50 protein-coding genes (1 of these 50 running past the window's edge) are annotated in these 57,671 nt (G+C 69.9%); 31 read left to right on the forward strand and 19 right to left on the reverse strand.

Features of this window, described 5'->3' with window-relative positions; translation table 11 throughout:
• On the reverse strand, positions 1–338 hold a 338-nt coding region (locus HKK72_RS40810; RefSeq protein WP_187234076.1), incomplete at its 3' end, for a 2-oxoglutarate dehydrogenase E1 subunit family protein.
• Between the two features lie 356 nt (positions 339–694).
• Here HKK72_RS40810 and HKK72_RS10345 point away from each other — a divergent pair.
• The gene (locus HKK72_RS10345; RefSeq protein WP_187234077.1) at positions 695–1,438 is read left to right on the forward strand and encodes a DedA family protein; all 744 of its coding nucleotides are present in this window, start codon (positions 695–697) and stop codon (positions 1,436–1,438) included.
• 390 nt (positions 1,439–1,828) lie between these two features.
• Here HKK72_RS10345 and HKK72_RS10350 read toward each other — a convergent pair whose 3' ends face one another.
• Entirely contained in the window at positions 1,829–2,827 is a 999-nt protein-coding gene (locus tag HKK72_RS10350; RefSeq protein ID WP_315987176.1) for a dihydrodipicolinate reductase, read from the reverse strand.
• Positions 2,828–3,126: 299 nt separating this feature from the next.
• On the opposite strand from HKK72_RS10350, the gene HKK72_RS10355 reads away from it, so the two are divergent.
• Positions 3,127–4,026, forward strand: coding sequence for an SDR family oxidoreductase (locus tag HKK72_RS10355; protein WP_187234079.1), 900 nt, complete (start codon positions 3,127–3,129; stop codon positions 4,024–4,026).
• 93 nt (positions 4,027–4,119) lie between these two features.
• The gene (locus tag HKK72_RS10360) at positions 4,120–4,953 is read left to right on the forward strand and encodes an enoyl-CoA hydratase/isomerase family protein (RefSeq protein WP_187234080.1); all 834 of its coding nucleotides are present in this window, start codon (positions 4,120–4,122) and stop codon (positions 4,951–4,953) included.
• 54 nt (positions 4,954–5,007) lie between these two features.
• Here HKK72_RS10360 and HKK72_RS10365 read toward each other — a convergent pair whose 3' ends face one another.
• Genes HKK72_RS10365 through HKK72_RS10395 form a run of 7 tightly spaced genes read right to left on the reverse strand, consistent with a single transcriptional unit; the run spans position 5,008 to position 12,156 of the window.
• The gene (locus HKK72_RS10365) at positions 5,008–6,375 is read right to left on the reverse strand and encodes a nucleotide pyrophosphatase/phosphodiesterase family protein (RefSeq protein WP_187234081.1); all 1,368 of its coding nucleotides are present in this window, start codon (positions 6,373–6,375) and stop codon (positions 5,008–5,010) included.
• Complete coding sequence (gene eboE, locus HKK72_RS10370) at positions 6,372–7,574, reverse strand: metabolite traffic protein EboE (protein WP_187234082.1); 1,203 nt, start codon at positions 7,572–7,574, stop codon at positions 6,372–6,374. The genes HKK72_RS10365 and eboE overlap by 4 nt, the downstream gene beginning before the upstream one ends.
• A gap of 9 nt (positions 7,575–7,583) precedes the next feature.
• On the reverse strand, positions 7,584–8,441 hold the full coding sequence (locus HKK72_RS10375; RefSeq protein WP_187234083.1) for a TatD family hydrolase: 858 nt from the start codon (positions 8,439–8,441) through the stop codon (positions 7,584–7,586).
• A 5-nt stretch (positions 8,442–8,446) separates the two neighbouring features.
• Positions 8,447–9,127, reverse strand: coding sequence for an EboA domain-containing protein (locus HKK72_RS10380; protein ID WP_315987177.1), 681 nt, complete (start codon positions 9,125–9,127; stop codon positions 8,447–8,449).
• A 7-nt stretch (positions 9,128–9,134) separates the two neighbouring features.
• Positions 9,135–10,013 (reverse strand): sugar phosphate isomerase/epimerase family protein, encoded by an 879-nt coding sequence (locus tag HKK72_RS10385; protein WP_187234085.1) that lies wholly within the window; start codon positions 10,011–10,013, stop codon positions 9,135–9,137.
• Positions 10,010–11,008 (reverse strand): SCO3242 family prenyltransferase, encoded by a 999-nt coding sequence (locus HKK72_RS10390; RefSeq protein WP_187234086.1) that lies wholly within the window; start codon positions 11,006–11,008, stop codon positions 10,010–10,012. Before HKK72_RS10390 ends, HKK72_RS10385 begins: the two co-directional genes overlap by 4 nt.
• Positions 11,005–12,156 carry an inositol-3-phosphate synthase gene (locus HKK72_RS10395; RefSeq protein WP_187234087.1) on the reverse strand — a complete coding sequence of 384 codons (1,152 nt, stop codon included), beginning with the start codon at positions 12,154–12,156 and terminating at the stop codon, positions 11,005–11,007. The genes HKK72_RS10390 and HKK72_RS10395 overlap by 4 nt, the downstream gene beginning before the upstream one ends.
• Positions 12,157–12,359: 203 nt before the next feature.
• On the opposite strand from HKK72_RS10395, the gene HKK72_RS10400 reads away from it, so the two are divergent.
• The 3 genes from HKK72_RS10400 to HKK72_RS10410 all read left to right on the forward strand — a co-directional run bounded on the left by HKK72_RS10400 (position 12,360) and on the right by HKK72_RS10410 (position 15,920).
• A complete protein-coding gene (locus tag HKK72_RS10400) occupies positions 12,360–13,538 on the forward strand; it encodes an ROK family transcriptional regulator (protein ID WP_187234088.1) in 1,179 nt (392 codons plus the stop codon).
• 150 nt (positions 13,539–13,688) lie between these two features.
• Entirely contained in the window at positions 13,689–14,879 is a 1,191-nt protein-coding gene (locus tag HKK72_RS10405; protein WP_222720558.1) for an ROK family transcriptional regulator, read from the forward strand.
• A 33-nt stretch (positions 14,880–14,912) separates the two neighbouring features.
• Positions 14,913–15,920, forward strand: coding sequence for a sugar phosphate isomerase/epimerase family protein (locus HKK72_RS10410; protein WP_187234089.1), 1,008 nt, complete (start codon positions 14,913–14,915; stop codon positions 15,918–15,920).
• A 150-nt stretch (positions 15,921–16,070) separates the two neighbouring features.
• Here HKK72_RS10410 and HKK72_RS10415 read toward each other — a convergent pair whose 3' ends face one another.
• Positions 16,071–17,126 carry a polyprenyl synthetase family protein gene (locus HKK72_RS10415; protein WP_187234090.1) on the reverse strand — a complete coding sequence of 352 codons (1,056 nt, stop codon included), beginning with the start codon at positions 17,124–17,126 and terminating at the stop codon, positions 16,071–16,073.
• 682 nt (positions 17,127–17,808) lie between these two features.
• Here HKK72_RS10415 and HKK72_RS10420 point away from each other — a divergent pair.
• From HKK72_RS10420 to HKK72_RS10450, 7 genes are all read left to right on the forward strand, one after another.
• Positions 17,809–19,188: a cytochrome P450 gene (locus HKK72_RS10420; RefSeq protein ID WP_187234091.1), complete on the forward strand. Its 1,380-nt coding sequence runs from the start codon at positions 17,809–17,811 to the stop codon at positions 19,186–19,188.
• Positions 19,188–20,090 (forward strand): terpene synthase family protein, encoded by a 903-nt coding sequence (locus HKK72_RS10425; protein WP_187234092.1) that lies wholly within the window; start codon positions 19,188–19,190, stop codon positions 20,088–20,090. Before HKK72_RS10420 ends, HKK72_RS10425 begins: the two co-directional genes overlap by 1 nt.
• On the forward strand, positions 20,087–21,742 hold the full coding sequence (locus HKK72_RS10430; RefSeq protein WP_315987178.1) for a prenyltransferase/squalene oxidase repeat-containing protein: 1,656 nt from the start codon (positions 20,087–20,089) through the stop codon (positions 21,740–21,742). The genes HKK72_RS10425 and HKK72_RS10430 overlap by 4 nt, the downstream gene beginning before the upstream one ends.
• A gap of 249 nt (positions 21,743–21,991) precedes the next feature.
• Positions 21,992–24,517, forward strand: coding sequence for a nitrate- and nitrite sensing domain-containing protein (locus HKK72_RS10435; protein WP_261986706.1), 2,526 nt, complete (start codon positions 21,992–21,994; stop codon positions 24,515–24,517).
• Between the two features lie 120 nt (positions 24,518–24,637).
• Positions 24,638–25,069: a roadblock/LC7 domain-containing protein gene (locus HKK72_RS10440; RefSeq protein WP_410050292.1), complete on the forward strand. Its 432-nt coding sequence runs from the start codon at positions 24,638–24,640 to the stop codon at positions 25,067–25,069.
• A gap of 8 nt (positions 25,070–25,077) precedes the next feature.
• Positions 25,078–25,464: a DUF742 domain-containing protein gene (locus HKK72_RS10445; protein ID WP_187234095.1), complete on the forward strand. Its 387-nt coding sequence runs from the start codon at positions 25,078–25,080 to the stop codon at positions 25,462–25,464.
• Positions 25,445–26,047, forward strand: coding sequence for a GTP-binding protein (locus HKK72_RS10450; protein WP_187234096.1), 603 nt, complete (start codon positions 25,445–25,447; stop codon positions 26,045–26,047). Before HKK72_RS10445 ends, HKK72_RS10450 begins: the two co-directional genes overlap by 20 nt.
• A 145-nt stretch (positions 26,048–26,192) precedes the next feature.
• On the opposite strand, the gene HKK72_RS10455 is transcribed toward HKK72_RS10450, so the two are convergent.
• Entirely contained in the window at positions 26,193–27,038 is an 846-nt protein-coding gene (locus HKK72_RS10455) for a sirohydrochlorin chelatase (RefSeq protein WP_187234097.1), read from the reverse strand.
• Positions 27,039–27,555: 517 nt separating this feature from the next.
• On the opposite strand from HKK72_RS10455, the gene HKK72_RS10460 reads away from it, so the two are divergent.
• The 15 genes from HKK72_RS10460 (at position 27,556) to HKK72_RS10530 (ending at position 45,502) form a co-directional block, all read left to right on the forward strand.
• Positions 27,556–29,934 (forward strand): sensor histidine kinase, encoded by a 2,379-nt coding sequence (locus tag HKK72_RS10460; protein WP_187234098.1) that lies wholly within the window; start codon positions 27,556–27,558, stop codon positions 29,932–29,934.
• On the forward strand, positions 29,931–30,350 hold the full coding sequence (locus HKK72_RS10465) for a roadblock/LC7 domain-containing protein (RefSeq protein ID WP_187234099.1): 420 nt from the start codon (positions 29,931–29,933) through the stop codon (positions 30,348–30,350). Before HKK72_RS10460 ends, HKK72_RS10465 begins: the two co-directional genes overlap by 4 nt.
• A gap of 7 nt (positions 30,351–30,357) precedes the next feature.
• Positions 30,358–30,732, forward strand: a complete 375-nt coding sequence (locus tag HKK72_RS10470; RefSeq protein ID WP_187234100.1) for a DUF742 domain-containing protein — start codon at positions 30,358–30,360, stop codon at positions 30,730–30,732.
• A complete protein-coding gene (locus tag HKK72_RS10475; protein WP_187234101.1) occupies positions 30,713–31,333 on the forward strand; it encodes a GTP-binding protein in 621 nt (206 codons plus the stop codon). Before HKK72_RS10470 ends, HKK72_RS10475 begins: the two co-directional genes overlap by 20 nt.
• A 235-nt stretch (positions 31,334–31,568) precedes the next feature.
• Entirely contained in the window at positions 31,569–33,794 is a 2,226-nt protein-coding gene (locus HKK72_RS10480) for a nitrate- and nitrite sensing domain-containing protein (protein ID WP_187234102.1), read from the forward strand.
• Entirely contained in the window at positions 33,794–34,210 is a 417-nt protein-coding gene (locus HKK72_RS10485) for a roadblock/LC7 domain-containing protein (protein WP_187234103.1), read from the forward strand. Before HKK72_RS10480 ends, HKK72_RS10485 begins: the two co-directional genes overlap by 1 nt.
• A complete protein-coding gene (locus tag HKK72_RS10490; protein ID WP_187234104.1) occupies positions 34,203–34,622 on the forward strand; it encodes a DUF742 domain-containing protein in 420 nt (139 codons plus the stop codon). The genes HKK72_RS10485 and HKK72_RS10490 overlap by 8 nt, the downstream gene beginning before the upstream one ends.
• A complete protein-coding gene (locus HKK72_RS10495) occupies positions 34,603–35,199 on the forward strand; it encodes a GTP-binding protein (protein ID WP_187234105.1) in 597 nt (198 codons plus the stop codon). The genes HKK72_RS10490 and HKK72_RS10495 overlap by 20 nt, the downstream gene beginning before the upstream one ends.
• A gap of 191 nt (positions 35,200–35,390) precedes the next feature.
• The gene (locus tag HKK72_RS10500; RefSeq protein WP_261986707.1) at positions 35,391–36,875 is read left to right on the forward strand and encodes a sugar ABC transporter ATP-binding protein; all 1,485 of its coding nucleotides are present in this window, start codon (positions 35,391–35,393) and stop codon (positions 36,873–36,875) included.
• Positions 36,872–37,900, forward strand: coding sequence for an ABC transporter permease (locus tag HKK72_RS10505; RefSeq protein WP_187234107.1), 1,029 nt, complete (start codon positions 36,872–36,874; stop codon positions 37,898–37,900). Before HKK72_RS10500 ends, HKK72_RS10505 begins: the two co-directional genes overlap by 4 nt.
• Before the next feature lie 127 nt (positions 37,901–38,027).
• Positions 38,028–39,077 (forward strand): substrate-binding domain-containing protein, encoded by a 1,050-nt coding sequence (locus tag HKK72_RS10510; RefSeq protein ID WP_187234108.1) that lies wholly within the window; start codon positions 38,028–38,030, stop codon positions 39,075–39,077.
• 24 nt (positions 39,078–39,101) lie between these two features.
• On the forward strand, positions 39,102–40,298 hold the full coding sequence (locus HKK72_RS10515; RefSeq protein WP_187234109.1) for a Gfo/Idh/MocA family protein: 1,197 nt from the start codon (positions 39,102–39,104) through the stop codon (positions 40,296–40,298).
• An 81-nt stretch (positions 40,299–40,379) separates the two neighbouring features.
• Complete coding sequence (locus HKK72_RS42085) at positions 40,380–41,744, forward strand: ThuA domain-containing protein (protein WP_187234110.1); 1,365 nt, start codon at positions 40,380–40,382, stop codon at positions 41,742–41,744.
• A 240-nt stretch (positions 41,745–41,984) separates the two neighbouring features.
• On the forward strand, positions 41,985–44,411 hold the full coding sequence (locus HKK72_RS10525; RefSeq protein WP_222720559.1) for a PQQ-dependent sugar dehydrogenase: 2,427 nt from the start codon (positions 41,985–41,987) through the stop codon (positions 44,409–44,411).
• Positions 44,412–44,593: 182 nt separating this feature from the next.
• Positions 44,594–45,502, forward strand: coding sequence for a sugar phosphate isomerase/epimerase family protein (locus HKK72_RS10530; protein ID WP_187234112.1), 909 nt, complete (start codon positions 44,594–44,596; stop codon positions 45,500–45,502).
• 300 nt (positions 45,503–45,802) lie between these two features.
• Here HKK72_RS10530 and HKK72_RS10535 read toward each other — a convergent pair whose 3' ends face one another.
• The 5 genes from HKK72_RS10535 to HKK72_RS10555 form a co-directional block, all read right to left on the reverse strand.
• Positions 45,803–46,807 carry a serine hydrolase gene (locus tag HKK72_RS10535; RefSeq protein WP_187234113.1) on the reverse strand — a complete coding sequence of 335 codons (1,005 nt, stop codon included), beginning with the start codon at positions 46,805–46,807 and terminating at the stop codon, positions 45,803–45,805.
• 179 nt (positions 46,808–46,986) lie between these two features.
• Positions 46,987–47,679, reverse strand: coding sequence for a cupin domain-containing protein (locus HKK72_RS10540; protein WP_187234114.1), 693 nt, complete (start codon positions 47,677–47,679; stop codon positions 46,987–46,989).
• 195 nt (positions 47,680–47,874) lie between these two features.
• On the reverse strand, positions 47,875–48,813 hold the full coding sequence (locus tag HKK72_RS10545; protein WP_187234115.1) for an aldo/keto reductase: 939 nt from the start codon (positions 48,811–48,813) through the stop codon (positions 47,875–47,877).
• 32 nt (positions 48,814–48,845) lie between these two features.
• On the reverse strand, positions 48,846–49,637 hold the full coding sequence (locus HKK72_RS10550) for a CPBP family intramembrane glutamic endopeptidase (RefSeq protein WP_187234116.1): 792 nt from the start codon (positions 49,635–49,637) through the stop codon (positions 48,846–48,848).
• Positions 49,638–49,662: 25 nt separating this feature from the next.
• Positions 49,663–50,514 carry a patatin-like phospholipase family protein gene (locus tag HKK72_RS10555; RefSeq protein ID WP_187234117.1) on the reverse strand — a complete coding sequence of 284 codons (852 nt, stop codon included), beginning with the start codon at positions 50,512–50,514 and terminating at the stop codon, positions 49,663–49,665.
• Between the two features lie 164 nt (positions 50,515–50,678).
• On the opposite strand from HKK72_RS10555, the gene HKK72_RS10560 reads away from it, so the two are divergent.
• The 3 genes from HKK72_RS10560 (at position 50,679) to HKK72_RS10570 (ending at position 55,765) form a co-directional block, all read left to right on the forward strand.
• Positions 50,679–52,196: an Nramp family divalent metal transporter gene (locus HKK72_RS10560; protein ID WP_187234118.1), complete on the forward strand. Its 1,518-nt coding sequence runs from the start codon at positions 50,679–50,681 to the stop codon at positions 52,194–52,196.
• Positions 52,197–52,264: 68 nt separating this feature from the next.
• Positions 52,265–52,825, forward strand: a complete 561-nt coding sequence (locus HKK72_RS10565; RefSeq protein WP_187234119.1) for a DUF1707 domain-containing protein — start codon at positions 52,265–52,267, stop codon at positions 52,823–52,825.
• 108 nt (positions 52,826–52,933) lie between these two features.
• Complete coding sequence (locus HKK72_RS10570; protein WP_187234120.1) at positions 52,934–55,765, forward strand: hypothetical protein; 2,832 nt, start codon at positions 52,934–52,936, stop codon at positions 55,763–55,765.
• 120 nt (positions 55,766–55,885) lie between these two features.
• Here HKK72_RS10570 and HKK72_RS10575 read toward each other — a convergent pair whose 3' ends face one another.
• The 3 genes from HKK72_RS10575 to HKK72_RS10585 all read right to left on the reverse strand — a co-directional run.
• Positions 55,886–56,074 carry a hypothetical protein gene (locus HKK72_RS10575; RefSeq protein ID WP_187234121.1) on the reverse strand — a complete coding sequence of 63 codons (189 nt, stop codon included), beginning with the start codon at positions 56,072–56,074 and terminating at the stop codon, positions 55,886–55,888.
• Between the two features lie 324 nt (positions 56,075–56,398).
• On the reverse strand, positions 56,399–57,484 hold the full coding sequence (locus tag HKK72_RS10580) for a Zn-dependent alcohol dehydrogenase (protein ID WP_187234122.1): 1,086 nt from the start codon (positions 57,482–57,484) through the stop codon (positions 56,399–56,401).
• Positions 57,485–57,554: 70 nt separating this feature from the next.
• Positions 57,555–57,671, reverse strand: partial view of a ferredoxin gene (locus HKK72_RS10585; protein ID WP_187234123.1) — the 3' portion only. 75 nt of this gene lie beyond the right edge of the window; 117 of the gene's 192 nt are visible here — the last part of the coding sequence; its start codon lies off the right edge, out of view — the gene reads right to left on this strand; it ends in the stop codon at positions 57,555–57,557.

Genomic DNA, 57,671 nt, shown 5'->3' on the forward strand with positions numbered 1-57,671 from the left:
TCGGCGGCCTTGGCGGGCGCCGGTGCCGGGGCGGGGGCGGGGGCGGGGGCGGGGGCCTTTTTCGCTCCTTCGGACGGCTTCGCTCCCTTGGCGGGGGCGGGAGGCGGTGCCGGCTCGGTCGGCGGTGCGGCCGCCGGCGCCGCGGGGGCGCCATCGAGAGTGGCCTTCATGGCCGGACGGGAGTCCGGCCGGTAGTCGGCGAAGAAGTTCCACCAGGCTCGGTCGACCGAATTCGGGTCTTCCAAGTACTTCTGGTAGAGCTCGTCCACCAGCCACTCGTTGGGGCCGAAATCGGCCTTGCTCAGGTCGGCAGGGGTGCGCGACGACTCGGTCGACACGGCGGAGATCGCCCTCTTCCGCAGCTCGCAGGTAGGTTCTGAATCGACTCAAGGCTACTCGCCTGTAGGAGGCGCGGAGGCATGCCGTCTGTCACACGTCCGCACAACACCGATTATCGGTGATCTTCGTCGATTTTCGCGCCTCGATCGGGCAAGATCCCGCCACGGCGACGGCCGATATCGGTAGCGCGAAGGTGAGAGTAGTCACGACCCGGCCGTCGGCGAGGACCTGGAACCGCCACATTCCGCGCGCAGCACGAGCCGATCGCGGCGCCGCGATCGGCGCGGAAGGGGCCGGTGGTCTCAGTCGTCGCTAGTCTGTTTCCAGCCGGACGGAGCCGGGAGGCTGATCGCGAATGCTGGAGACCTTCAACGACCTGGTGCAGGGCCTGCCCTCGCCGTTGATCTACAGCATAGTCGCCGCACTCGTGTTCGCCGAGGCGGCGCTCTTCTTCGGATTCGTCTTCCCCGGAGAGACCGCGATCATCGTCGGTGGCGTGCTGGCCAGCCAGGGCCGGCTCTCGATGCCGCTGCTGCTCATCATCGTGGTGATCTCGGCCATTGTGGGCGACTCGGTGGGATACGAGATCGGCCGCAAGTTCGGGCCGCGGCTGCTGGAGACCCGCGCCATGCGAAAGCACCGGTCGAAGGTGGGCAAGGCCCAGGAGCTGATCCGCAGGAGAGGTGCCTTCGCGGTCTTCATCGGCCGCTTCACCGCGCTGCTACGTGCGCTGATGCCCGCCCTCGCCGGCAGTGCCCGGGTGCCCTATCGGAAGTTCCTGCTCTTCAACGCCATCGGCGGCCTCACCTGGGGCGTCGGATTCACTCTCGGCGGATTCTTCCTCGGCACCGCCTTCGAGCACACGGCTCAGCTGCTGGGCCGCGGCCTGGCCGCCGCCGCGGCCGTGCTGGCGATCGCCGCGGCCGTGATCTGGTCGGTACGCAGGCACCGTCGTGAGCCGGTGGGCGAGCGGATCGCAGCGAAGATGGTCGATGAGGCGGCCGATGAGATCGGCGGCAGCCGCACCTCCGCGACCAAGGCGGTCCGCAGGGCCAGGACCGTGACGGCGGCCGAGGACGCACCACAGGACGCCGGCTGACCCTCGTCGAGCCAGGGGCAGTGCCGCAGGACGCCGGCCGACCCTCGTCGAGCCAGGGGCCGTACCGCAGGGCACCGGCTGGCCCTTGTCGAGCTGGGGTCGTACTGAGGTTGCGCGGGGCTTGTCGTCGATCGTGATCGGGAGTTGGGTGCTGGTTCGGGCGAGCGCCGACGGCGCGTCGGATGCGAACAACTGCATGATCACGGCGGAGGAAGTCCTGCCGTGATCATGCAGTTGTTCGGGGTGCGCCGGGGGTGTAGCCGCTGGGGCCGGCGTTCGTGCGGTGCCGTCGGCTGGCGCCCGCCGTCACAACCCGGCCCGGTGACGCCTGCCGTTACACCTCGGTCGGGTGACGCCGGCCGTTGCACCTCGGCTGGCTGGGGGCTGCCTTTACACCCCGGCCGCGCGGCCGGTGAGCACGGGCAGATCGAGAAACGTACGGATGCCGGGTGCCGCCTCGCACACGGCGGGGACGGCGTTCACCGCGAAGGCGGCCGCGGCGGTGATGCCGTTGGAGACCCAGTCCTCGTCGGCGGTCAGCGTGACCGAGGGCCGGCCGTGCACGCGCACGGCATAGCCGGGTGACTCCCAGGCGGTGACCCGGCGCGCATCGGACTTGTGCACGCACTCGATGGTCACCAGAGGGCGGCCGCCGACCATCCCGGAGAAGGTCCAGCGGCCGGCTGCGACCGTGCCTCTCGGAATGGGCACGGCCTGGATCTCGAAGTCCTCATCGGCGAGCAGGTACTCGTGACTGACGTCGACGTGGTCGAGCGTGACGCCGAGCCCCGCGCCGACCAGTTGAAGGCTCTCGGTGAACAGGTCGCGCATGGCCCCCCGGTAGGTCGGCAGCGCCTTGAGATACTCCTCCTCGCTCTTTCCGAGACCGCCCATCTCGTGGATGAGCAGGCGGGACGGATGGCCGGAGAAGTCCGCGCACTCTCGTACGTAGATGTGATCGACCCGCCGGCACACGCCGGACAGCACGAGCGGCAGCACCTCGGTCGTGAACCCGGGGTTGACGCCCGTGCCGAACACCGACGTCTCGCCGGTCTTGCAGGCGCGCTCGAGCTCGGAGGTGAACTCCGGCCCGCGGGCGTACGGATAGAGCATCCCGGCCAGGCTGATGACGTTCTTGCCCGAGCTCAGCAGCTCGCAGACCGTCTGTAGGTCCTTGCGCAGATCCCCGCCGATGGCCTGCGAGATGATCGGGGCGTAGATCACGCAGTCGGCGTCGAGCGCGAGGATCTCGTACGGATCGTCGGTGGCGATCACTCCTGCGGGCGGCCGGCCCACCAGGGTGCCCGCGTCGACTCCGACCTTCGCCGGGTCGAAGACGCGCACGCCCGCGAGCTCGAACTCGGGACGCTCGATCACACCTCGGATCACGCTGCGTCCAACCGCTCCTGTCGCCCACTGGACGACGCGGTACCGGGTCGTTGTCCCGGTGGCGGTCTCATACGCTGCGCGCATGGCGATCTTCCTCCGTGGGGGCGTCCAAGGTGGTGATGGACGTTACCGGCCTGCCCAGTAATTATCGTCAGATTCATGACATCTGCGGTTTTCGTCCCTTCGGACCCGGCACCGAGCGAGATTCGGTCAGGTGGTACCACACGGGTAACCCCACGTGGATAACGTGGGCGTGAACATGGGGCATTCACCCGGCGCAGGCGATGAGGAGACTCGGGATGACGGAACTCAGGTTCGATGAGCGGGTGGCGGTCGTCACCGGCGCGGGGCACGGCCTCGGCCGCCGGCACGCTCTGGAACTCGCCGCGCGCGGCGCGAAGGTCGTCGTCAACGATCTCGGGGGCGATGTGAACGGCGGGGGCGGCTCCAGCGGCCCGGCGCAGGACGTCGTCGATGAGATCACCAAGAACGGCGGGCAGGCCGTCGCCGACACCGGGAACGTCGCGACGGAGGAAGGCGCACAGGGAATCGTCCAGAGCGCCCTCGACGCCTTCGGCAAGGTCGACATCGTCGTCAACAACGCGGGGATCCTGCGCGACAAGTCCTTCAAGAACATGAGCGCCGCGGAGTTCGACGCGGTCATCGCCGTACACCTGCGCGGCTCATTCCTCGTCGCCAGGGCCGCGTGGTCGCACCTGCGCGATCAGGGTTACGGCCGCATCGTCAACACCTCCTCGCCCTCCGGCCTGTTCGGCAACTTCGGACAGGCCAACTACTCGTCCGCCAAGATGGGGCTGGTCGGCCTCACCAAGACGCTGGCGATCGAAGGCGCCAAGTACGGCGTCAAGGTCAACGCGATCGCGCCCGTCGCCTACACCCGGATGACCGAGGACCTGTTCCCGCCGGAGTTCGCCGACAAGCTCGGCGTCGAACTCGTCACGCCGCTGGTCGCCTGGCTGGCGCACGAGAGCGTCGAATCGACGGGCGAGACCTACTCCGTCGGAGGCGGCCGCATCGCGCGGGTGTTCGTCGCCGAGGGCGCCGGCTTCACGAAGAAGGACGGCCTCACCATCGAGGACGTACGGGACAACTGGCAGCAGATCAACGCCGAAAGCCCGTACATCGTGCCGAAGAACATCGGGGAGCAGACGGCCGCGACCTTCGAGGCGCTGAAATAACCCGCCGCCGCGTCGCAGGGCCGGGCGTCGGGGGGCCGGCTCCGAAGGGCGCCGGCCCGGCCGGCCGGCCACCGGATCGTCCCGAGGAGGGATATGCCGGATCTCATCTTTGACCGGCGCGACGGGGTGGCGGTGCTCACGCTGGCGCGCCCTGAGCGGCTCAACGCGGTGACGCCCGGGCTCGTCGAAGAGCTGCACACCGCTCTGGACGCGCTGGCCGGCGACACCGCAACCCGGATCGTGATCCTCACCGGGCAGGGCCGCGGCTTCTGCGCCGGGATGGACATCCAGGGCGATGACGCCGGGCCGGAGGGCTCGCCCCCGCAGGACGGCGCGGGCGGCGAGCCGGAGCCGGAGGGCAGGCCGCAGCGGATCTACCGCGGGATCGCCCGCGGCGGGGAGGTCGTGGCCCGGCTGCGGGAGATCCCGCAGCCGGTGATCGCGGCACTGCACGGCCCGGTCGCCGGCATGGGCGTCTCCTTCGCCCTCGCGTGCGACTTCCGCATCGCCGATCCGTCGACGCGATTCGTCTCGCCGTTCCTGAACCTCGGACTGTCCGGCGGAGACGTCGGGCTGTCGTGGCTGCTGCCCCGCGTGGTCGGACCGGCCAAGGCGGCCGAGATCCTCTACCGCGCGCAGACGCTCACCGCGGCGCAGGCGCATGAACTGGGGATGCTGACCGAGGTGACCGGTGAGAAGGGCGACCTGACGGCCGCGCTGAAACTCGCCGAGGAACTGCTCGTCAGATCCCCCTACGGCCTGCGGCACACCAAGGAACTGCTCAACCTCTCGCTGGACGGGCCGACGCTGCGGCAGCACCTGGCCGTCGAGAACCGGACCCAGACGATGGCCTTCTTCACCGAGGACTTCGCCGAGGGGGTCGCCGCCGCCATGGAGAAACGACCCCCACGGTTCCGGGACCGCTGACGGCTCCGTTCGGCGGGGTGCCGTCTTCGGCCGGTGCTCTCTGGCAGGTGCGGCTCACTCCCGGGCGAGCCGCACCAGCAGGTCCTTGACCTCCGTGGCGTGGTAGCGCTCCCGGGCCGCGGCGGGGTCGGAGCAGAGCAGCACCGGGCCGTCGGCCGGGTCGGCGGGGAGCCGGCCATGGCTGCCGCGCACCGCGGAGCCGTTCAGCGCCACCACGCTCATCAGATAGCGCATGCCGAGTTTCTTGCGGGCGAGCGCGAGCCCAGCCTTCACTTTCACCGCCTTGTCGGCCGGGTTCAGGAACAGCTCCGCGGGGTCGTACCCGGGCTTGCGGTGGATGTCCACCAGCCGCGCGAAGTCGGGGGCGCGGTCGTCGTCCAGCCAGTAGTAGTAGGCGAACCAGGCGTCGGGTTCGGCCAGCGCCACCAGATCTCCGGATCGCTCGTGGTCGAGACCCTGCTCGGCCTTGCCGGCGGAATCGAGGATCTGTGCCACGCCGTCGAGCCCGGCGAGAACCTCGCGCACCCTGGGCAGGTCCGCGCCGTCCCGTACGTACACGTGCGCGATCTGGTGGTCGGCCACCGCGAAGGCCCGCGAGGCCCATGGGTCGAGGTACTCCATCCCGTCCTGGGTGTGCACCTCCAGCAGCCCGGCGCGCCGCAGGGCCCGGTTGACCTCCACGGGGCGGGAGACCGAGGTGATGCCGTACTCCGACAGCGCCACGGTGGTCGCGCCCCGCTCGCGCGCGGCGGCCAGCAGCGGTCCGAGCAGGGCGTCCAGGTCGGCCGCCGCCTGAGCGGCCCGCGGGTCGTCCGGACCCCATCGCTGCAGGTCGTAGTCGAGGTGCGGAATATAGACCAGGGTCAGGTCGGGCCGCTCCTCGGCGATCAGGAACTGCGCCGCGGCGCAGATCCAGCGGGAGGACGGCAGCCCCGCGCCCGGGCCCCAGTAGGTGAACAGGGGAAAGGTGCCGAGCCGGTCGGTGAGCCGGTCGTGCAGCGACGGCGGCCAGGTGTAGCAGTCCGGTTCCTTGCGGCCGTCGGCGTAGTAGACGGGGCGTGGAGTGACGGTCCAGTCGGTCGCCGCTCCCATGGCGTACCACCAGCAGACGTTGGCCACCGTGTAGCCGGGGCGGTCGCGCCGCAGCACGTCCCACACCTTCTCGCCCTGGACCAGCGCGTTGTGCTGGCGCCACAGCAGGACCTCGCCGAGATCGCGGAAGTACCAGCCGTTGCCCACCACCCCGTGCTCGCGCGGCAGCGTTCCGGTGAGGAAGGTGGACTGCACGGTGCACGTGACGGCGGGCAGCACGGTGCCGAGTTCGGCCTGGAACCCGTCGGCGGCCAGTTTGGACAGGTGGGGCATGTAGGGGAGCAGCCGGGGGGTGAGTCCGACGACATCGAGCACGACGAGGGGTGTCACGGGGTCTCCTCCTCCGCGAGGCCGAGCTTCAGCAGCTCGCCGCGGGTCCAGTCCAGCTCAGCGGCGATCCCGCGGATCAGCCGATCTTCGGCGGCCGCGGCGGACGACCCGGCCGGCCGCCCGGCGGCGACCGCGTCGTCCGGCAGCACCGACCAGGTGTAGGTCTCGACCTCGACGTGGTCGGTGCGGGCGGTCGGCCCGGCCAGCAGCGCGCGCAGGGTGCCGGTCAGCTCCGCGCGGGTGCCGGCCAGCGGGTGGGGCGGGTCGGCGTGCAGGGGCAGGTGGAAGTGCACCCGCCATGGAGCGCCGGGCGGCAGCCGCCCGGCGCCGTCGAGGGCGTCGGGCAGATCGTCGACGCCCCGCACCCGGTCCGCCACCAGGGCCCGCGTCTGGTGCAGGTAACGCGGTTCGGCGAACGCGGCGAGGGCGTCGCGTGAGGCGCCCGGCGCCGAGGCGTGCAGGGCCACCGAGGCCTGGGTCTTGACGATCGGCAGGCCGGCCGCGCCGAGCCGGGCCACCGCGGCGCCGGCGTCCTCGAACGCGACGGCCAGATGGCACGCGTCGAGACAGACGCCCACCCGGTCGGTGTCGAGGCCGGACAGGTGCTCGACCGCGTCGGCGGTGGTCTCCACGACGCATCCGGGCTCGGGCTCGAGACCGACCCGGACGGTGCGCCCGGTCTCGGCCTCGAGCCGCGCCAGACCCGCGGCGAGCGCGTCGAGGTGGCGGCGGGCCGCGTCGGCTCGACCGCCGTCCCACCAGGGCCGCCACCCGAGCGGCAGGGTCGACACGCTGCCCCGTGCCACGTCGGCGGGCAGCAGCTCGGTCAGGACGCGGGCGAGGTCGAGGGTGTAGGAGAGCCGCTCCGGGGCGGCCCAGTCCGGCAGGTACACGGCGGTCTTCACCACCGCGTCGCCGAACCCCTCGTAGGGAAAGCCGTTGAGCGTCACCACCTCGAGGCCGCCGGCGGCCAGCGCGGCGCGAAGCGGCCGCACCGCCTCGGGGTCGGCGGCGAGTGCGGCCGCGACCGGCCGGGGCAGCCACAGCCCGACCGACAGCCGCGGGACGCCCAGCAGCTTCCTGACCGGCATGGCGTAGCGCTCCAGCCGGTCGAGGATGCCCGGCAGATCGTCGGCGGGATGCACGTTGGCGCAGTAGGCGAGATGGACGGTGCTCCCGTCCGGATGTCGCAGCCGCATGCCGCCCCCTCAGGACCGGCCGCCGCGCAGGACCGAGTTTCCGGCGAACAGCGCGCCGGAGTCGACCGGCTCCTCGTCCAGTACCAGCCGTCCGCTCTGGCCGTAGAACGCCACCGGGTTGTGCCACAGCACCTGGTCGACGTCGGCCTCGGTGAACCCGCCGGCCAGCATGGCCTCGCCGGTGCGCCGTGTCTTCAGCGGATCGCTGCGGCCCCAGTCGGCCGCGGAGTTGACCAGCATCCGCTCGGTGCCGTGCTCGCGCAGGATGGCGACCATGCGGTCCTCGTCCATCTTGGTGTCGGGATAGATGGAGAACCCCATCCAGCACCCGCTGCCCGCGACCAGCCCCACGGTCACCTCGTTGAGATGGTCGATCACCACGCGCTCGGGCGGGATGCCCGACTCGCGCACCACGTCGAGCGAACGGCGGGTGCCCGCGGCCTTGTCGCGGTGCGGCGTGTGGACGAGGGCCGGCAGGTCGTGGTCGACGGCGAGGGCGAGCTGGTGGGCGAAGACCTCGTCCTCCTCGGGCGTCATCGAGTCATAACCCACCTCGCCCACCGCCACCACGCCGTCCTTCTCCAGATAGCGCGGCAGCAGCTCCAGGACCGGCCGGCAGCGCGGGTCGCCCGCCTCCTTCGGGTTGAGCGCCATGGTGCAGAAATGCCGGATGCCGAACTGGCCGGCGCGGAACGGCTCCCAGCCGACCAGCCCGTCGAAGTAGTCGACGAACGAGCCCACCGAGGTACGCGGCTGGCCGAGCCAGAACGCCGGCTCGACCAGCGCCCGCACGCCGGCGGCGTGCATCCGCTCGTAGTCGTCGGTGGTCCGCGATGACATGTGGATGTGGGGGTCGAAGATGCGCACTGGACCTAAACCTCCCGGTCGGGGGATTCGAGGGACCGTGTGTCGGGTGCCGGCGGGTCGTCGAGGAACATGGCGACGTCGGCCGGGACATCGCGTCCGGCGGCGGCCCGCTCTTGGGCGTAGTCGGCCATCATCCGGGCCAGCTCGGCGTCGGCGCGCCGGTCGAGACCGTCCACCACGGCCAGTGGCACTCCCACGAACACGCACTTGAGCACCGCCTGCCGCCAGGCGTGGTCGGCCAGCCGCGCGCCGCCGTACGGGCCGAGTGCCGCGGCGACCAGCCGGGTGTCGTTGGTGCGCAGCGCGTCGTGCACCAACGGCAGTGCGCCGTCGCCGAGCTCGGCGTCGAACGCGGCGAGTGAGCGGAGCACGCCACGGCGTTCGCCGGCGTCGCCGTACCGGTAGAGGTCGGTCAGCCGGGCCGCGAGCGTGTCGCCCGTGCACGGCAGTTCGAGCAGCAGCAGCACCCGGGCCGCGTCGTCGACGCTCCAGCCGGCCGGACCGGGTCCGGCGGCGTCGAGCGGTCCCCGGCCGCACCGCCGACCCACGGCCGGCAGCACCGTCGCGGCGGCATCGGCCGTGGCCGCGATCCGCTCGCGCGCCTCGCTCAGCCACCGCGCCGCCTCGGCCGTCAGATGCGGCTCCACGGCGGAGGTGAGCTCCGCGCGCGGCCCGTCACGCGTCACCGTCTCATCATGTGTCATCGCGTTGCCGGGGGCGGTGCCCCTCACTCCCTTCGGCGTGCCTCTCCGCGGCCTTGAGGAACTCGATCGACCGGCGGGCGATCGTGGGCGCCGCGTGACTGTGGCGGGGCAGTTCCACCGCCACCAGCTCGTGGTAGCCCACCTCGCCGAGCGCGGCCAGTACCGGCGGAAAGTCGATCTCACCGGTGCCGAACTCCAGGTGCTCGTGCACCCCCCGCCGCATGTCGTCGATCTGAACGCCCGCCAGTCGCGGGCCGGCCCGCCGCACGCAGTCGGCGACCGGCTGCGGTTCCAGGCACCGGCAGTGCCCGATGTCCAGCATGATCCCGAAGCGGTCCGGGTCGCCGAGCAGCCGCGCGAGATGCTCGTAGCGGTCGAGGGTGTTGACGAACATGCCGGGCTCGGGCTCGAACGCGAGGATCACGTCCCTCGCGTCGGCCTCCCGCACCACCTCGGCGCAGCCGCGGACGAGCCGGTCCCAGAGAATCCGGTCCGGCGCCGAATCGGCCGCGGTGCCGCTCCAGAACGAGACGGCCTGAGCGCCGAGGTCGGCGGCGATGCGTACCGCCCGCACCAGCAGGTCGACCCGCGGCTCGGAGACCTCGGACACCAGCGTGGGCTGGTGCTTGTGCCACGGATCGAGCAGATAGCGGGCCCCCGTCTCGATCACCACGGACAGACCGAGGGTTCCCAGCCGCGACGCGACCTTGTCGACCGTCCTGGCGAGGCCGGTCGCGAACGGGTCGAGGTGCCGGACGTCGAGGGTCAGCGCGACGCCGTCGTACCCGAGGCCCGCGATGACGGCGAGCGCGTCGTCCAGCCGGTGGTCGGCGAACCCGTTGGTGCCATAGCCGAAACGCAGGGTCATGTGGCGGAGACCTTCCGAGTGAGCCGCCGGGCCAGGGGATGAGCCGCAGCGAGGGCCAGCGCGGTGACGGGCCGCCCTCTCGCGGCGGTGAGCGAGGCCTGCAGCGGGATCAGGCCGAGGATGCCGGCGCCGACGGCGTGGCGAACGCGCTCGGCGCTCGGCCGCCGGGCCGCCGCCAGCTGCGCGCCGCCGACCGAGACGACATATCGGCCGAGCAGCCCCGCCGCCGCCCCCGCGCCGCCGCCGCGGCGTCCGGCGACGATCTGTGCGACGACGACGGGCACGGCCAGCCCGCCGACCGCGGCCGCCCCCTTCACCTGACGCGAGGTGCCGCCGCCGACCTCGCTGCGGCTGAGCAGGGTGACCGCGTACGTGTGGGTGCCGACGGCGAGGGCGGCCGGCAGCGCGGAGCCCGGCCGGCCGGTGCTCGCGCCGAGCATGACGTCGAGCCCGCGGCACGTCGCCATGGCGGCCGGCCCGGTCGGTGTCGCCTTCAGCACCAGGTCATAGCCCCATATCGCGGCGGCCAGCGGCACCGCGAAGGCCAGGGCCCGCCGCCCGCCGCCCGCGGCGGCCAGCGTGAGCCCGGCCCCGGTCAGCCCCGAAGCGACGGCCAATGCGGTCGCCGGCCGCACCCGTCCGGACGGAATCGGGCGTTCCGGCCGTTCGACGGCGTCGACGTCCCGGTCGGCGAAGTCGTTGAGCGCCATGCCGGCCCAGTACAGGCAGACGGCCGAGCCGGCGAGCACGGCGGTCCGGGGACTGTGCGGTACGCCGGCCGCCGCCGCTCCGCAGAGGATGTCGCCGGGCACCGACAGCGCGGCCGGGGCACGCACCAACTCGAGCAGATCCTCGACCGGGTTGGACCGCCTCGGCCCGCTCGGCTCGCTCGGTCCGCTCGGTCCGCTCGGCTCGCTCGGTCCGCTCGGTCCGCTCGGTCCCCTCGGTCCGCTCGGGCGCTCCACTGCCTGGTCGCCGCCGCGCGCGTCGCTCATGTGCAGCCCTGGGCGACGAAGGAGCGGAGCATGTCGTACTGCGCCGCCAGGTCATGGACCGAGGTGCCGATCGGATCCTTGAAGAAGTACGCCAACTCCGGGAGCGGCCCCGCCCGCCCGGCGGCGTGCGCAGCCGCGACGAGCCTCGCCAGGTCGAGGACCAGCGGCGCCGCGAGCGCCGAGTCGTAGCCCTGCCAGGTGAACTGCAGGGTCATGCGGGCGCCGAGGAAACCCTGGAAGGTCACGTGATCCCAGGCGGTCTTCTGCTCGCCGAGGTCGGCCACGTAGTCGATGTGCAGAGGACCCTCGACGGGATAACCGAGCGTCTCGTCGACCAGCCGGCGCTTCGACTCGAGCTTGCTCGCGGCCGTCTGCGGGTCGGCGAGGTTGGCGCCGTCGCCGCCGCCGAGCAGGTTGGTCCCCGACCAGGAGCCCACGTGCAGATGCCGGCCGGCGAACATGGGGGCGAGCACCGCCTTGAGCAGGGTCTCGCCGGTCTTGCCGTCACTGCCGGCGTACGGCACCGCGCGTTCCCTCGCGAGCTCGGCGAGTGCGGGCAGCCGCGCGCCGATCGACGGTGTGAAGTCGACATGGCCGCAGCCCGCGTCGAAGGCCGCGTAGGCGTAGCAGGCGCTCGCGGGCAGCACCATCGTGCCGAGGCCGATGGCGCGGGTGAGGTCGGCGAGGGTCGCGTGCTCGGGCCGAGCGGGCGTGGGCGGCTCGGTGGAGGCGACGTTCACCACGACCACCCGGTCGAGCCCGTGCCGGTCACGGAAGGCGGCGATGTCGGCGGAGATCCGTCGCAGGGTCTCGGCGGGGCTGCGGGTCCGGCCGTCGGCGCCGCCGGTGGTGATGTCGGCGTCGACCGCGGCAAGCTCGCCGTGCAGGCGGGCTGGGAGCCCGGCCGGGATCACGCCGGCCTGGGCGAGTTGCTGTGCCCGCTTGGTCAGCGGGACTCCGGAGAGATCGTGGCCACCGAAGACGAGGTCGGCGAGGCCGGGCAGCAGGTCGAATGCGGGGAATCCGGGGGCCTCCGAGACCAGGCCGACGCGGTCGGCCAGTCCCGCGCGTATCGCTAAGGCCCCGGTGATGGCCGTGCTCGCCACCGACCCACGGGCACCGGCCAACCACACCCCAGTACGCCCCATCGCGGCAACTCCCCTCACTGGATGAGGTCCCGGCGCCCTTAGAATCCGCTCGAAATGAGACTTTGTCTAGATAAGGATAGAAGTTTGTTCAATTCTGCTAAAACTCTTTCCACACTTCGCGAAAGTGACTACGTTCCGAGAACAAACACTGACCGGCATCGAACTCGTATATCAAGACGTGATCTGACACGGAGGGCACGCGGATGGCAGTGCGTCCGGAGAACGCGCACCATGCGCGCCTGCTGCGGGTGTTGCGGGAGGGCCCATGCTCGCGCGCCGAACTCGGCGAGGCGGTCGACCTCTCCCGGTCGACACTGTCCAGCGAGGTCAACCGTCTGATCGATCTCGGGCTGGTCGAGGCCGACGGTCTCGCCCCCTCGCGCGGCGGCCGCCGCTCGGGCATCGTCAGGCTCGCCTCCCGCCTGCGCTTCGTCGGCATCGACATCGGGGCGACCTCCATCGACGTCGCGGTCACCGGCGGGGACCTGGAGATCCTCGGCTCCGTGGCGGAGCCGTTCGACGTGCGCGAAGGGCCCGCCGTGGTGCTCGCCAAGGCGATGGCGCTGCTCGACGAGCTGCGCGACCGCGGTCTCGCGCCGGAGATCCACGGGGTGGGCATCGGAGTGCCCGGCCCGGTGAGCTTCCGCGCCGGCGTCCCGGTGATGCCGCCGATCATGCCGGGTTGGGACCGGTACCCGGTCCGCGAGGAACTCGGTCACAAGCTCGGGTGCCCGGTGATGCTCGACAACGACGTCAACGTCATGGCGCTCGGCGAGCTGCATTCCGGGCCGGCCAGGTCGGTGGCCGACTTCCTGCTGCTCAAGCTGGGCACGGGCATCGGCTGCGGCATCGTCGTGGACGGCAGGATCTATCGCGGCGCGTCGGGCAGCGCGGGCGACATCGGGCACATCCGGGTCGACGACTCCGGGCCGCGGTGTTCCTGTGGCAACACGGGGTGCCTGGAGGCCTACTTCGGCGGCGGCGCGCTGGCCCGTGACGCTGAGGCGGCCGCGCGGGCGGGCCGGTCGCCCTATCTCGCCGAGCGGCTCGCCGAGAACGGGGTCGTCACCGCCGCTGACGTCACCGCGGGCACGGCGGCGGGTGACCCGACGAGCACCATGCTCATCCGCGAGGGTGGTCGCCGGGTCGGTCACGTACTGGCCGGCCTGGTCAGTTTCTTCAACCCGGGCCTGGTCATCATCGCCGGCGGCGTCGCGCAGATGGGTCATACGCTGCTCTCGGAGATCCGCAGCGTCGTCTACCGCCGCTCTCTGCCGCTGGCCACCGGCAACATGCCCATCGTGCTGTCCGAGCTGGGCGGCACGGCGGGCGTCATCGGGGCCGCTCGGCTCAGCAGTGACCAGGTCTTCTCCGGCGAGTAGCGGTGGGGCGAAGCGCGCCGGTCGCGGAGCGCGTGGGCGGGTCCGGGCCCGATCTTTGTCCTTGAGCAGAGCGAAGATCGACGGAACCCGGGGAAAGGTATTCTCATCTCCAGCGAAAGTGGATACCTTCACGCTAGAGGGGGCGGTGTGATGCGGATGACGTCTCGGCCGGAGAACAGGCACCAGGCGCGGCTGCTGGGCCTGCTCCGCGATGACGGCCCGCGGTCGCGCGCCGAACTCGGCGACGTGGTGCGGCTGTCGCGGTCCAAACTGGCCGTCGAGCTGGACCGGCTGATCGAACTGGGGATGATCGAGCCAGCCGGCCTGGCCGCCTCGCGGGGCGGCCGTCGTTCGGGCATCGTCCGGCTCTCCTCGCGCCTGCGGTTCGTGGGGCTCGACATCGGGGCCACCTCGATCGACGTGGCCGTCACCAACGGAGAGATGGAGATCCTCGGCCATCTCGCCGAGCCCTGCGACGTACGGCAGGGGCCGAACGTCGTCCTGGAGCGGGCACTGGATCTGTTCGCCAAGCTCCGCGACCAAGGCCTCGCGCCGAACATCCACGGGCTTGGCGTCGGCGTGCCCGGACCGGTCAGCTTCCTCGAAGGCAGGCCGGTCGTGCCGCCCATCATGCCGGGCTGGGACCGGTTCCCGGTGCGCGAGATCATCAGCCAGGAACTGGGCTGCCCGGTGCTCGTCGACAATGACGTCAACATCATGGCCCTGGGCGAGCTGCACGCCGGGCTGGCGAAGTCGGTCGACGACTTCCTTCTCGTCAAGATAGGCACCGGGATCGGCTGCGGCATCGTCGTCGGTTCGGCCATCTACCGCGGGGTGTCCGGTTCCGCCGGTGACATCGGGCACATCCGGGTCGACGACAGCGGACCCACGTGCGCCTGCGGCAATCCCGGCTGTCTGGAGGCCTTCTTCGGCGGCGCCGCCCTCGCCAGGGACGCGCTCGTCGCCGCGCGCGCCGGTGACTCGGCCTTTCTCGCCGAGCGGCTCGCCCAGGCGGGGGAGCTCACGGCGGCCGATGTGGCAGAGGCCGCCCAGGCCGGCGACCCGGTGGCCGTCGAGATGATCCGCGAGGGCGGACGGCGGGTCGGCCAGGTGCTCGCCGGGCTGGTCAGCTTCTTCAACCCCGGCCTCGTCATCATCGCGGGCGAGGTGGCCGGGGGACTCGGGCACACCCTGCTCGCCGAGATCCGCAGCGTCGTCTACCGCCGTTCGGCTCCGCTCGCGACGGGCAATCTGCCGATCGTGCTGTCCGAACTGGGGGACACCGCCGGGGTGATCGGGGCGACCCGGCTCATCAGCGATCAGGTCTTCTCCGCCGCCTGAAATGGGCGGCGAATCAACCGCGTGGAGGTAAGAATGCCCCGACCGATCACCCTGTTCACCGGACAGTGGGCCGATCTCCCCTTCGAGGAGGTCTGCCGGCTCGCCTCGGAATGGGGGTACGACGGCCTGGAGATCGCCTGCTGGGGTGATCACTTCGAGGTCGACAAGGCGCTGGCCGACGACTCCTACGTGCCGCGCAAGCTCGAGACGCTGGAGAAGCACAACCTCAAGGTCTGGACGATCTCGAACCATCTGGTCGGGCAGGCGGTCTGCGACAACCCGATCGACGAGCGGCACCAGGGGATCCTGCCGGCCCGGATCTGGGGCGACGGTTCCCCGGAGGGCGTTCGGCAGCGGGCCGCGGAGGAGATCAAGGACACCGCGCGCGCGGCGGCCCGCCTCGGGGTGAACACCGTCGTCGGGTTCACCGGCTCGTCGATCTGGCACACCGTCGCGATGTTCCCGCCGGTGCCCGAGTCGATGATCGAGCGCGGTTATCAGGACTTCGCCGACCGGTGGAACCCGATCCTGGACGTGTTCGACGCGGAGGGCGTGCGGTTCGCACACGAGGTGCACCCCAGCGAGATCGCCTACGATTACTGGACGACCGTACGGACGCTCGAGGCGATCGGGCACCGCCCCGCCTTCGGGCTCAACTGGGACCCGTCGCACTTCGTGTGGCAGGACCTGGACCCGGTGAACTTCCTGTTCGACTTCAGTGACCGGATCTACCACGTCGACTGCAAGGACGCCAAGGTGCGCACCGGCAACGGCCGGCGCGGCAGGATGTCGTCGCACCTGCCCTGGGCCGACCTGCGGCGCGGCTGGGACTTCATCTCCACCGGGCACGGCGACGTGCCCTGGGAGGACTCCTTCCGCGCGCTCAACGCGATCGGCTACGACGGCCCGATCTCGATCGAGTGGGAGGACGCGGGCATGGATCGCCTGCTCGGCGCCCCCGAGGCCCTGTCCTTCGTACGGAAGCTGGTCGCCATCGAGCCGCCGGCGGTCGCCTTCGACGCGGCCTTCTCCTCGGACTGACGTGACCAGCGCGCTCGCGGGCCTGATCCTGGCCCGCGAGCCGTCCGCGCGGTGTCGTCCGCGTCGGGTCTTCCGGAGCGTGTCGTCTCGAGCGTGCGGGCCTTGTATGCCGAGTAACGCGACCGCGTACCGCCAGGGCACGATGTCGCCTCAGTGAGTGCGGTCGACCAGGAACCTGGCGAGCGCGGCCAGCTCGCCGGCCGCCGTACGGTCGAGCTCCGGGATGTCGAGAAGGCGCAGGGCCTCGTGGACGTGCAGTTCGGCCTGCTCGCGGGTGTAGGCCAGGCCGCCGAGCTCCCGGATCAGTCCGGCCGCCCGCCGCAGCGTCACGTCGTCGGTACGCGAGCCGAGCAACGCGGCGAGGCCTGAGGTGCCGTCGCGGTCGTGGGCGAGTGCGGCGACGACGGGGAGGGTCTTCTTGCCGGACCGCAGATCGCTGAAGACCGGCTTGCCGGTTACTTCGGGGTCGCCCCAGATGCCGAGCAGATCGTCGACGGCCTGGAACGCCAGCCCGAGATGCCGGCCGAGCTTCGACATCGCGGCGGTGGCCGAGGCGGAGCCGCCACCGAGTAGAGCCCCGAGGGCCCCCGCGCAGGCGAGGAGCGCGCCGGTCTTGCCACCGGCCATCGCCATGTACTCCTTGACGGTGACCGCGTCCGGGCCGGTCCACGGGCGCACTTCGAAGGCCACGTCCTCGGCCTGGCCCTGGACCAGTTCGGCCAGGGTGGCGGAAAGCCGCCGGAGGGCCGCCGAGGCCTGCGGGGTGCCGGCCTGCGCCAGGGTGTCCATCGCCAGCGCGAGCAGCGTGTCGCCGGTGAGGACGGAGGGCCCGACTCCGTAGGCCTTCCACACCGTGTCACGATGCCTGCGGCGTTCGTCGCCGTCCATGATGTCGTCGTGCACGAGTGAGAACGTGTGGAGGAGTTCGACCGCCACCGCGCCGTCGATGGCGGCCTCGGGACGCGCGCCCACGGCTCGCGCGGAAAGCAGCACGATCGCCGGGCGCAGGCCCTTCCCGCTCGGGGTGACCCGGGAGGTGCCGTCGACCTCGCGCAGGCCGAGCGCGTAGCCCGCCATTCCGCCGATGTGCGGATGCAATTGTTGGACGGCCTTCCGCAACGCCGGTGCCACCAATCCGCGAGTACGTGTCAGAATCTCCGTCACGTCACGCCCGGTGGTCAGCGGCTGAGGAATCTCAGACGGCATCGCGGGATCTTCCTACTGGCGTGGTCGGCGCTGAACAGCTGCCAGAGATCCTTTTCCCGTCCGGGTAATCGTCTGAAACCTATATCTGTACGGTTTCGCGCCATATTCGCACCGCGATTGGATTGCCACGCTCGGTAATCGCCTGGCCATGGGTGATGTCGCCGGCTCGCTGTGCGATGGTCGCAGCTCACAGTAGGTGATCGACATCACGTCAGGATAGATGAAAATCGGACCATCTCTGATCTTGTAGCGCGAAGTCGGGGATGTGATACTTCGCGTAAGCAAGCAACGACAGAGATACCTCTATGGTGGAAACCAACCTCAGTGGTGGAGGGTGCTCGAACTGGGCCTGTGAAACTGGTTTGAACGTCTGTGGGAGCGGTTCGCTCCAGGTCTTCCATTATCAAAACCGTCTTCGATCAATCCGCTGAGATCGTCGCGTGCGCTTGCGCCTGCGTTAGTCATCGGCATGCGCAACCTAAGTAGGGCGAAATGCAAAGTGAATGACGCTGCGTTCCCGTTGGCGCTCACTCCCACCGTTTCCGGGCGGGCAGTTCGACGCGGGACTCTTCAGCGCCGTGGCCCTCGCCAGTGCCTTCGGATCCCCCTCGATAAGGCGTTTCTCCGCCGTCCGTGGAACTCAATGGTGACGCGGGCCTGTCGACGAAGGAGTCGGTCAGTGATGTCCACCACCAATGACGCGAGCTCAGCCCGTAAGGCGAGAGCCTTTCCCGCTCGCCGCACACTACCGATGCTCGTGCGGGACCCGTTGAACGCGCTGGAGGAGATCGGCAGGCGGTCCGGCGGTGAAGTCGTGCGGCTCAGCATGGGGATCTTCCGTCCGTATCTGGTGACCCATCCCCACCACGTGCAGCACATCCTGCGCGACAACGTCGACAACTACCGGCGCGAAGGGATGATGTGGAAGCCGCTCAGCCGGCTCATCGGCGAGCCCTCTGACGCCGACCCCTCATGGCCCCTCAAGCGCACGGCGTACCAGGCTCTGTTGACGGCGAAGAGCGTGGAGCGGTTCACCGCCGAGATGATCGCGGCGATCGAGGAGGCGGTCGACCAACTCGACCAGCGCGGCAGGGCCGGCCGCCCGCTCGACGCTGGCGCCGAGATCACCCGCATCGTGTGGCGCGCCATCACCCGCGTCTTCTTCGGCGGGAGAATATCCATCTCGGAAGCGGAAGAACTCGGGCGCGCGCTTGCGACTGCCACCACCGCGTCCTTCCGCCCCCGCATGCTGCTCCCCTTCGTCCCTCTCTCGGTGCCGATCCCGGGGGACCGGGCCTTCCAGCGCGCCGTCGAAGACGTCGACGAGATCGTGCTGCCGGTCGTCCGTGCGGCCCATTCCCGGCCCACCGACGACGGTGACATCGTGTCGATGCTGGCCCGGGCGCGCGACGAGAACGGCGACAGGCTGAGCGTCGGGCAGATTCGCGACGGGGTCAACTCGCTCTTGGTGGCGGCGACGGAGAGTACGGTCCAGGCGCTCACGTTGCTATGGCCGGTGCTCGACTCTCATCCAGAGGTGGCGGCCAGGCTTCAGGCGGAGATCGACCGCGTTGTGGGGACCGATCGACCTGCCGAGTCGCACCTGGCGGACTTGAAGTACACCAAGATGATGCTCGAAGAACTCGTACGCGTTTATCCGCCGGGATGGATCATTCCGCGAACCGTCGCGGCGGATGACGTCATCGGCGGCGTCCGGGTCAAGAGCGGTGACACCCTCATCTTCAGTCCCTACCTAACTCACCGGCTCGAGGACGTCTGGGAACGACCGCAAGTCTTCGACCCGGAACGTTTCTCGCCAGACCGGTCACGCGACCGCTTCGCCTACGTGGCGTTCGGTGGCGGTCCGAACCAGTGCATGGGACGGCTGTTCTTCACCGTCGAGGCGCAACTCATCATCGCTTTTCTGCTCAGCAGGTTCCGGCCCGTGCTGCACGGCTCATCCCGGACGGAGTTGCATGCCGGCCTGTCGCTGAGACCTCGTGGCCGGGTCGAGATCACCCTGTGGCCGCTGGAGCGGTCCACGACCTTTCCGGAGCGGTAGTGGCAGAACGCGATGTGGCCATCGGTGAGCTGGTGCAGGCTGCCGAGAGCGGCAGGATCTGTGCCGTGGCCGGCGAAGCCCAAAGAGAGATGCGGAAGTGGGCGGCCGAGTACGGCGGTGCGTTCTCCGCAGAACCATTCGATCCCACGCTCTTCAATACGATCTGTTTGTGCACGGCCTTCAGCGCGCCCTGGCTCACCAGTGCAGAGCTTCGCATGGCGAATCGGTTGGGCCTGTGGAGTTTCGGAATCGACTGGGTGATCGACTATGTCGCGACGTCACGGGCCGAGATAGAGAACATCGTTCGGTGCTGTCTGGCCGTGGCGGACGGAGCGGAACCGGCGCCTGATGACGATCTCATGCGGTTTCTCGCGGATATCCGAGATGAGCTGGCGTCCTGCACCGCTTTCCCCGCGCTGCGGCATGTCTGGCGGGAGGAGTTCCAGCGATTCCTGCACGGCATGGCGCGCGAGTGGGATTGGAAGAAGGCTCGTGCGAACGGAGTGACGGATCGGCCGACGTTCGAGGAATATCTCGAGAATGCAGATAACCTTGGCTTTTCTTTTGTGTTCACGTCGCATTGGATCTATACCCTGCGATCCGGGGTGCCCACGGACGTCGACGCCGTTGTCATGACGAGCCGGCAGACCCAGCGAATAATGCGCCTGATCAACGATCTGGGTACCTACGAAAGAGACCTGACCTGGGGTGACCTCAACGGGCTCATGCTCGGCGTCGGACGCGAGGAGGTGCGCCGGCACATCGCCGTGCTCGCCGACGAACACGCGCGAGCGATCGGCACGCTACGCGAGCACCAGCCTCGACTGGCCCGGTACCTGGATCGGCAGATGAACTTCTGTGCGGGCTTCTGGGAGGTCACCGAGTTCTGGGGCGCGCTGTGAGCGTCGACCGGGTGGCGTGTGTGCCCGCCGACGAACGAGGGACGGCCGGATACGCGGGCACGGCGCGGGACGCGGACGATCTGATCGCCGGACTGACGGCGGAGCCGTGGGGCCAGGTTTCCCCGTCCGTCTACGAGACCGGGCGGCTGGTCACACTGACCCCTTGGCTTGCCGGGCATGTACGGCGGGTGGAGTACCTGGTGGCCACTCAGCGACCGGACGGCGCCTGGGGCGGCCCGGACGGCTACGCGCTCGTTCCGACTCTGAGCGCGACCGAGGCGATCCTCACGACTCTGCGGTGCGGGACTTCAGACGTCGTCATGGGAGCCCACCACGCCGAACTGACCGGAGCGGCCGTCCGAGGTATCCGCGTCCTGCGGCAGCGGCTCGGCGAAGCCCGCGTGTCCACACTTCCTGACATGCCGGCCATCGAGCTCATCGTGCCCTCCTTGGTGGCTTCGGTCAACCGGCACCTGGACTCGCTCGGTGATACACCGGTTTCCGGCCTCGAAGGCTTGCATGGGACCGGTCGCCTGCGTCTTCCGGCGGGGATGCGAGAGGCGCCGCTCGCGGCGATCCGGGCGAGGCTCGGTTCTGGAGCGACCGTCCCCCAGAAGCTGATGCACGCGATCGAGGTCGTCGGCGGGGACGCGCGACGCGTTCGTACGATACGTCCAGAAGTGACCGGAACGGTCGGTGCCTCGCCGGCGGCCACCGCGGCGTGGCTGGGTGAGGCACCGCCCGCATCGGACGATCCCGCGCGGCGATACCTCGAGGCGGTGGTGGGCCGGTACGGAGGCCCAGTGCCGTGTGGCATTCCGATCACCGTGTTCGAACGGGCATGGGTCATCGGGTGGCTGGTGCGTGGCGGAGGCCGTCCGTCCGTCCCGGCCGAACTGGTGGAAAGTCTCGCCGCCGCGATCGAACCCGTGGGCGCGTCGGCGGCGGCGGGGCTCCCGCCGGACGCCGACACGACGGCGGGTGCTCTCTATGCGCTCTCGCTGCTGGGCGTCCCGAGGAAGCCGGACGTGCTGTGGGCGTACGAGACGGATACGCATTTCTGTACGTGGCACGGGGAGGATGGCCTGTCGGTCAGCACCAACGCTCATGTGCTCGAGGCCTTCGGCCAGTCTCTCTCAACCGGCGCCGGCCGCCTCGGTTCCGCCTCCCGCTACGCGGCGACGGTGGCGAAGGTGGCGTCCTGGCTACGTGAGATGCAGGAGAGCGACGGAAGCTGGCTGGATCGATGGCATGCCTCGCCCTACTACGCGACGGCCTGCTGCGCTCTGGCCCTCGACCACTTCGATCGGGCGAGATCCGAACTGGCGGTACGTCAGGCCGTACGCTGGGTGCTCGCCACACAGCGCACCGACGGATCATGGGGGCGGTGGGTGGGCACCGCAGAGGAGACGGCCTACGCCATGCACGTCCTGCTGCTCGCCCGCGTCGCGCGGGACGAGGCGTGGAAGACCGCCGTGGCACGTGGCCGCGCGGTTCTGCTACGTCCTGCAGGGAAATCGGAGGATCCGCCGCTCTGGCACGACAAGGACCTTTATCTGCCCACCGCCATCGTCCGAGCGGCCGTCATAGCCGCGCTGCACCTCGCCGCAGAGGTGCCGGAGATGCGGGTGCAGGACTCTGAGTCCCCCTAATTTGGTGCCTTAAACAGCATCAAATAGGACATACATAGTGTCTAACGTAAAAAAGTCACTTGAGCGGATTTTGGGACGTTGCTAACGTACAGTGCGGTGTGAAGCTGCGATCGGTTGTCATGCTGCGTCATAGCGCCGGTGCTTAGCGGCTGCTGCACACCTTGAAGCGGGATATCGCGTCCCTCTGGATTCGTTAGAGCAGGTGTAATGCGCTTCCGCAACTCCCGTCTTCGGACCAAGATCGCGGCTATGCTGGCGTCACTTTTCGCGCTGTGGGCGTTCGCGGCGTGGGTCACCCTACACGAGGGTTTGAACCTGCTCTGGGTCGGCACGATCGACAGCAAAGTGACCCGCCCCGGCGTCACATTGGTCACCGAACTGCAGAAGGAACGCCGGCTCTCGCTCATCTACTTGGGGAGTCGCGGCCGTCAACGTGGGGGCGACCTGGCCGCGCAGCGATCCAATACCGATAAGGTGCTCGCCGAGTTCCGGAAATCCGCGAGCGGCGGAGACGTTTCAACGGCGGCCGACTCGGTGCTCGAACAGCGAATTCAGGATGCGTTGGGCCGGCTGGGCGGGCTGGCCCCCGGCCGTCAGGCGATTGACGCCGCGCGGGTCGACCGTGCTCAGGGCTCCCGAACCTTTGACGACATCATCGACGCGGTCTTTCGGATCTACAACTCCACTACCGGCCTGAGCGACGAGGGGATCGCCAAGGACACCCGTACCCTCATCAGGCTGACCCGGGCGAAGGAGCTCCTGTCCCGGGAGGACGCGCTCCTTGCGGGTGTGCTGGCACGCGGACGCTTCCTCAGTGGCGAGCATCCGGAGTTCGTCCAGCTCATCGGGGCACAGCGGCTCATGCACGCCGAAGCCGTGGCCGAGTTGCCGGTAACGGGTCGCGCCAGGTACGAGCAGGTGGCCAGGAGTGAGGCCTTCACCCGCTTCCGCGCATTTGAAGACCGGGTGATGGAGAGTGGACGTGCCGGCGCGCGTCCGCCCTTCAGCGCCGCGCAGTGGCAGGCCGCAGTCGAGCCCGTCCAGACCCAGCTCGAGAAGGTGGTGTTGGCGGGCGGTGACGACATTGTGAAGCGGGCCACCCCCGGTGCCGTCTGGGTCATCATACGTTTGTTCCTGGCGGGTGGTCTGGGGCTCGTGGCCGTGATCGCGTCAATCGTGGTCTCTATCGCAACGGCTCGTGCTCTCGTCCGCCAGCTGGAGAAACTTCGCGACGCCGCCCGGGAACTCTCCGAGAGCAGGCTGCCGGGCGTGGTGGAGCGGCTGGGCCGCGGCGAGGACGTCGACGTCGCCGCCGAGGCGCCCGCGCTGGAGTTCGGCGCCGATGAGGTGGGCCAGGTCGGCCAGGCGTTCAACGCGGTGCAGCAGACCGCCATCAAGGTCGCGGTGGAGCAGGCGGAACTGCGGCGCGGCATTCGCGACATCCTCCTCAGCCTGGCCCGGCGTTCGCAGACCCTCGTGCGCAGGCAGCTCAGCCTTCTCGACGTGATGGAGCGACGCGAGCTCGACCCCACCGAACTCGAGGATCTGTTCCGGGTCGACCACCTGGCCACCCGGATGCGGCGCAACGCCGAGAACCTCATCGTGCTCTCCGGGGCGACGCCCGCACGTGGCTGGCGGCGGTCGGTGCCGATGGTCGACGTGCTGCGTGCCGCCGTCGCCGAGGTCGAGGACTACGCGCGCGTCAACGTGCTGCCCGTCGGCGGGGTGACGCTCGCTGGACGGGCCGTCGGTGACGTCACCCACCTGCTGGCCGAACTCATCGAGAACGCGGTCTCGTTCTCGCCCTCCTACACGGTGGTGCAGGTGGGCGGTCACATGGCGGCGAGCGGCTACGCGGTCGAGATCGAGGACCGCGGCCTGGGCATGAGCGAAGAGGCGCTGCAGGCCGCCAACGAGCAGATCGTCAGCTCGCCGGAGTTCAACCTGTCGAGCACGGCCCGGCTGGGTTTGTACGTCGTGAGCCGGCTCGCCGACCGCTACGGGATCCGGGTGTCGCTCAAGCGCTCGGCCTATGGCGGCACCACGGCCATCGTCTTGATCCCGCGAGAGTTCGTCATCGCGGAAGGAGAGATCGACCCGCTGTTCGAGGAGACCTCCGGACCGGCCACCGAGGGCGAGTCCGGCGCGGTGCGCGAAGACCGTGCCGAGGCAATGCGGATGGTCGGCGTCGGCACGTCGGCCGGTGCGGGCGACGCGGGAGCGCACCGCGCCGCATCCATCGGGGGCCGAGGTACGGCGACCACGCTGGACCCCGGGCCGGTGGTCGTCGACCCGAGCGACCAGGGGGCGTTCTCGCGATGGGCCGACGACTCGTCGACGATCGTCTCCGCGGACATGGGCGACCGGGCCGACGCCGCAGGCCTTCCGCACGACCATGGCCGCCCAGAAGCGCTCAGGGAACCGGACGGCCGCGAGCGCCCGGGAGCGGCCGAAGGGCTGGCGGAGCCGGAGCAGGCCGAGAAGCCGGACAAGCCCGAGGCCGCCGAAGCAAAGCTGGCCGAGACGGCCTATACCCCCTCCGGCCTGCCATTCCGTGTGCCCCAGGCGAGCCTCGCCCCGCCGTTGCGCAGCGACGAGCCGCGTACGGCCGCGGAGCAACGCGACGACGAGGACGTGCCCCGGTCACCGGAGGAGGTGCGCAAGGTCATGGGCGCCTATCAGGCGGGCACCCGCCGTGGACGGTCTGACGCGGCTCGATCGGCATCCGGCGGGCCGCATCCCGAGACTCCACCGGACGCGCTCGATGGTGAATGAAGGCGAAGACGAGGCCGGACCGCAGGGCGGCCCGGCGACGAGCCCTGATCAACGCGTGACGAGCCGGGCCGCAGCAGGGTGACGACGCAGCGGCCGCTTGCAGAAAGAGGACAACGAGTGGTGCACAGAACCGGTTCTTCGACCGACCTGGCCTGGTTGCTCGACGACCTGATCGGCCGAGTGGAGGAGGCCGAGCATGCGGTCGTCCTCTCCGCGGACGGCCTGCTCATGGCCTCCTCGCAGGGGCTCGACCTAGACGACGCCGAGCATCTGTCCGCCGTGGCGTCGGGGGTGCAGAGCCTCGCCAAGGGCGCCAGCGAGCGTTTCAGGTCCGGGCCCGTGCGCCAGACCGTCATCGAGATGCGGTCGGCGTTCCTCTTCGTCACCGTCGCCGGCGAGGGCGCCTGCCTGGCGGTCATGGGCTCGGAGAAGTCCGACGTCGGCTTGATCGCCTACGAGATGGCCATGCTCGTGGCCAGGGTCGGGGAGTTCCTCAGCTCGCCGAGCCGATCGGCGGCGGCCGCTCAAAGAGGCTTCCCCTCCAAGAAGTAGGCGAGATCATGCGCTCTCCCGAAGAATCCGCCGACGAACGGTGGCTCGACGAGCACGCCGGCCCGCTTGTGCGGCCCTACGTGATGACACGCGGCCGGATCCTGCCGATCCGGGGAAGGTTCGACCTCATCTCACTGATCGTCACCGTCCAGCCGGTGCCGATGAGCGAACTGGGGTTCGGTCCCGAGCACCTGGCCATCGTCGACCTGTGCCGTGACCTGCTCTCGGTGGCCGAGATCGCCGGACGACTCGATCTTCCGGTCGGCACCGTACGCGTCCTGCTGGGCGATCTACTGGACCGTGGCTTCATCGCGGTAGAGGAACCGCAACCCGAGGTGAACATGAGCGACGATGCGATGTACGAGGCGGTGCTCGATGGACTACGGGCTCTCTGAGCGCAAGGCGGCGCGGTCGCAGCCGCCGATCGCGATCAAGATCCTTATCGCGGGTGGTTTCGGCGCGGGCAAGACCACCCTGGTGGGCGCGGTCTCCGAGACCCAGCCGCTGCGGACCGAGGAGATCCTCACCGACCAGGGCGTGAGCGTCGATGACGTGTCAGGTGTCGAGGGCAAGAACACCACCACCGTCGCGATGGACTTCGGCCGCATCACCATCAAGGACCGGTTCGTCCTGTACCTGTTCGGCACGCCCGGGCAGGAGCGCTTCTGGTTCATGTGGAATGAGCTGGCGCTCGGCGCGCTCGGCGCCATCGTCCTCGCTGACGCGCGGCGCCTCGCGGACTGTTTCCCCTCGATCGACTACTTCGAGCGGCGCGGTACGCCGTTCATCGTCGCGGTGAACTGCTTCGAGGGCGCCCGGCAGTACGAGCTCGCGGAGGTCCGTCTCGCGCTCAACCTGGCACCGGAGATTCCGGTCGTGCTGTGCGACGCCCGCAGGCGCGAGTCCGGCAAGAAGATCCTCATCGCCCTGGTCGAGCACGCCAGGACGAAGAACACCGCGCTCCCCGAGAAAGTGTAGCCGACGACGGCGGGCCGACCCGAGCCCGCCTCCGTACCGGCGACGGGGAGCCGACCCCGCGCGGCCGATGGCTCGCATACCGGGCCAACCACATGCGGGGCGAACCGCCTGGCCGGCGCAGCCGGCGGTCCCGATACCGCGCCGGTCAGTCGGTCAGGACCTTCTCCAGCGCCTCGGCGTACCGCAGCGCGGTCAACTGGACCAGCGACGGGTGGGCGCCGAGCGGCTGGGCGGACTCGGCACCGGTCTCGGAGGCGAGTCCGAGCAGCTGGTCGGGGTCCGCCTCCGGGCCGATGAAGCAGGGGGCGATGGCGAGTCGGGTCGTGCCCGCGGCCTTGAGTCGCCTCGCCACCTCGCCCGCCGCCGGGACGTCGTCAAGAGAGACCGGCACCACGGGGACGGCCAGCCGGGACGCGAGCAGCACGCAGTTGATCTCGGTCTCCTGCACCGCTTCCTCACCGCCCGTGCTGGCGAGAAGGATGCCGTCGGCGGCGGTCACCATCGTCAGCAGCCGGACGCGGTCGGCACGGGCCAGTCCGGCCTCCGCGAGCCTGACGTGCAGGGCCTCGGCCACGAGCGGGTGCGGTCCGAGCGGCTCGGCCAGCACGATCGGCCGGTCGTCGGAGTCGACCGCGTCGACCGCGGCGCGCAACGCCGCGTCGACCTGGGCGTGCGGACCAGTCGTCTGCGGCACGACGACGGCGGCCGGCATGTCATCGGACAGATCGGGGTTCAGACCGGCCAGTACCGACTCGAGGTCGTCGAGGTGGGCGACGTGGATGGGGAGACCGGGGTGCGCGACTCTGGCGAAGTCCGCCAGTTCGGCGATCGCCAGCGTGCCGGGGACGCCCGACCGGCCTGGAGCGGCGAGTACGAGGGCGGGGGAGTCCGGCGGTATGGCGAACGCGCCCTCGCCGCGATGACGCCCGGAGCGACGAGACCGCCGCCGCCGTGCGGGAAGGGGGGTGGGGTGATCGCTGAAAGAAGTCACAGACGGAAGGCTAACTGTCCAAAACGGGCTTTTGGGCTGATTGGTGTCGATGTCGCCAACGGTGATCTACATAACGAACGAGATCATACTCCCTTCTGACTGCCATCACGACAGGCTCACGGACCGGCGTCGACGCAGCTCACCTGGCCTATTCACATGACGGCCCGGCGGGGTGCGGCGAAGCCCTCGAACCTCCATGCTCGCCGAGCCGGTATGGGATTTCCTGAAATCACAGGTTTTGGCATTATCGGTCCCCACAGTGCGCGCTATGGTGCCGGTGCGTGTTCATCCGGAGACGATGGGAGATCCGATGACAGCAGAGGCGACGCCGATCGGCGAAGGCGTATCGCGTCGTCGAGGCGACCTCTCGCCGGCGGGCGACCGGACCGATGGTCACGGCGTTCCGCGCAGCGCCGAGCCGCTCGTTTCCCTTGGCCTTCGATGTGCCGTGGCACACGCACTTCGTCCGGCTTCGCCAGGTTAGATTCCGCCACCACGAGGTGTCATGCGCTCCCGTATGCGGTCAATCCGATTCAAGGTATTCGCGCTCCTCCTGATCCCGACCATCTCCCTCATCGGTCTGTGGGCGTTCGCTGTGAGCCTCACGCTGACCGATGTGATCGAGAAGCAGCGGTACGACGCCGCGAGCCGGAAGTACGTCGAGGTCACGCAGGCCCTGGCGCTCAGCGTCGGTGGCGAGCGCCAGGCATCGGTGATATTCCTGAGCGCCGGTTCCTCCGCGCCCCGCCAGGACCTGGACGCGGGGCGCGCCAAGACCGACGCCGTGGTGCAGCGTTTCCGGCGGTTCGCGAAGGAGGAGCAGAGCGCTCGTGTCTACGCGCCATCCGTCCGGCGGGTGCTCAACGACTTCCTCGGCGCGCTGGACGGGCTGACGTCCACCCGTGCGGCGGTCGACGCTCGCGGCATGACCCGAGTCCAGGCGCTCAACGCCTACGACCTGGTGATCGACGGGTTGTGGGACTTCAGTGAGAGCTCGTCGGTCATCAGCGACACGGTTCTGTACCGGCGGGCCGATGCCATCCTCGCGGGCGCTCGGGCGATGGAGATGATCAGCCGGGAGAACTCGCTGATCGCCGGTGCCATGGTCACCGGCGGCCGGATGGACGCGGACGAGCACCGGTTCTTCGTGCAGACCGTCGCCAACCAGCGCCAGCTGTGGGCGAGGGAACGTCTCCTCCTGGACGACAAGACCCGCGCGGCGCTGGAGCGGCACCTTTCCAGCACGGCGTACGCCGACTTCAGGGCCATGGAAGACCGCATCGTCGAGCAGGCGAGAACCTCGGTCCCGGTGGACGCCGCCACCTGGCAGGGAACGGTCGCCCCCCTGCTCACGACTCTTAACGGTGCGCACGTCGAGTTCGCCAGGGGACTTGCCGCCGACGCCGACGATCTCGGCTGGGCCCTTCTGCTGCGGCTCGGCCTCGGCGGCGGCCTCGGTCTCCTCGCGGTTCTGATCTCGGTCGCGCTGTCGGTCCGCTTCGGTCGCCGGCTCACCAGGGAGATGCTCGGTCTGCGGGCGTCGGCCACCGAGCTGGCCGACGTCCGGCTGCCCGCGATGGTCGAACGGCTGGGGGGCAGCGACGACGTGGACGTCGACGCCGAGGTGCCCGAGCCCAAGGTCGGCAAGATCAGGGAGGTCTCCGACCTCGCCCGGTCGTTCGCCACGGTGCAGCGGACCGCCATCGAGGCGGCCGTCGGCCAGGCCGAGCTCCGCAAGGGCGTCAACCAGATCTTTCTCAACATCGCCCGGCGCAACCAGTCGCTGTTGCACCGGCAGCTGGCCATGCTCGACACGCTCGAGAGCCGCGCCGAGCCGGATGTGCTGGAGGACCTGTTCAAGCTCGACCACCTGACCACTCGCATGCGCCGGCACGCCGAAGGCCTCATCATCCTGTCGGGCGCCGCTCCCGGCCGTGGCTGGCGGGATCCGGTGCGCATCGTCGACGTGCTGCGGGGCGCGGTCGCGGAGGTCGAGGACTACGCCAGGGTGGCGGTTCTCACGACGTCGCAGGACGCCGTGGTCGGTACGGCGGTGGCGGACGTGATCCACCTCCTGGCGGAGCTGATGGAGAACGCCACGAGCTTCTCGCCTCCCAACACGGAGGTGCACGTGATGGCGGATCTGGTGGGCAACGGGCTCGCCGTGGAGATCGAGGACCGCGGGCTCGGAATCAACCCCACTATGCTGGACGAGATCAATCAGAAGCTGGCGAATCCGCCTGAGTTCGACCTGGCCGACACCGACCAGCTCGGGCTCTTCGTCGTCGGCCGCCTCGCCGAACGGCACGGGATCTCCGTCTCACTGCGCGGCTCACCGTACGGCGGGACGACCGCGATCGTCCTGCTGCCGCACAACATCGTGGTGTCGCAGCACGACCAGCCACTGCCACGCGATCGCGACGAGCTGCCGGCCGGCCCGGAGACGCCGGCCGACGTCCGCGTGCTGCGCAACACCGCGCGAATGCGCAAAGAGGGCGGAGAGCCGGAATCCCCCGCAGGCCCGGGCGGCCCGCGCGCCCGGGCTCGGGCGCGAGCCGTCGAGACGCCGCCGTCTTCTCGGCCGGATCCGGCGGGCGTCCCGGAGTATGCTGCCCAGCAGCCTCCCGCGGCTCCACGGGCGACCGAGAAGCCACCGCCCGACTCCGGTACGCCGGCCGACACGCATGCCGGACTGCCGCGGAGGGTCCGCCAGGAGAATCTCGCGCCCCAGTTGCGAGGTAAGCGCTCGCCGCAGTCGGTCGGCGGTGGCGGAGAGGCAGCACGTTCGCCCGAACAGACCGGTGCCGTGATCGCCTCCATGCAGGAGGGCTGGCGCCGCGGACGAGCTGAAGCGAAGAAAACGATGAGACCAGCCGATGGTGAGGGGCCGCAATGACACAGACCAACGTTACGAGCGAACTTAACTGGCTCCTCAATGAGCTGGTCGGCAGAGTCCACCACGTGCGGCAGGCGGTGGTGCTCTCCCGTGACGGCCTGGTCGTGGGCGCGTCGCAGGGCATGAGCCGCGAGGACGCCGAGCACCTGTCCGCTCTGGCCGCGGGCGTGCAGAGCCTGGCGCGCGGCGCCGGACGGCACTTCGTGGGCGGGGACGTCCGGCAGACCATCATCGAGATGGAGTCGGTGTTCCTCTTCGTCACGGCCGCGGGCCAGGGCACGTGTCTCGCATTGCTCAGCTCGTCGGACGCGGACGCGGGCCTCATCGCGTACGAGATGGCGACACTGGTGAAGCGCGTCGGCCTGCACTTGTCCGCCAGCCCACGATCAGCCGGCGAGCAATCCGCCGGAGCATGAGTCTCCGATGAGCTCGCCAAAGGACAGATGGCTCGACCGAGAGGCCGGGCCGGTCGTGCGTCCCTACGCCGTGACGCGCGGCAGGACACGTCCCCATGGCGACGGCTTCGATCTGTTGGCCGTCGTCACGGCGACCGGCCGAGCGCCGCTCGACATCCGTCGGCTCAGCCCTGAACACCTGCAGATCCTCCGGATCTGCAGGCTGCCGACCCCCGTCGTCGACGTGGCCTCCGATGTCGCCGTTCCCCTTGGTGTTGCTCGGGTGCTGCTCGGTGACCTGCGTGAAGAGGGGCTGATCACGCTGGTCGCCGCACCGCAGGCGGACACGGGCCCCGAAGAGGGCGTACTCAGGGAAGTGCTCAATGGACTCCGCGCACTCTGACACGACCGGCGGCGCCGACCAGCTGGTCACCACCAAGATCCTGGTCGCGGGCGGGTTCGGCGTGGGAAAGACCACGCTGATCGGTGCGATCAGCGAGATCAAGCCGTTGCAGACCGAAGAGACGCTGACCGACCGCGGTATCGGCGTCGACGACGTCGCGGGCGTCGAGAGCAAGACGACGACCACCGTGGCCATGGACTTCGGCCGGATCACCATCCACGACAAACTGGTGCTCTACCTGTTCGGGACTCCTGGTCAGGAGCGCTTCTGGTTCATGTGGGACGAGCTCGCATTCGGCGCGCTCGGCGCGATCGTGATGGCGGACACGCGCCGCCTGACGAACTGTTTCCCATCGGTCGATTATTTCGAGCATCGGGGCACTCCTTTCATCGTCGGCGTAAATTGTTTCGACGGTGCTGAGCGGCATAACCCGGATGACATCAGAATCGCCCTCGACCTCGATCCCGGGATCCCGGTGGTCCTTTTCGACGCGCGCGATCGGGAGTCGGTCAAGCAGGTTCTCATCACCGTCGTCGAACATGTGCTCGGAAGGGCGTCGGCCGAACGAGGCCGAGGTGATGTGCCTGCGCCCACGACGTGAGACGGAGGAGGCAGGATGGGGGAAATTGTCACTTTACGTCCATAGGGCGTCACGGGCGTAGTAAGGTTGAGCCCATAACCGAATACACCCGGGAGGCATCCCTGTCATGCCGACTTCCCCGCCGGTGTCCCGCCATCGGTCGATCGGAACGAAGCTTGTTTCTCTCCTCTTCCTGCCGCTTGTCGCTTTGCTTGCGCTGTGGCTGTTCTCTGCCGCCATAACCCTCGGTGCGGCGTTGCAGTTGACGCATGCCAAGACGCTCGACGAAAAACTTCTGCGCCCCACTCAGTCGCTCATCGAATCGATGCAGCGAGAAAGGCGTCTTTCCATCGCCTTCCTCGCCGGAGACGCCACCGTGACCCATGCGGCGTTCGGCGGCCCTCGCGCCCAGACCGACCGGGCGAGATCGGCCTTCCGGCGCTCGGTGGCCGACAGCGACCTCAGGGACGTCATCGAGGCCGACACGACGACGCGAGCCGATGGCCTCGTCTCCGGACTCGGTGCGATCGACGCCCTGCGCCGATCGATCGACAGCCGTACGGTCGATCGACAGCGGGTGCTCGACGAGTTCAGCGCCCTCGTCGACGGGGCGCTCGGGATGTACGCACGCGTCGACCCCAAGGACGGGCGGATCGCCAGGGACGGGCGCACGCTGACCACGTGGGGCATGGTGCAGGAGCTGCTGTCGCGTGAGGACGCGCTGCTCACCGGGGCGCTCACGGTCGGCCGCTACACGGCGGGCGAGCGCGAGCAGTTCGCCCGGCTGGTCGCGCAACAGCGCTACACCTTCGCCGCCAGCGAGCCCTATCTCCAGGCCGGCGACCTGTCCCGCTACAAGGCGTTCAACTCCTCTCCAGAGGTGATCCGGTTCCGTGCGCTAGAGGACCGGATGATCCACGAGGGGACGCGTCCTTCCCTGGACGCGCGGGCGTGGCATGCCGAGGCCGGACAGGTCACCACGAAACTGTGGGGGCTCGGGATGGCCGCGGTCGAGGATCTGACGAACCGGGCCGAGGGCTACGCCGTCGTGGTGCTACTCAGGCTCGGGCTGACCGGTGGCCTGGGGTTCATCGCGATCGTGGTCTCGCTCGTCGTCTCGTTCCGGGTGGGTCGCAGGCTGGTGCGCGAGTTCCGCGGTCTGGCCCGGGCGGTCAACCACTTCAGCGACAAGAGGCTGCCCGAGGTCGCCGAACGCGCGCGGCGGGGTGAGGACGTCGATCCGGACTTCGAGGCGCCCGACTTCTCCTTCGCCATCTCCGAGGCCGAGGAGCTCAACGACGCCTTCGTGAAATCGCGGAGGGCCGTGGTCGGAGCGACGGTGAACGAGGCCGCGGTGCACAGGGCGGTGAGCGAGGTCTTCGTGAACCTCGCTCGGCGCAACCAGGTGCTGTTGCAGCGCCAGCTGAAGCTGCTCGACGCGATGGAGCGGCGATCGGACGACCCGGCCGAGCTGGCCGACCTGTTCAAGCTGGACCACCTCTCGACCCGGATGCGAAGGCACGCCGAGGGCCTGGTCATCCTCTCGGGCAAGCCGGCGGGGCGCGCGTGGCGCAAGCCCGTGCCGATGGTGGACGTGCTGCGCGGCGCGGCCGCCGAGGTCGAGGACTACCCGCGGGTCAAGGTGCTGGCCATCGAGTCGGCCGCGCTGGCCGGCACGGCCGTCACCGACACCATCCACCTGCTCGCGGAGCTGATCGAGAACGCCACCCTGTACTCACCGCCGGCCACGCCGGTCCAGGTGAGCGGTCACCGGGTGGCGAAGGGCTTCGTCGTCGAGATCGAAGACCGTGGGCTCGGCCTCGATTCCGAGACCCGAGACCAGCTGAACGAACGGCTCGCGGATCCACCGGAGTTCGATCTGTCCGAGAGCGCCCGGCTCGGACTGCTGGTGGTCGGCCGGCTGGCCGAGCGGCACGACATCCAGGTCACGCTGAGGGCCTCGCCGTACGGCGGGACCATGGCCATCGTCCTCATCCCGGCCGCTGTGATCGAGGACCTGCCGGGACCGGAGGCCGCCGCGCCTTCGGATCCAGCCACGGATCCGGTCACGGATCCGGTCACGGAGCGGGCCATGGCGCGGGCCATGGATTCGGCCTCGGGGCCGGCTTCGGGCCGGGATCCGCGTCCGGCTTCGGATGCCCGGAGGGGTGCCGGCGGGAACGCCGTCGCGGATGCCGTCGCGGACGCGAGCCGGTCGCAGGGCGGTGAGGGCGAACTGCCGCGCCGCAGGCGTCAGGCCAGCCTGGCCCCGCGGCTGCGGGAGGAACCGAGCGCACCTGCTCCCGCGGCCGAGTCAGAGCCCGGGGCAGGGTCAGGAACGGATAACGACCGGCCTCCTGAAGCGCTACGCAGCAGGATGGCCGCCATGCAGCGCGGATGGCAGCGCGGACGGATCGACGCCCACAGGGCCGAGACCCCCGCGGGACCATCGCCACGATCGGGCACTGAGGAGAACGGCTGATGGCTGAAGCGGCTTCGACGGGCGAGCTCAACTGGTTGCTCGACGGTCTGGTCAAACGGGTGGCGGAGGTGCGCCACGCGGCGGTGCTGTCCAGCGACGGTCTGCGGATCGCCTCGTCCGGCGGTATGAGCCGGGCGGAGTCCGAGCATCTGGCCGCGGTCGCGGCCAGCTTCCAGAGCCTGGCGAGGGGCGCCGGACGGGAGTTCGGCGGCGGGCCGGTCCGGCAGACCATCGTCGAGATGGAGAACGCCTTCCTGTTCGTGACGGCCGCCGGCGAAGGGGCGTGCATGGCCGTGCTGGCGGATGCTGAGGCCGACGTCGGGGTCATCGCCTATGAGATGGCCATGCTCGTCACCAGGGTGGGGGATCACCTGGCGACGACTCCACGGCCCGCCCTGGCCGATCGTCATGACTGACCGGCCCCCGTTCCAGGGGGCCGACTTCGGCGAGGGGTGGCTCGACGACGACGCCGGTCCGGTCGTGCCGGCCTTCGCGCTCACCGGCGGCCGGACGTGCACGGTTCATGGCGACCTCGACCTCGTCAGTCTCGTCGTGACCGTCGAGGCGCGGCCGGGCGCCGGCGGCGTCGCCTCTCACCAGGCGCCGGTACTCGGGCCGGAACATGAGATGATCTTGACACTGGCCCGAAGCCCGCTCTCCATCGCCGAGCTGGCCTCCGACCTCGACCTCGCTCTCGGTGTGGTAAGGATCTTGCTCGGGGACCTGCTCGACAACGGCCTGGTCCAGATCCGGCAGCCGATGCGGGTCGCCCAATTCCCGACCGAGCGTGTACTCAAGGATGTGATCAATGGACTCCGGGCGCTCTGACGCGGCGGATCCCTCCCTGGCCGTCAAGATCGTGGTTGCCGGGGGATTCGGTGTCGGGAAGACCACGTTGGTGGGATCGGTCAGCGAGATCCGCCCGCTGCGCACCGACGAGCAGCTCACCGAGAAGAGCGTGGGCGTCGACGACCTGTCGTTGGTGCAGAGCAAGACCACGACGACGGTGGCCATGGACTTCGGTCGCATCACCCTGCGCACCGGACTCGTGCTGTACCTCTTCGGCACCCCGGGGCAGGACCGGTTCTGGTTCATGTGGGACGAGCTCTCGCAGGGGGCGCTCGGCGCGGTGGTGCTGGTCGACACCCGGCGCCTGGCCGACTGCTTCGCGTCCGTGGACTACTTCGAGCGGCGCGGAGTGCCGTTCATCGTCGGGATCAACCGGTTCGACACCAACACGGGGCATTCGATTGAAGCGGTTCGAGACGCCTTGGACCTCGACCCCGCCATCCCGGTGATCACCTGTGACGTGCGGCAGAAGGAGTCGGGCAAGCAGGTGCTCATCACTCTCGTCGAGCACGTCCTCACGTCGATGGCCGGCCGGCGCGACACCGTCCCCGGCTGAGGGCCACCGGCCTCCCGTTCGGGCGCTCTTACACCGGACCACGGCCGGGTTTGTCCACGAAGAGATGAAAGTTTGAAGGATCTTAGAGAAAGGTCTTCTCAAGACGGTCAAAGGTGGGTACTTTCACGCCAAGCACCCTGAAGGGAACGGCGTGAATGAATATCTCCGGGACCGGGAGTCCGCTCCTCGTCATGAGCGGCATCGTCAAGACGTTTCCGGGCGTACGCGCCTTGGACGGCGTCGACCTGGAGGTGACCGCCGGTGAGGTGCACTGCCTGCTCGGCCAGAACGGGGCCGGCAAGTCCACACTGATCAAGGTCCTGTCCGGCGCGCATCAGCCGGACGACGGCGAGATCAGGCTCGACGGCGAGGCGGTACGGCTGGCCACCCCGACCGCGGCGATGCGGCAGGGCATATCCACCATCTACCAGGAGCTCGACCTGGTCGACGGCCTGACCGTCGCCGACAACATCTTCCTCGGGCACGAGCACGCCACGTACGGGTTCAGCCGCAGGTCCGAGATGAACCGGGCCGCGCGGGAGATCCTCCGCCGGCTCGGTCACCCGGAGATCTCACCGACCGTAGAGGTCGGACGACTTCCGGCGGCTCGCAAGCAGGTCGTCAGCATGGCGCGGGCGCTGTCCCACGAGGCCCGGCTGATCGTGATGGACGAGCCGTCCGCCGCGCTGGCCCACGACGAGGTGGCCAACCTCTTCCGGATCATCCGTGAGCTCGCCGCTTCCGGCGTCGGCGTCGTCTACATCTCCCACCGGCTCGCGGAGATCAGGGAGATCGGCGATCGGGTCACGGTGCTCAAGGACGGCCGCACGGTGGCGGTCGGCCTGCCGGCCAAGGAGACGCCCACCGCGAAGGTCGTGGCGCTGATGACCGGCCGGTCCGTCGAGTACGTGTTCCCGGACCGGCCCGAAGCGCGCAACGACCGGCCGGAGGTCCTGCGGGTCGAGGGCCTGTCCCTGCGCGGGGCGTTCGAGGACGTCACTTTCGGCGTGCGCGCCGGGGAGATCGTCGGGCTGGCGGGGCTGGTCGGCTCCGGCCGCTCGGAGATCCTGGAGGCCATCTACGGTGCGCGCAAGCCGAGTGCCGGCCGGGTCCTGCTCGACGGCCGCCCCGTGCGCCCGGGCAGTACGAGCGTGGCCGTACGGCGCGGCATGGGCCTGGCGCCCGAGGAGCGCAAGAGCCAGGCGCTGCTGCTGGACGACAGCGTGGCGGGCAACATCAGCCTGGCCGGCATGAGCAGGTACGCCTCCTTCGGCTGGCTGGACCGGCGCCGGGAGCTGACCGAGGCGCACGAGCAGGTGAAGGCCCTCGACATCAGGCCGGCCGATCCGCGTCGCAAGGTCAAGACGCTTTCCGGCGGCAACCAGCAGAAGGCGGTGCTCGCCCGCTGGCTGGTCAACGGACGCAGGCTGCTGCTCCTCGACGAGCCCACCCGCGGTGTGGACGTCGGGGCCCGCGTCGAGCTGTACGCGGTGATCCGGCGGCTCGCCGACGAGGGCATCGCCGTGCTGCTCGTGTCGAGCGAGGTGCCCGAGGTGCTCGGGCTCGCCGACCGTGTCCTCGTGATCCGCGAGGGCCACCTCATCCACGAGGCTGCCGCTCCCGAACTGGACGAGAGCGACGTACTCCACATGATCATGGAAGGGAGCCCGCGTTGACCTCTCCGGTTTCGAAGACCGAAGACTCCCCGTCCACGCCCGGGGTGGCGTTGACGAAGGGGCGGGAGAACCTGCCGGTCCTCGCACGCGTGAGGGATGCCAGGCACCTCGGCCTGCTGGTGGCGCTGGCGCTGCTCGTGGTGATCGGCCTGGTCACCAAGCCGGAGAACTTCGCCACCTCCAGCAACCTCGTCGGCATCCTCGCGCTCGCCTCCACCATCGGCGTCATCACCGTGGGCATGACCTTCGTGATCACCGGTGGTGGCATCGACCTCTCGGTCGGCGCGGCGATGGCCCTGGCCTCGGTGTGGGCGACCACGCTGGCCACCCAGGAGTACGGCCCAGCGGTCATGATCATGTGCGCCATCCTCGTCGGCGCCGGGGTCGGCGCGGTGAACGGGCTCCTGATCTCCTACGGCCGGATCGTGCCGTTCATCGCGACGCTCGCGATGCTCGTGGCGGCACGGGGCCTCGCCCAGCGCATGTCCGACCGCAAGACCCAGCTCATCCAGCCGGAGAACAACGCGATCGAGTCCCTCTCCACCACCAGGGTGCTCGGCCTGCCGCTCGTGGTGTTCATCTTCGCGGCGGTGGCCGTGGGCGGCTGGCTCCTGCTCAACCGCACGACGTTCGGCCGGCGTACGTTCGCGGTCGGCGGCAACCCCGAGGCGGCGCGGCTGGCCGGCATCGACGTCCGGCGGCACACGCTCTTCCTGTACACGCTCTCCGGACTGTGCTGCGGCATCGCCGCGATCATCATCATGGCGCGGACGACGACCGGCTCCAGCACCCACGGCGATCTCTACGAACTCGACGCGATCGCCGCGGTGATCATCGGAGGGACGCTGCTGACCGGTGGCCGCGGCACGATCTTCGGGTCGATCCTCGGCGTCCTCATCTTCACGGTCATCACCAACCTGTTCATCCTGAACGGTCTGGACACCAGCGACCAGCTCATCGCCAAGGGAGTGATCATCGTCATCGCCGTGCTCTTGCAGCGGCGCTACCTCGAATCGACCACCTAGCACCTTCAATCCCCGCGATTCCCGCCCCCGCCGGGATCCCCATAAGACAGCCCGCAGGACCAGGAAGCGGCGCAACGGCGCCGGTTCCCAGGGCCGGTGCGTCCTCGAAACCTTCAAGGAGTACGACATGGCACAGAGCCTCAACCGCCGAGGCCTGCTCATCGGCGGAGCGGTGGCCGGCGCAGGCGCGCTCGCCGCAGCGTGCACGGGCAACGACCCCAAGGAGGACAACTCCGCACAGCAGACGGTGGCCGCCGCCGGCGACAACGACAAGGCGGGCAAGCAGGTCACGATCGGCTTCTCCGCCCCCGCGGCCGACCACGGCTGGATCGCAGCCATCGCCAAGAACGCGGCGGCCCAGGCCAAGCAGTACTCCGACGTGACCTTCCGTGCCGTCGAGCCGACCAACGACATCAACCAGCAGATCTCGGCCGTGGAGACGCTGATCTCGGCCAAGGTCAACGTGCTGGTCCTGCTGCCGAACGACGGCGAGCAGCTCAACCAGGTGGCCCGCAAGGCCATGGACGCGGGGATCCCCGTGGTGAACCTGGACCGGATCTTCCCCGACAAGCTCTCGTACCGCTCCTGGGTCGGGGGCGACAACTACGGCATGGGTGTCGCCGCGGGCGACTACATCGGGTCCAAGCTCAAGACCAAGGGCGTGTCCAACCCGGTCATCGTGGAGATCCAGGGGATCGCGACGCTGCCGCTCACCCAGGACCGCAGCAAGGGCTTCGCCGACGCTCTCAAGACCCACGGCTTCACCGTGACCGCCAAGCAGGACGCCAAGTTCACCGTCGAGACCGGTAACTCGGTGGCCAGCAACCTGCTCCAGGCGCACAAGAAGATCGATGCGCTCTGGAACCACGACGACGACCAGGGCGTCGGCGTACTCGCCGCGATCAAGCAGGCGAACCGCAAGGAGTTCTTCATGGTCGGAGGCGCCGGATCGGCCAACGCCATGCGGGAGATCAAGGCCGGTGGGGTGCTCGAGGCGACCGTGACCTACAGCCCGACCATGGCCTCGTCGGCCATCAAGCTCGCCAGGCTCATCGCCCAGGGCAAGGGCATGACCGACCTGGTCGAGCGGCAGGTGCCGCAGTCGATCACCTTGGCGTCTGAGACGGTGACCAAGGAGAACGTCGACCAGTACATGCCACTGGGCTTCGAGTCCTGACCGCGAACGAACAGGGGGAATTCCATGTCTGACCGCCCAAAGCCCGAGCTAGGAGTCGGCGTAGTCGGCTACGCCTTCATGGGGCGGGTCCACTCGCAGGCCTGGCGGAACGTCGGAGCTTTCTTCGATCTTCCGTACACGCCGGTGATGGCCGCGCTCGCCGGGCGCAGCAGGCCTGAGGTGGACGACGCCGCGGCCCGGATGGGCTGGGCGTCGGTGGAGACGGACTGGAAGGCCCTGCTGCGCCGCGACGACGTACAGGTCGTCGACGTGTGCACACCAGGGGACTCCCACGCCGAGATCGCGGTGGCCGCGTTGGAGGCGGGCAAGCACGTGCTGTGCGAGAAGCCCCTGGCGAACACGGTCGCGGAGGCGGAGGCGATGGCCGCCGCCGCGGCCCAGGCGAGTGAGCGCGGGGTCCGTTCGATGGTGGCCTTCAACTACCGGCGGGTGCCGGCGGTCGCCCTCGCCCAACGGCTGGTCGCCGAAGGGCGGCTCGGTGAGATCCGGCACGTCCGGGCCCAGTATCTGCAGGACTGGATCACGGACCCGGAGTTCCCGCTGGTCTGGAGGCTCCAGCGGGACAAGGCGGGCTCGGGGGCCCTCGGAGACATCGGCGCGCACATCATCGACGTCGCGCAGTTCGTCACCGGGGACCGCCTTGTCGGGGTCTCGGCCCTCACCGAGACGTTCGTGAAGGAGCGTCCGCTGGCGGAGGAGTCCGCCGGGCTGGCCGCAGGCGGGTCGGCCACCGCCCGCGGCGAGGTGAGCGTGGACGACGCGGCGCTGTTCATCGGCCGTCTCGGCGGCGGCGGGCTGGCGTCCTTCGAGGCGACCCGGTTCGCCACCGGACGCAAGAACGCCCTGCGCCTGGAGGTCAACGGCTCGGCGGGCAGCCTGGCCTTCGACTTCGAGGCGATGAACGAGCTCTGGTTCCACGACAACACCCTCGACGCCGACACCGCGGGCTTCCGCCGGATCCTTGTGACCGAGCCGACGCATCCGTACGCGGGCGCGTGGTGGCCGCCCGGCCACGCTCTCGGGTACGAGCACGCCTTCACCCACGAGGTCGCCGACTTCGTGACCGCCATCGCCGGCGGCACCGATCCGACACCGTCGTTCGCCGACGGGCTTCAGGTCCAGCGGGTCCTGACGGCGGTCGAGGAGAGTGCCGCGGGCGGGAGCGGCTGGACGACCATTCAGCCCACGGAGACCGATTGACCGCATGCGCTGAACCCGTCTGACCGCATGCCTGCTCACCCCCCACCCCATCCTGACCGCAGCCGACAGGAGGAGCAGACGATGTCCCCGCGCCGTCAGAAAATGCTGATCTCGTTAGCCACCGGAGCCGCAGCCGCGGCCACGTTCACCGCTGTGGGCGTGCCGTCCGCGCAGGCGCAGGACCCCCCCAGGGTGCTGGTCTTCTCCAAGACGGCCGGGTTCCGGCACTCCTCGATCCCGGTCGGCGTCCAGGCGATCGAGGAGCTGGGCGGGGGAGCGGGCATGGTGGTCGACGCCACCGAGGACGCCGGCGCCTTCACCCCGGAGAACCTGAGCCGGTACCGGGCGGTGGTGTTCCTCAGCACCACCGGTGATGTGCTCGACGCCGGCCAGCAGGAGGCGTTCGAGTCGTACATCTCCTCGGGCGGAGGCTACGCGGGCGTGCACGCGGCGTCCGACACCGAATACGACTGGCCGTGGTACGGCGGGCTGGTCGGCGCGTACTTCAAGAACCACCCCGCCATCCAGCCCGCGGTGGTCAGGGTGGCCGACCGGGCGCACGGATCGACCGCCCATCTCGGGTCCGAGTGGCCCCGCACCGACGAGTGGTACAACTACCGCGCCAACCCGCGGGAGCGGGTGCACGTGCTCGCGACTCTGGACGAGAGCACCTACTCCGGCGGCGACATGGGCGACCATCCGATCGCGTGGTGTCAGGAGTACGCCGGGGGCCGCGCCTGGTACACCGGGGGCGGGCACACCGAGGACTCCTACGCGGAGCCGGACTTCCGCGCACATCTGCTCGGCGGGATCCGCTACGCGGCCGGCCTCGCCCGCGCCGACTGCCGGCCTGAGAACGGCTACACGCCGCTGTTCGACGGGTCCGGCACCGAGGGCTGGCGGCAGGCCGGGCCGGGCGGCTTCACCCTGGCCGACGGCACCCTCACCTCCCATGACGGGCTGGGAATGCTGTGGTACTCCGCCAGGGAGTTCCAGGCCTACTCGCTGAAACTGGACTGGCGGCTCGCCGGGGACGACAACTCCGGGGTGTTCATCGGATTCCCGCCGAGCGACGACCCATGGTCGGCGGTGAACAACGGCTACGAGGTCCAGATCGACGCCACGGACACGCCGGACCGGACCACGGGCTCGGTCTACGGATTCCAGGCGGCCGACATCGCCGCCCGAGACGCGGCGCTCAATCCGCCGGGCGACTGGAACACCTTCGAGCTGAGAGTCTGCGGTGAACGGCTCAGGGTCTACCTCAACGGCGTGAAGATCAACGACTTCACCAACCAGGACCCGGTGCGCAGCCTGCGGCAGGGCCATATCGGGATTCAGAACCACGGAACCGGCGACGAGGTGTCCTTCCGGAGCATCCGGATCAAGGAACTGTCGTACCCGGCTCGGAGACCGGTGCGTCCGGATCGGGAGCGGACGCCCTGAGGCAGGCGGCGAAGCCGCGCCCGGCGCGGGAACGGGGCCCGAATCCCCGCCAGGTCGGACCCCGTTCCGCCCGGTGACAGGCACCGGGATCACCGTCGAGAGGAGGGCGCGAAACCGATCTTCAAGACTCTTTCAGTCCCGCTGCACCCCTGACGGTGAGGAGGACACCCCCTCGTGTTCAGCTCCACCCGATCGAACGCACAGCGTAGACCCAGAGTTCCGCACCCGCTCCTGGCGGCTGTGATCGCCGTCATAACGGCGGTCGCAGGACTCGCCGCCGTGCCCGCCGCCGCGCAGGCCGCTCCTGACGACCACTTCTACCCCTACTCCCTGGCGCAGGGTCCCGCCGAGGTCGGCGAGCCCATCTCGTTCGAACCCCTGTCCGACGGCTCGGTGCTGCACACCTCCCGGGACGGGACGTTGCGCCTCACCGACCAGAACGGCCGCACCAAGATCGCCGGCGACATCCACGTCTACACCCACGACGAGGACGGTCTGCAGGGCGTGGCCGTCGACAGCGGCTTCGCCGAGAACCGGTGGGTCTACCTCTATTACGCGCCGAGGCTCGACACGCCGCTGACGGACGCCCCGTTCGAGGGCACCGCGGCGGACTTCGAGCCCTACGAGGGCTACAACCAGCTGTCCCGGTTCAAGCTGAGCACCGCCGGCGAGCTCGACCTCGCCAGCGAGCAGAAGATCATGCAGGTGCCGGCGACCCGTGGCATCTGCTGCCATGTCGGCGGCGACATCGAGTTCGACGCCGCCGGTAATCTTCTGCTGTCCACCGGCGACGACTCCAATCCCTTCCAGTCCGACGGCTACACCCCGACCGACGAGCGGGCGAACCGCAACCCGGCGTTCGACGCCCAGCGGACCTCGGCGAACTCCAATGACCTGCGCGGCAAGCTGCTGCGCATCAAGGTCGAGGGCGACGGCTCGTACACGATCCCGGCCGGCAACATGTTCACCGCGGGCACCGCCGACACCAAGCCGGAGATCTACGCGATGGGTTTCCGCAACCCGTTCAAGATCTCGGTGGACCATGAGAGCGGTGCGGTCTACGTGGGCGACTACGGCCCCGACAAGGGCGATGACGCCGACCCCGCCCGCGGCCCGCACGGCCAGGTCGAGTTCGCCAGGGTGACCGCACCCGGCTTCTTCGGCTGGCCGTACTGCACCGGGAACAACACCCCGGCCGACACCTACGGCGACCACGACTTCGCCACCGGGACGACCGGGCCGAAGTACGACTGCCAGAACGGACCCGCGAACACCTCACCGCGCAACACGGGCATCACCCAACTGCCCGAGCCGGTGCCCGCGTGGATCCGTTACAGCGGCTGCGACAACCCCGACATGAACCCTGCCTCGGGCTGCTCCTCCTCGGAGTCGCCGATGGGCGGCCCGGTCTACCACTACGACGAGAGCTCCGCCTCGCAGGTGAAGTTCCCCGCCGAGTACGACGGGCAGGTCTTCCTCGGCGAGTTCGAACGCAGGTGGATCAAGCACGCGGCGGTCGACTCCGACGGTTCCGCCGGAGCGGTGGCGAACTTCCCGTGGCCGCTGAACTACAAGATCATGGATCTGGAATTCGGCGCTGACGGGGCGCTCTACGTGCTCACTTACGCCGAGCAGTACTTCTCCAGCGACGACCACGCCGGAGTGTTCAGGATCGAGCACATCGGCACCACCGGGCGGCGGCCCGAGGTGAGTGTGAGCGCCAACCGGACCTCCGGCAAGAGGCCGCTCACGGTGCGCTTCTCCTCGACGGCCTCCGACCCCGAGGGCACCGCCATCACGTACAACTGGGACTTCGGCGACGGGACGACCTCGACCAAGCCGAATCCCGGGCACACCTACACCAAGCGCGGTCAGTTCACGCCGACGCTGACGGTGACCGACGCGAGCGGTAAGTCGTCCACCGACAGCGTGCTGATCACGGTCGGCAACACGGCTCCGAAGGTGACCCTGGTGACGCCCGCGCACGGGTCGCTCTGGAACTTCGGCGACGCGGTGCCGTACAAGATCAGGGTCAAGGATCCCGAGGACGGCAGGGTCGATTGCTCCAAGGTCAAGCTGACCTACCTGCTCGGGCACGCCACCCACTCGCACGCGCTCGCCGAGCGGTTCGGCTGCGAGGGAACGCTGCAGACGCCCGGCGACGGCGACCACGGTCCGTCGGAGAACACCTACGGCGTCTGGGCCGCCGAGTACACCGACGAGGGCGGGAACAAGAACGTCGTGCCGTTGAAGGGCATCGACGTCAACCACACCCAGCCCAAGACCCGGCAGGCGGAGCACTTCACGCTGATGTCCGGGGTGACCAGGGAGGACAAGGAGGCCGCGCACGGCGGCCAGACCGTGGGCAACATCAACAACGGTGACTGGATCATGTTCGAGCCCTACCGGCTCGACAGCGCGGCCTCGTTCAAGGCCCGGGTCAGCTCCGCGGGCGCCGGCGGCACCCTGGAACTGCGCATCGGGTCGCCGACCGGCACGCTGGTCGGCTCGGCCGCGGTGGCCAATACCGGCGGCTGGGACACCTTCGCCGAGGTCACCGGCACCATCTCCAGGGCTCCCGCCCAGGAGGGACAGCTCTACCTCGTGTTCAAGGGCGGCGCGGGATCGCTCTACGACGTCGACGAATTCACCTTCACCACCAAGTGACGGACGCGACCGCGTCTCCGCCCGGGAACTCCCGGGCGGGGGCGCGGCCATCGCGCGCTCTCCTCACGTGTCCATCACAGGCCCGGTACGGGCGAGCGCGTTCAGCTCCATCCGGCAGGACTCCGCACACCTGGAGACGACGCTCCGCGGGCACCCCCACGGAGGCGAAGGAAGGGAACCCGATGAACGATCTCAACCGGCGCACACTGATGCGCGGAGCCGCGCTGACGGCGATGGGCCTCGGTGCCGGAGCGGCGCTGACCGGCACGGCGTCGGCCACCGGTACCGGCCGTGGGCACGGCCACGGCCACGACCACGGTCGTGGCCACGGACACGGACACGGGTACGGGCGGGTGCCGCGCAGCGCCATCAGCATCCAGCTCTACTCGCTGCGCGACCTGCTCGCGGTCGACCTCGAGGGAACGCTCGAGAAACTCGCCGAGATCGGGTACGAGAAGGTCGAGCTCGCCGGGCTGCACGGGCGGACGGCCAAGCAGTTCCGCGCCATCCTGAACCGGCACGGGCTCCGTGCCACCTCGGGCCATGTCGGCGTGAGCGACAACTGGCAGGCCAGCCTCGACGACGCGCGGACCCTCGGCCATCGCTACATCGTGCACCCGTACGCCAACTTCGCGACCGCCGACGAGTGGCGTGCCTTCGCCGACCAGCTCGAGCCGGCGGGCGAGGCGGCGCGGAAGGCCGGGCTCCAGTTCGGTTACCACAACCACGCGCACGAGTTCGCGAGGCTACCGACCGGTGAGGTGCCCTTCGACTTCATCACCGCCACCGACCGCAGACTGGTGCACCTGGAGGTGGACCTCTACTGGGCCATGACCGGCGGCGTCGACCCGGTCAGCCTGTTCCACGCGCACCGGGGCCGGATCAAGCAGTTCCACGTCAAGGACCGGGCCGCCGACGGCTCCTTCACCGACCTGGGCACCGGCACCATCGACTTCCCGCGCATCTTCTCCCACGGTCACGAGGCCGGCGTCGTGGAGTACATCGTCGAACGTGACACCCAGCCGGACCCGCTGAAGACGGCCCGCGTCGGGTACGACTACCTCCGTCGCGTCCGCTTCCGCCGCCGCTGACCCACGACGGCCGGCCGCCGTCCGCGGCGGCCGGTGCCGAACCGAGACGGTGTGCAGGCGCGGCGACGAGGCGCTCCAGGTCCCCCATGGCGGTGGCTCGACCTGGTCGCCTACGTCGCCGCGCCCGTCTCATCGCGGGCGCAGCACGCCCGCCGCATGAGTGAGCCGAGCTCCGGCTGCGCGGGGATCGGCCGCACGGATCTCATGGCCAAGCGCTCTCGGGCAGGTGGCGGTCCGTGCCGTCCATCCCGGTCAGGAGGGCGCTGAGGTTCGTCGGCGCCTCTCGCGCCGCTCGCCGGGTCAGGCCGAGTCGGCGGCCCGGAAGGTCTCGATGGGGTGGCGCACCCGAGCCGAGCCGTTGGTCGTGTCGCCGACGGCGTCGAGCATCGCCCGGCCGAGCACCGCATGCGCCTGGACGGCCGGGTTCGTGGCGCCGTAGTTGTCCTCGTCGCCCACCTGATCGGCGAAATAGGAGAACACCAGTATGGGCGCGCCGGCGGTGTCGAAGATCACGCCCACCTCGTGGCGGAGGTCCCCGTTCGCGCCGTACTTGATGCCGATCCTGGCGCGCTCGGCCGACGACATGTTGCGGCGAACGCCGTCGACGTAGCCCACCTCCGACCAGCGCATGACCCTGAGCATCGCCTGGGTGGAGGACGCCGACAGCAGGGTCTGGTCGGCCAGGCCCTTCACGAGGGCATGCATCTCCCGCGGCGTGGTGGTGCCCAGGAAGAAGCGGTTCGGGTTGCCCTCGACCGGCTCGACGCGCGTGTGGGTGAAGCCCTTGGCCGCCAAGATCTCGTTGATCTCCGGGCCGGGCGCGACCCGCCCGCACATCCGCACCGCGGTGTTGTCGGACACCTGCAGCATCGCGACCAGGAAGCCGGCGATGGTCAGGTCGTCACCGAAGGCGGCCTGCAGATGGTAGGTGCCACTGCCGTCCAGGATGATGCTCTCCGGCAGGTCGAGCTTCTGGTCGAGGCTCAGCAGCCCCCTGTCGACCTTGTCGAGTACCGCGAGTGCGACCGCGAGTTTCTGCACGCTGGCGCCCTCGATGACGAAATCGATGTCATCGGCGATGACATTGCGCCATGCCCCGTTCTGCATCGCGGTGACGTAGGAATGCCACCTTCCCCCGGCCTTCTTCTTCTGCGCGGCGTACACCGCCTTGACGTTGGCCAGACCGCGCGGAGCGCGTTCGGCGGCATTCGCGGCGCTCACCAGAGGGCCCAGCGGCGCGAGTGTCGCGGCACCGACCGCGGCGGCGCCGCCGAGCCCGAGTACGGAACGTCTATTGAGCCCCATCAGCTGTTCCCATCTCTCTGTCTCGGGTGAATTCGAGCGACCCTAACAGAGATATGGGTGACAGCCGCCTGGGTTTCGGTCATTGACACAAAGCCATTTGTTCAGAATGGCGATATGGCAAATCGCTCAGTATGTGATGACGCGGTTGCGCGGTGGTTGCGTGCCGGTTGCGCGGGGCGTCATGACGGGAGCGCGCGGAAGTCGGCGAAGTCGAAGCCCGGCGAGACCACGCAGCTGACGAGAACCTCCGTGTCACCCGCCGGTCTGGCGGCCTGCCACGTGCCGGCCGGCACGAGGGCCTGGGGCCGTTCGCCGTTCTCGATGTCCGGTCCGAGGGTGATGGCCTGCTCGGACCCGGGTTCGTCCGCGGTGCCGCCCAACACGAGCGTCAGCGGACCGCCGCGGTGCCACAGCCAGACCTCGTCCGAGCGCACCACGTGCCACATCGACTCCTCGCCGGGCGGCAGCAGGAAGTAGATTCCCGTCGCGCTCGCCCGCTCCGCCGGATATCCGCCCGGCCGGAAGCGAACGGGCGCCGCCCAGGTCTGGCGGAACCATCCGCCCTCCGGGTGGGGCAGCAGATCGAGTGTCCCGGCGATGGCAGGCCTGTCCAGCAGGCCGGTGTGCCGCCCCTCGGGCCCGCGTCGCGCGTACCGGACCCGAGCGACCTGTGTGCGGTCGATCACGCCTGGCAGCGGCAGGCGGATCGGCACCGGGTCCAGGGTGAGCGCGATGACCTGACCCTCGTCGAACGCCTCGTCGGCGATGGCGAGGGCGTCGGTCTCGTCAGGAGCCCACGCCGACCCGTTACCCAGCACGAACTGTGCGTCGGTCTCGGCCAGCCATGTCTCCAGCGTGGTGAGCAGCAGCATGATCTGAGCCTAATCCGAGGCGGCGCCTCCATCCCGAACGGCGGGGCCGGGCATCCGCCGCGTCGGCGGGTTTCCGCTCGGGCGTACGAGCGGGTTGGCCCGGGACCTCCCGGATTCGCTCCCGGCCGCGGTGTCGGAGCAACCACGATCACGCCCGGATGGGCTGCGCCGCCGGTTCCATGGGGGTGGCCGCGCTCAGTTCCATGGCAGGGCCGCGCGATCCGCCCAGTACCGGGCGGGCGGGATGGCGAGCCGGGCGAGGCCGGCCAGATCCTCATCGTCCAGCCGTACGGTGACGGCCGCCAGGTTGGACCGCAGCTGAGCCACGCTCGCGGCGCCGGCGAGCACCGTGTCGGCCCACGGCAGGTGGAGCGCCGCGGCCAGTGCGATGGCGTCCGGACCCACGCCGTGGCGCTCCGCGGCCCTGGCCACTTCGGGAGGCGGCCGTACGGCCAGCCGTCCGTTGGCCAGTGCCTCTTTCACGAGCACATGCGCTCCCGCCTCGTGGGCCTCGCGCAGCGCCTCTCCGACCGACGGCTCGAGCGGGTTCCAGGTCGACTGCACAGCGGTGAACAGCCGCTGCCCGGCCACCTCCAGGTCGAGGGCACGGCGTACGGTGTCGGCCTGGTCCGGGCCGGAAGTGGAGAATCCGACCCGCAGGCCGCACGCCGCCGCCTCGGCGAGGACGGCACGCAACGGGGCGTCGCCGAACAGCGGGCTGTCCGGGGTGAGCGAATGCACCTGGTAGAGCGCGAGCCGGTCGCCTAGCAGCTTGCGGCTCTCCTCGAACTGCGCGCGATACCGAGGCAGCGTGTGCTCCTTCACCTCGTGCACCGGGGAGTCCGTTCGCCACCGGCCCACGTAGGTGTAACCCCATTTGCTCGACACGGTGACGTCAGGATGGTCGCGATCGGCGAGCCACCCGCCGAGGAACTCCTCCGCGAGACCGTACGACCGCGCGGCGTCGACCCACCGGACGCCCGCGGTGTAGGCCGCGTCGAGCACATCGCGGCTCGCCTGCCGCATCGCCTCGACGCTGCGATCGGCCGGCAGCGCTCCCTCCCGGCCCACGTTGATGTACGCCGGACGGCCGAGCGCCGCCAGCCCGAGTCCGAGTCCGCTCAGCCCGCTCATCGCTGTCACACCGTCAAGACTGGCACGTCGATTCAGCCGGCCGGCAGCCAGCCGACCTTCCCGGCCAGCAGGACGGCGCCCACGAAGGCGACGATGTCGATCAGCGCGTGCGCCACGACCAGCGGCATCACCCGCCCCCAGCGGCGGTAGAGCCAACAGAAGATCACGCCCATGACCACGTTGCCGACGAAGCCGCCGACGCCCTGGTACAGGTGGTAGCTGCCGCGCAGCAGCGAGCTCGCGGCCGTCGACCGCCACGGGCTCCAACCCCGCTGGTCGAGCCGGTGGACGAGGTAGCCGAGCACGATCGTCTCCTCCAGCACGGCGTTCTGTGCCGCGGCGGCGACGAGCACCGGGATCCGCCACCACACGTCGTCGAGGCTCGAGGGGACGACGGTCAGGTTGAGTCTGATCTGCCTGGCGAAAAGGTAGAGCCCGAGCCCGGATCCGCCGATCACCGCGGCCACGGCGGCGCCGCGCAGCAGATCACGCGCGGGGCGGGCGAGTGAGAACCCGAGGGTGCCGCTCAGCGATTCACCGCTCCGCGCCATCAGGTGCGCCACGAGCGCCACGGGGACGAGCGCGGTGGCGATGGAGAAGAGCTGCCAGGCGAGGCCCAGCCACGGGCGCCCGGGTGCGTGATCGGTGATCAGCTGTGCGGTCTGCCGGGAGAGGGGGCGCGAGGCCGTGAGCGACCCGACGAACGAGATCAGCGCCGACACGCCGGACGCGCCCAGCGACAGGGCGAGCACGAGCACGACCTCGCGGTCGAGCACCGCTCGGTCGGTTGGAACGATCTTCTGGGTTCCCTGCCGCATGGTCATGGCGCAATCTACCCGCAGGCGATGCCTAACCCCAGGCCGAGGTCACCCTGGCGGCTTCGCGGCGCCCCTGTTCGCGACCCGCGTGGGCCGTCGGCGCCCGGATGACGGGATCCAGAGGGTTCAGGCCCATCGCCGCGACGGAACCCTCGTCCGGTCGCACGACCGTCACCTCGGTGCCCCGGCGCCGCAGCTGATCGACCTCGTCGTCGAGGCCGCCCCATGGCGGGGCGGGGGTCCCCGGTGGCTGCGGGGACAGCACCAGTACCTGGTCGTACCCGGCGGCCAGGTGGGCGTTCTCGTTGGAGCGGACCCCGCCGTCGATGTAGCGCCGGTCGCCGATGGTCACGGGGGGCCAGGTGCCGGGCACCGCGCAGCTCGCCGCCACCGCATCGACCAGGTCGGCCCCGGACGCGGCGTCGAAGACCCGGGTCTCACCGGTGTTCGCGTCGACGGCGACCAGCGCGAGCGGAAGTCGCGGCCACGTGTGCGACGGCAGCCGTGCGGCGACGACCGCACGCCGTTCGGCCTCGGTGACGGTGGGCGTCTCGAGCGCCCACGCTCCGATCCGGCGGCGGACGTCGATCGGGTCACGGGCTCCGGCGAGGATCTTCGTCAGAGTGTCGGTGAACGCCGCGAGGTCGAGGTCCGCCGGGAGTTCTCTGGTCTGCAGGGCCGGGTCGACCTGCCGCTGGAACAGCTCCTCCATGGCCAGGCCGCTCGTCACCTGCGCTCCGACGGTGGAACCGGCCGAGGTGCCGACGACCAGGTCGGGGCCGAGCACGTCGGCGCCCGCGTCGGCCAGAGCGGTGAGGATTCCGGTTTCCCAGGCGATGCCGGCCAGGCCGCCGCCGCCGAGCACCAGTGCGCGTCGTTTCATGTCCTGATTGTGATGTCCAGCCGCACCGCAGGTCACGCCCGTCGCGTGCCGCTGTCAAGCGGACTTTCGTCACATTGCCGGATTGTGGGCCTTGCCGGAGCCCTTTTCGGAGCGGAATATCGAGGTGATCTGTCACGTCGGGGGCTGGCTGCCTGGAGAAGCCCATGGCCGAGGAGATCCCCGCCACCACCGCCCCCACCGCCCGCACCCACCCGCTCGGAGTGAGCCGTCCTGATCTGGCCGTCGCCGATCTGCCCACCCCTGAAGAGGTCTTCAAGGTAGCTCGGATCGGACCCGGTCAGCTGTTCAAGTACGCCCTGGGGCCGAGCCTCATCGCGCTCGGCATCTCGATCGGCAGCGGTGAGTGGCTGCTCGGGCCGCAGGCCGTCGGGCAGTTCGGCTTCGAGGGGGTCGGCTGGATCATCGTCATCTCGGCGGTGCTGCAGACGTTCTACAACATCGAGTGCTCCCGCTACGTGATTGCGACGGGCGAGGTCCCGGTGGTCGGATGGGGGCGGGTGCCGCCCGGCTGGATGCTGTGGGTGCCGCTGTCGGTCTTCATCGTCATCTTCGCCTTCATCGCCGGCGGCTGGGCCGCGTCGGCCGGCCAGGGGATGTACGCGCTCGTACACGGTGAGATCCCGGCCAAGGGCGCCGAGGAACCCAGGCTCTGGGCCATCGCGCTGCTCGTGCTGGTCTTCTTCATCACCGCGGGCGCGCGGCGGATCACCCGGGCGCTCGAGCTGGCCAACTGGATCATGGTCGGCGCGATCCTGATCGGGCTGCTGCTCGTCTGCCTGTTCATCGTGCCCTGGAGCATCTGGTGGGACGGCATCCGCGGTTTCGTCACCCCCGCCGCCCCACCCGAGGGGATCAGTGCCACCCAGATCGGCGCGCTTGCCGGTTTCACCGCGCTGGCCTCCGGGCTCAACTGGTACGTCATGGGCCACTACCGGGACAAGGGCTACGGGATGGGTCACCGGGCCGGCTTCATCTCCGGGATGCGCGGCGAACGCCGGCAACTGCTCGCCAGCGGCGTCACCTTCCCCGACGACGAGAAGAACACCGCCCTCTGGCGACGGTGGTACCGCCTGCTGCTCACCGACATGTGGGGCATCTTCTTCGTCGGGGCCATGCTCGGCATGCTCCTGCCGACCATCCTCATGGCCCGCGCGGTGGAGATAACCGGTGACAAGGTCACCCAGGAGAACGTGCCCACCTTCGTCGCGGTCGCCCTCGACCAGGAGTACGGCCGGGCGATGTTCTACGTCGCACTCGTGCTCGGAATCCTGATCCTCTTCAGCACCCAGCTCGGCATCTTCGAGGCCATGGTCCGCGTGACCACGGACGCGTCGCACGCCACGAGCCCGAAACTGCGCGCGCTGGTGGAGGGCGACCCGCGGCGCTTCTACTACCCATTCATGATCGTGCTGCTGGTGGTCATCGCGATCATCCTGCACCTGGCGCTGCCGGTGAGCCTGGTCCAGTGGTCGGCCAACATGTCGAACCTGGGCGCGCTCATCTACCCCTTCATGCTGATGTATCTCAACAGCCGGCTGCCGCGCGCCGCCCGCCCGCGGCCGTGGCACTACGTGATCCTGGTCCTGAACTTCCTGTTCTTCGGCTTCTTCTTCGCGAACTTCATCGCCGACTTCATCGGTGATCCACTCATCACGTTCTGACATACCTCTCGAAACCGGAGGAAGTTAGAGTTACGATACATCTCGAATCGGGACTGAGGAGAGATGGCATGGACGTCGAGCACCAGAAGGCGCCCGCGATGCGGGTCTCGGATGTGGAGCGCGACGAGGTCCTGGTGCGGCTGCACACCGCCTTCGCCGAAGGGCGGCTGTCCGACCGGGAACTCGACGAACGCACGGCGTCGGTGCTGGCCGCCCGGACCCGGCCGGAACTGGACCACCTGCTCGTCGATCTGCCCGTGGCCGCGGCGCCCGGCGCCGCGGCCACCAAGTCCGCCTCCCCGACCTCACGTCCGGGCCGTCTTCAGGTCGCCTACAAGAGCTCCGTACGGCGCGGCGGGAGCTGGCGGCTGCCCGACGGCTACACCACCGTGATCTACAAGGGCGGATGCCTGCTCGACCTGCGCGCCGCGGAGCTGGAAGACGACGTCATCACCATCCGCGCGATCGCGTACAAGTCCGATGTGGAGATCATCGTCCCGGCCGGCGTGCGGGTCGAGGTCGGCGGATTCGGGGTCTCCAGCGAGATCTACGGCGACGCCGTGCCCGGCGCCCCGGTCGTGCAGATACGCGGCTTCGCCTACAAGGGCGAGATCGACGTTCACTCGTAGACGCTTCGGTAAGTCCTCCCTTGCGCGCGGTTTATGTGGCGGTTTGATCGGGCCTACGCCACCATTGGTTGATCATGTCGCCGACAGCTAGGTGACGCATGTGCCGTTGTGGCGCGTTTCGTGGGCATCGCCATGTCCACGAGGCGATGGGAAGAGGTCGAGGAACAGGTGACGACGAGGATCCCGGAAGAAAGCGACACCGAATCCGTCACCGGTGGCCGGCCAGAGCACCCCACTGATCCCTTCTCCGCGATCGTCGACACGGCCATGCCGGTGTCGAGGCGGAAGGGCAGAGGGCTGCCGCCGGCCGTGGTCAGGGCCGCCGACACGGCGGGCCTGGAGAACGGCGCGCCCGCCGCGAGCCCTCCGGAGAACGCCGGGACCACGCCCAAGAAGAGCCGGGCGGGCCGGGGCGCGGTCAAGAGAGCGGCCTCGCCCTGGCAGCGCTCGCACTCGGTGTGGCGCCGCGCCGGGGTCGACTGGGCTCAGGACGGTACGGTCGCATCGGCCGATGAGGACGACACCCCGGCACGGACCGGCTCGCCGGACACCGCGCGGGCGCAGACAGTGCAGGGGGCGCGGAAGGCACCGGTGACGCGCACCGCGCAGACCCAGGAGAAGGCGCAGACCCAGGAGAAGGCGGAGACACCGGAGAAGGCGCCGCCGCCGCGGTCCGACGTGCCGCGCTCCCGGCGCGGCCGCCGCGCCCGCAGGGCCGGGATCGTCGTCCTCGCGGGGGTACTGGTGGCCGGTGCCGGGGCGTACGCGGTGCAGAACCGTCAGGACGGCGGGACCTCCAGTCCGGGGGCCGCCGACGCCACCCGGATCTTCACGCTCGACCCGGCCGCGAAGACCGACGGGCGCGAGCAGGTGCTTGCGGCCGTCGCCGCCGTCGGCGAGACCATCGTGGCCGTCGGCTCAGACGACGTCCGTGGGCAGTTCCTCACCTCGGCGAACGGAGGCCGGACCTGGCGGCTCGCCGAGGTGCGCGCGGCCGACGGCGGTGAGCCGCCGCCCGGGGAGTTCCCGCGGCAGGTCGCGGGCGGGGCCGGTGCCTGGGTCGCGCTCGGAGGCCCCGCCGCCCCCGCGGACGGGAGCACCGCGGACGCCGTCGGCGGCCCGGCGGTCGGTGGTGCCGTTTGGACCAGCTCGGACGGACGGACCTGGACCCGGCAGGCCGGCGCCCCGGCGTTCGCGGCGGCCGACGAGGTGCGGGCCGTCGCCCGTACCGCCTCGGGCTTCGCGGCGGTCGGCCGGGCGTCCGGCCGCGCGGCGGTGTGGGTCTCCCCGGACGGCAGGGCGTGGCAGCGCGTCGCGGCCTCGCAGGCCAAGCTGACCGGCGTCCTGCGGCTCGACCGGGTGGCCGCGGTCGGAGACACGCTGGTGGCGCAGGGCTTCCGCAGCCAGACCGTGACGCGGACGGTCACCCGGGGGAACAAGAAGCGCAGGGTCAAGACCACGGCGCGGGGCGGCGGCTACTGGCGGTCCACCGATGGCGGCCGCACCTGGGCCGCCGTGCGGGTTCCGCAGCAGAGGGGCTCGTACGGCTCGGGCAACGGGCTCGTCAGCGGGCCCGGCGGGTTCTTCCTCACCCGGGACTCGCGGCAGGTGACGGGCAGGGGCAAGAAGCGCAGGTTCGTCCGCTCGACGGTGGTGTTCAGCTCCGCCGACGGCGCGAAATGGGCCGTCGCCGGCCGGCTCACCGGCGGTGATCTCATCGGAGTCGATCGGCTGAGCGGCGCGCCCTCGGGGCTCGCGGCGCTCGTGAGCATGCGCGGCGGCAAGACCGCCGTGATGCGCAGCCAGGACGGCCGGACCTGGCGGCGGACCGCCGTCATCACCGGGCCTGCCCTCACCGGCCTCGCCGTGCTGCCGCTCGGACCCGTGGTGACGGGCCGGGACGGTGATGACGCGTACCTGTCTCTGCCGGGTACCGGCGACATCGACCTCGCAGGCGTCGACGGCGCCGTGCAACCGGACCGCGCGATCGCCGCGCTCGCGCCGAACGGCGGGCAGGTGCTCGCGGTGGGCGGCACGAACGGCGACGCGGCGGTCTGGATCAGTCCGGACGGTCGGTCATGGAGCAGGGCGAGCGGCACCGGGTTCGGCGGTGACGGGACGCAGCGGCTGACCGATGCGGCCGGCGGCGGTGAAGGCTGGGTCGCCGTCGGCCGGACTCCGGACCGGCCGCTGGTGATGACCTCCGCCAACGGTGCCGACTGGCGGCGTGCCCGCGGCCTCTCGGCGGACTTCCGTCCCACCGGGGCGACGTACGGCCCGTCCGGCTATGTGCTGGTCGGCAGGGCCGGAGACTCGGCGGCCGCGTGGCGCTCGACCGACCTGAAGAAATGGACTCGTGGATCGGGCGGGCTCGGTGCCGCCAAGGCGATGACCGACGTGGCGACGGTGCCGGACGGTTACGTCGCGGTCGGCGGCGCGCCGCAGGCCGAGAAGGGGAAGCGCGGCGGCGACACGCCCGAACGCCCCGTGGCGTGGACCTCCGCCGACGGCGAGAAGTGGACCGCGAGCGGGGCGGTGCCGGTTCCGCCCGGCGCGGCCCCGGGACGGTTCACCAGGGTCGCGGCCAAGGGCGGGTTGCTCGTCGCGCTGGCCGATCAGGGATTCGTCGCCACGTCGGCGGACGGCGGCAAGACCTGGCGGTCGCAGGTGCTCGAGGGAGCGACCACCGTGGTCGTCGCTTTGCAGGGATTCGTGGCGGCGGGTACGACCGGCGCTCCCGGCCGGAGCGATGTCATCATCTGGAGCTCGCCCGACGGGCACACCTGGCGGCCGAGCCGGCCGCACGGCGCCGGGCTGGCCGGCGAGGGAGCGCAGCGACTCACGGCGCTCACCGCGCTGGGCGACGACCTGCTGGCGGTGGGCGTCACCGCGGATCACCGGGGTGAACGGCCCACGCTGTGGCGGACGCCGAGCCCCTGAAGCTCCGTCGTTTCGGAGTCGGTTCAGAGTCGTTTTCGAGTCGTTTTCAAGGAAGCCGGCCACCGCAGATCACAGCCCACCCGCCCCCTGTCGTGATCTGCGGTGGCCGCTCCCGAGAGGTCAAGCCTTGATGTGCAGATCCACGCCGAGAAGTACGAGGAACCAGAGGAATATCGCCAGCAGCGCGCTGGCCACACGGCGCAGCAATCCGACGTCGATGTAGCCGCGATCCCAGGCCACGAAGATCCCGATGATCACATAGATGAGACCGATCAGACTGAATCCCGACCGTCGATATCGGTACGCCATGGTGGCGTCTCCTCCCAGTGAGCCGATGTTGGTCTGCCTGAGATGCCCTAAATTGCAAAGGTAAAACTTCGGTATGGAGCACGTGATCTCTTAGGTGGGCCGTGCCGAAATGGCGGCCGAGGGATGTAGCACCGGGGCCGCCAACTGCGATGACTGGGTGTCACCTCCGTGCAGGGGGTGGGGTCATTCGTCCCGGGATGCCCGGGACGGCGCTCATCACGGGCGGGATCCGCGGCCCATCGGCGCGTCCGAGGCGCGGGTCTCATGGTGGCGGCCGGCGGCTCTTGGCAGCGCACGCCGGCCGCCATCCGACCGTAAGGCGGCTCAGTCGAAGAGCACGACCTGCCGGATGACCTCGCCCTTGGTGAGCGCCCGCACGGCGTCGTTCAGCTCCTCGAACTGGATCCGGCGGGAGATCAGGTTCTCGATGTCGAGCTTGCCCGCGCGCCACAGGTCGACGAAGCGCGGGATGTCCCGCTTGAGATAGCTGCCGCCGTACAGCGAGGCCTTGAGGCTCTTGCCTTCGAACAACAGCGAGAACGCGTTCATCTCGAAGTTGTCGTCGGCCGCGCCGGCGCCGACCACGATCACGTCGCCGCCACGGCGCGTGGTCTGCCATGCCGTGGTGATCGCGGCGGCCTTGCCGACGACCTCGAAGGTGTAGTCGAAGCCGCCTCCGGTGAGCAGGCCCTTGGTCTCGTCCAGGTTGTCGAGCGTGGCGGTGTGTGTGGCGCCGAACTGCTTGGCGATCGGGTGCTTCGCCTCGTTGGGATCGATGGCGAGAATCGTCGAGGCGCCTGCGATCCGGGCGCCCTGGATCACGGCCAGACCGACGCCGCCGGCGCCGACCACGGCGACCGTCGAACCCGGCTTGACCTTGGCGGTGTTGATCGCGGCGCCGACGCCGGTCGGGATTCCGCAGCCGAGCAGCGCGGCGTACTCGAACGGCACGTCCGCATCGACCTTGATCACTGCCTGGTGGGGGAGGACGACCTCCTCGGCCCACGTGCCCACGCCCGCCATGCCGAACGCAGGGGTGTCCCCCCCGATGCGGAACCGCGGGTTGCCGAAGGCGTCGCCGATGAAGGCCATGCAGAGGTACGGCTCGCCGCGCAGGCATTCGGCGCAGATCCCGCAGTCGGGGGTCCAGTTGACGACGACGTGGTCACCCGGCTGCACCGAGGTGACGTGGTCGCCGACTTCGAGGACCTCGCCCGCTCCTTCGTGGCCGACGACCGTCGGCGTCGACATGGGCAGCACGCCGGTCATCACCGACAGGTCGGAGTGACAGACTCCGGTGGCCCTGATCTTGACCCTGACCTCGGCCGGTCCCGGGTCCACCGTCGTGACGTCGTCTCGCAGGTCCAGTTCCTTGTCGCCGACCGCGTGCACTATCGCTGCGCGAGCCATGGTCGCCTCCACGTGGGGGGTGTGGGTGCCGTCACGGCGCCCGGGGGTGGGGTGGGGTTGTGGTGCGGATTCACTCGTTCACGGAGAGCGCGGCCTTGGGGCAGGATCGGACGGCGTGCCTCACCCGGTCGGCCAGAGCCGCCGGCGGGTTCGGCTGCAGGATGTGCAGAACGTCGTCGTCGTCGAG

This window comes from Actinomadura sp. HBU206391, assembly GCF_014323665.1.
Taxonomy (GTDB): domain Bacteria; phylum Actinomycetota; class Actinomycetes; order Streptosporangiales; family Streptosporangiaceae; genus Actinomadura_C.

What these genes read in the sequence shown, in the direction of transcription:
- HKK72_RS10435 (WP_261986706.1), top strand. Translation starts at nt 21,992, where the DNA reads ATGCTGGCGTCACTTTTCGCGCTGTGGGCGTTCGCGGCGTGGGTCACC.
- HKK72_RS10395 (WP_187234087.1), bottom strand. Translation starts at nt 12,156, where the DNA reads ATGGGGCGTACTGGGGTGTGGTTGGCCGGTGCCCGTGGGTCGGTGGCG.
- HKK72_RS10405 (WP_222720558.1), top strand. Translation starts at nt 13,689, where the DNA reads ATGCGGATGACGTCTCGGCCGGAGAACAGGCACCAGGCGCGGCTGCTG.
- HKK72_RS10530 (WP_187234112.1), top strand. Translation starts at nt 44,594, where the DNA reads ATGAACGATCTCAACCGGCGCACACTGATGCGCGGAGCCGCGCTGACG.
- eboE (WP_187234082.1), bottom strand. Translation starts at nt 7,574, where the DNA reads ATGCGGCTGCGACATCCGGACGGGAGCACCGTCCATCTCGCCTACTGC.
- HKK72_RS10450 (WP_187234096.1), top strand. Translation starts at nt 25,445, where the DNA reads ATGGACTACGGGCTCTCTGAGCGCAAGGCGGCGCGGTCGCAGCCGCCG.
- HKK72_RS10460 (WP_187234098.1), top strand. Translation starts at nt 27,556, where the DNA reads ATGCGGTCAATCCGATTCAAGGTATTCGCGCTCCTCCTGATCCCGACC.
- HKK72_RS42085 (WP_187234110.1), top strand. Translation starts at nt 40,380, where the DNA reads ATGTCCCCGCGCCGTCAGAAAATGCTGATCTCGTTAGCCACCGGAGCC.
- HKK72_RS10560 (WP_187234118.1), top strand. Translation starts at nt 50,679, where the DNA reads ATGGCCGAGGAGATCCCCGCCACCACCGCCCCCACCGCCCGCACCCAC.
- HKK72_RS10515 (WP_187234109.1), top strand. Translation starts at nt 39,102, where the DNA reads ATGTCTGACCGCCCAAAGCCCGAGCTAGGAGTCGGCGTAGTCGGCTAC.
- HKK72_RS10360 (WP_187234080.1), top strand. Translation starts at nt 4,120, where the DNA reads ATGCCGGATCTCATCTTTGACCGGCGCGACGGGGTGGCGGTGCTCACG.
- HKK72_RS10550 (WP_187234116.1), bottom strand. Translation starts at nt 49,637, where the DNA reads ATGACCATGCGGCAGGGAACCCAGAAGATCGTTCCAACCGACCGAGCG.
- HKK72_RS10545 (WP_187234115.1), bottom strand. Translation starts at nt 48,813, where the DNA reads ATGAGCGGGCTGAGCGGACTCGGACTCGGGCTGGCGGCGCTCGGCCGT.
- HKK72_RS10565 (WP_187234119.1), top strand. Translation starts at nt 52,265, where the DNA reads ATGGACGTCGAGCACCAGAAGGCGCCCGCGATGCGGGTCTCGGATGTG.
- HKK72_RS10355 (WP_187234079.1), top strand. Translation starts at nt 3,127, where the DNA reads ATGACGGAACTCAGGTTCGATGAGCGGGTGGCGGTCGTCACCGGCGCG.
- HKK72_RS10410 (WP_187234089.1), top strand. Translation starts at nt 14,913, where the DNA reads ATGCCCCGACCGATCACCCTGTTCACCGGACAGTGGGCCGATCTCCCC.
- HKK72_RS10555 (WP_187234117.1), bottom strand. Translation starts at nt 50,514, where the DNA reads ATGAAACGACGCGCACTGGTGCTCGGCGGCGGCGGCCTGGCCGGCATC.
- HKK72_RS10345 (WP_187234077.1), top strand. Translation starts at nt 695, where the DNA reads ATGCTGGAGACCTTCAACGACCTGGTGCAGGGCCTGCCCTCGCCGTTG.
- HKK72_RS10465 (WP_187234099.1), top strand. Translation starts at nt 29,931, where the DNA reads ATGACACAGACCAACGTTACGAGCGAACTTAACTGGCTCCTCAATGAG.
- HKK72_RS10400 (WP_187234088.1), top strand. Translation starts at nt 12,360, where the DNA reads ATGGCAGTGCGTCCGGAGAACGCGCACCATGCGCGCCTGCTGCGGGTG.
- HKK72_RS10420 (WP_187234091.1), top strand. Translation starts at nt 17,809, where the DNA reads ATGTCCACCACCAATGACGCGAGCTCAGCCCGTAAGGCGAGAGCCTTT.
- HKK72_RS10540 (WP_187234114.1), bottom strand. Translation starts at nt 47,679, where the DNA reads ATGCTGCTGCTCACCACGCTGGAGACATGGCTGGCCGAGACCGACGCA.
- HKK72_RS10485 (WP_187234103.1), top strand. Translation starts at nt 33,794, where the DNA reads ATGGCTGAAGCGGCTTCGACGGGCGAGCTCAACTGGTTGCTCGACGGT.
- HKK72_RS10495 (WP_187234105.1), top strand. Translation starts at nt 34,603, where the DNA reads ATGGACTCCGGGCGCTCTGACGCGGCGGATCCCTCCCTGGCCGTCAAG.
- HKK72_RS10470 (WP_187234100.1), top strand. Translation starts at nt 30,358, where the DNA reads ATGAGCTCGCCAAAGGACAGATGGCTCGACCGAGAGGCCGGGCCGGTC.
- HKK72_RS10385 (WP_187234085.1), bottom strand. Translation starts at nt 10,013, where the DNA reads ATGACCCTGCGTTTCGGCTATGGCACCAACGGGTTCGCCGACCACCGG.
- HKK72_RS10390 (WP_187234086.1), bottom strand. Translation starts at nt 11,008, where the DNA reads ATGAGCGACGCGCGCGGCGGCGACCAGGCAGTGGAGCGCCCGAGCGGA.
- HKK72_RS10445 (WP_187234095.1), top strand. Translation starts at nt 25,078, where the DNA reads ATGCGCTCTCCCGAAGAATCCGCCGACGAACGGTGGCTCGACGAGCAC.
- HKK72_RS10580 (WP_187234122.1), bottom strand. Translation starts at nt 57,484, where the DNA reads ATGGCTCGCGCAGCGATAGTGCACGCGGTCGGCGACAAGGAACTGGAC.
- HKK72_RS10500 (WP_261986707.1), top strand. Translation starts at nt 35,391, where the DNA reads ATGAGCGGCATCGTCAAGACGTTTCCGGGCGTACGCGCCTTGGACGGC.
- HKK72_RS10510 (WP_187234108.1), top strand. Translation starts at nt 38,028, where the DNA reads ATGGCACAGAGCCTCAACCGCCGAGGCCTGCTCATCGGCGGAGCGGTG.
- HKK72_RS10535 (WP_187234113.1), bottom strand. Translation starts at nt 46,807, where the DNA reads ATGGGGCTCAATAGACGTTCCGTACTCGGGCTCGGCGGCGCCGCCGCG.
- HKK72_RS10475 (WP_187234101.1), top strand. Translation starts at nt 30,713, where the DNA reads ATGGACTCCGCGCACTCTGACACGACCGGCGGCGCCGACCAGCTGGTC.
- HKK72_RS10490 (WP_187234104.1), top strand. Translation starts at nt 34,203, where the DNA reads ATGACTGACCGGCCCCCGTTCCAGGGGGCCGACTTCGGCGAGGGGTGG.
- HKK72_RS10415 (WP_187234090.1), bottom strand. Translation starts at nt 17,126, where the DNA reads ATGCCGTCTGAGATTCCTCAGCCGCTGACCACCGGGCGTGACGTGACG.
- HKK72_RS10575 (WP_187234121.1), bottom strand. Translation starts at nt 56,074, where the DNA reads ATGGCGTACCGATATCGACGGTCGGGATTCAGTCTGATCGGTCTCATC.